The 54,474-nt window shown below is 65.7% G+C and carries 60 protein-coding genes and 4 pseudogenes (2 of these 64 running past the window's edge); 35 read left to right on the forward strand and 29 right to left on the reverse strand.

Features of this window, described 5'->3' with window-relative positions:
- On the forward strand, positions 1–599 hold the 3' portion of the coding sequence (locus tag SFA35_RS14155) for a LysR substrate-binding domain-containing protein (protein WP_320571168.1). The gene continues 316 nt to the left of window position 1, outside the view; only the last 599 of its 915 coding nucleotides appear in the window; its start codon lies off the left edge, out of view; the stop codon is at positions 597–599.
- 3 nt (positions 600–602) lie between these two features.
- Here SFA35_RS14155 and madM read toward each other — a convergent pair whose 3' ends face one another.
- From madM to SFA35_RS14215, 12 genes are all read right to left on the reverse strand, one after another.
- Positions 603–1,370, reverse strand: a complete 768-nt coding sequence (gene madM, locus SFA35_RS14160; RefSeq protein ID WP_320571169.1) for a malonate transporter subunit MadM — start codon at positions 1,368–1,370, stop codon at positions 603–605.
- 1 nt (position 1,371) lies between these two features.
- The gene (gene madL / locus SFA35_RS14165; protein ID WP_320571170.1) at positions 1,372–1,800 is read right to left on the reverse strand and encodes a malonate transporter subunit MadL; all 429 of its coding nucleotides are present in this window, start codon (positions 1,798–1,800) and stop codon (positions 1,372–1,374) included.
- Positions 1,801–1,864: 64 nt separating this feature from the next.
- Complete coding sequence (gene mdcH, locus SFA35_RS14170; protein WP_320571171.1) at positions 1,865–2,785, reverse strand: malonate decarboxylase subunit epsilon; 921 nt, start codon at positions 2,783–2,785, stop codon at positions 1,865–1,867.
- On the reverse strand, positions 2,782–3,375 hold the full coding sequence (locus SFA35_RS14175; protein WP_320571172.1) for a malonate decarboxylase holo-ACP synthase: 594 nt from the start codon (positions 3,373–3,375) through the stop codon (positions 2,782–2,784). The genes mdcH and SFA35_RS14175 overlap by 4 nt, the downstream gene beginning before the upstream one ends.
- Positions 3,369–4,172 carry a biotin-independent malonate decarboxylase subunit gamma gene (gene mdcE, locus SFA35_RS14180; RefSeq protein ID WP_320571173.1) on the reverse strand — a complete coding sequence of 268 codons (804 nt, stop codon included), beginning with the start codon at positions 4,170–4,172 and terminating at the stop codon, positions 3,369–3,371. The genes SFA35_RS14175 and mdcE overlap by 7 nt, the downstream gene beginning before the upstream one ends.
- Positions 4,169–5,014 (reverse strand): biotin-independent malonate decarboxylase subunit beta, encoded by an 846-nt coding sequence (locus SFA35_RS14185; RefSeq protein WP_320571174.1) that lies wholly within the window; start codon positions 5,012–5,014, stop codon positions 4,169–4,171. The genes mdcE and SFA35_RS14185 overlap by 4 nt, the downstream gene beginning before the upstream one ends.
- Positions 5,007–5,306 carry a malonate decarboxylase subunit delta gene (locus SFA35_RS14190; RefSeq protein WP_320571175.1) on the reverse strand — a complete coding sequence of 100 codons (300 nt, stop codon included), beginning with the start codon at positions 5,304–5,306 and terminating at the stop codon, positions 5,007–5,009. Before SFA35_RS14190 ends, SFA35_RS14185 begins: the two co-directional genes overlap by 8 nt.
- On the reverse strand, positions 5,306–6,181 hold the full coding sequence (locus SFA35_RS14195; protein WP_320579041.1) for a triphosphoribosyl-dephospho-CoA synthase: 876 nt from the start codon (positions 6,179–6,181) through the stop codon (positions 5,306–5,308). Before SFA35_RS14195 ends, SFA35_RS14190 begins: the two co-directional genes overlap by 1 nt.
- 5 nt (positions 6,182–6,186) lie before the next feature.
- Positions 6,187–7,890, reverse strand: a complete 1,704-nt coding sequence (gene mdcA, locus SFA35_RS14200) for a malonate decarboxylase subunit alpha (protein ID WP_320571176.1) — start codon at positions 7,888–7,890, stop codon at positions 6,187–6,189.
- Between the two features lie 161 nt (positions 7,891–8,051).
- A complete protein-coding gene (locus SFA35_RS14205) occupies positions 8,052–8,486 on the reverse strand; it encodes a GNAT family N-acetyltransferase (protein WP_320571177.1) in 435 nt (144 codons plus the stop codon).
- Positions 8,483–10,225, reverse strand: a complete 1,743-nt coding sequence (locus tag SFA35_RS14210; protein WP_320571178.1) for a diguanylate cyclase domain-containing protein — start codon at positions 10,223–10,225, stop codon at positions 8,483–8,485. Before SFA35_RS14210 ends, SFA35_RS14205 begins: the two co-directional genes overlap by 4 nt.
- Positions 10,222–11,265 (reverse strand): ABC transporter substrate-binding protein, encoded by a 1,044-nt coding sequence (locus tag SFA35_RS14215; protein ID WP_320571179.1) that lies wholly within the window; start codon positions 11,263–11,265, stop codon positions 10,222–10,224. Before SFA35_RS14215 ends, SFA35_RS14210 begins: the two co-directional genes overlap by 4 nt.
- A 160-nt stretch (positions 11,266–11,425) precedes the next feature.
- Here SFA35_RS14215 and SFA35_RS14220 point away from each other — a divergent pair, with 160 nt between their 5' ends.
- Entirely contained in the window at positions 11,426–11,809 is a 384-nt protein-coding gene (locus tag SFA35_RS14220; RefSeq protein ID WP_320571180.1) for an ester cyclase, read from the forward strand.
- Here the strand turns inward: SFA35_RS14220 and SFA35_RS14225 are convergent.
- The 8 genes from SFA35_RS14225 to SFA35_RS14260 all read right to left on the reverse strand — a co-directional run bounded on the left by SFA35_RS14225 (position 11,806) and on the right by SFA35_RS14260 (position 18,142).
- Positions 11,806–12,567 carry an SDR family oxidoreductase gene (locus SFA35_RS14225; RefSeq protein ID WP_320571181.1) on the reverse strand — a complete coding sequence of 254 codons (762 nt, stop codon included), beginning with the start codon at positions 12,565–12,567 and terminating at the stop codon, positions 11,806–11,808. The genes SFA35_RS14220 and SFA35_RS14225 overlap by 4 nt on opposite strands.
- Before the next feature lie 37 nt (positions 12,568–12,604).
- Complete coding sequence (locus SFA35_RS14230) at positions 12,605–13,435, reverse strand: transporter substrate-binding domain-containing protein (protein WP_320571182.1); 831 nt, start codon at positions 13,433–13,435, stop codon at positions 12,605–12,607.
- A gap of 19 nt (positions 13,436–13,454) precedes the next feature.
- Positions 13,455–14,279 carry a transporter substrate-binding domain-containing protein gene (locus tag SFA35_RS14235; protein WP_320571183.1) on the reverse strand — a complete coding sequence of 275 codons (825 nt, stop codon included), beginning with the start codon at positions 14,277–14,279 and terminating at the stop codon, positions 13,455–13,457.
- A gap of 26 nt (positions 14,280–14,305) precedes the next feature.
- Positions 14,306–15,031, reverse strand: coding sequence for an amino acid ABC transporter ATP-binding protein (locus SFA35_RS14240; protein WP_320571184.1), 726 nt, complete (start codon positions 15,029–15,031; stop codon positions 14,306–14,308).
- A complete protein-coding gene (locus SFA35_RS14245) occupies positions 15,028–15,684 on the reverse strand; it encodes an amino acid ABC transporter permease (RefSeq protein WP_320571185.1) in 657 nt (218 codons plus the stop codon). The genes SFA35_RS14240 and SFA35_RS14245 overlap by 4 nt, the downstream gene beginning before the upstream one ends.
- A 2-nt stretch (positions 15,685–15,686) precedes the next feature.
- On the reverse strand, positions 15,687–16,349 hold the full coding sequence (locus tag SFA35_RS14250; protein WP_320571186.1) for an amino acid ABC transporter permease: 663 nt from the start codon (positions 16,347–16,349) through the stop codon (positions 15,687–15,689).
- A gap of 154 nt (positions 16,350–16,503) precedes the next feature.
- Positions 16,504–17,568 (reverse strand): LLM class flavin-dependent oxidoreductase, encoded by a 1,065-nt coding sequence (locus SFA35_RS14255; RefSeq protein WP_320571187.1) that lies wholly within the window; start codon positions 17,566–17,568, stop codon positions 16,504–16,506.
- Between the two features lie 46 nt (positions 17,569–17,614).
- Positions 17,615–18,142: a flavin reductase family protein gene (locus SFA35_RS14260; protein ID WP_320571188.1), complete on the reverse strand. Its 528-nt coding sequence runs from the start codon at positions 18,140–18,142 to the stop codon at positions 17,615–17,617.
- Positions 18,143–18,308: 166 nt separating this feature from the next.
- Between SFA35_RS14260 and SFA35_RS14265 the strand changes: the two genes are divergently transcribed.
- The 8 genes from SFA35_RS14265 to SFA35_RS14300 all read left to right on the forward strand — a co-directional run bounded on the left by SFA35_RS14265 (position 18,309) and on the right by SFA35_RS14300 (position 25,289).
- On the forward strand, positions 18,309–19,040 hold the full coding sequence (locus tag SFA35_RS14265; protein ID WP_320571189.1) for a GntR family transcriptional regulator: 732 nt from the start codon (positions 18,309–18,311) through the stop codon (positions 19,038–19,040).
- Positions 19,041–19,446: 406 nt separating this feature from the next.
- A complete protein-coding gene (locus tag SFA35_RS14270) occupies positions 19,447–20,253 on the forward strand; it encodes a transporter substrate-binding domain-containing protein (RefSeq protein ID WP_320571190.1) in 807 nt (268 codons plus the stop codon).
- A 57-nt stretch (positions 20,254–20,310) separates the two neighbouring features.
- Entirely contained in the window at positions 20,311–20,985 is a 675-nt protein-coding gene (locus SFA35_RS14275) for an amino acid ABC transporter permease (RefSeq protein WP_320571191.1), read from the forward strand.
- Positions 20,985–21,722: an amino acid ABC transporter permease gene (locus tag SFA35_RS14280; RefSeq protein WP_320571192.1), complete on the forward strand. Its 738-nt coding sequence runs from the start codon at positions 20,985–20,987 to the stop codon at positions 21,720–21,722. Before SFA35_RS14275 ends, SFA35_RS14280 begins: the two co-directional genes overlap by 1 nt.
- Before the next feature lie 5 nt (positions 21,723–21,727).
- On the forward strand, positions 21,728–22,465 hold the full coding sequence (locus tag SFA35_RS14285; RefSeq protein WP_320571193.1) for an amino acid ABC transporter ATP-binding protein: 738 nt from the start codon (positions 21,728–21,730) through the stop codon (positions 22,463–22,465).
- Between the two features lie 43 nt (positions 22,466–22,508).
- On the forward strand, positions 22,509–22,931 hold the full coding sequence (locus SFA35_RS14290) for a RidA family protein (protein ID WP_320571194.1): 423 nt from the start codon (positions 22,509–22,511) through the stop codon (positions 22,929–22,931).
- 221 nt (positions 22,932–23,152) lie between these two features.
- Entirely contained in the window at positions 23,153–24,223 is a 1,071-nt protein-coding gene (locus SFA35_RS14295; RefSeq protein WP_320571195.1) for an LLM class flavin-dependent oxidoreductase, read from the forward strand.
- Between the two features lie 91 nt (positions 24,224–24,314).
- Positions 24,315–25,289, forward strand: coding sequence for an ABC transporter substrate-binding protein (locus tag SFA35_RS14300; RefSeq protein ID WP_320571196.1), 975 nt, complete (start codon positions 24,315–24,317; stop codon positions 25,287–25,289).
- Positions 25,290–25,352: 63 nt separating this feature from the next.
- Here the strand turns inward: SFA35_RS14300 and SFA35_RS14305 are convergent, their stop codons facing one another.
- Positions 25,353–26,147 (reverse strand): class II aldolase/adducin family protein, encoded by a 795-nt coding sequence (locus SFA35_RS14305; RefSeq protein WP_320571197.1) that lies wholly within the window; start codon positions 26,145–26,147, stop codon positions 25,353–25,355.
- A 396-nt stretch (positions 26,148–26,543) separates the two neighbouring features.
- Here SFA35_RS14305 and SFA35_RS14310 point away from each other — a divergent pair, with 396 nt between their 5' ends.
- The 5 genes and pseudogenes from SFA35_RS14310 to SFA35_RS26750 all read left to right on the forward strand — a co-directional run.
- Complete coding sequence (locus SFA35_RS14310; protein WP_320571198.1) at positions 26,544–27,071, forward strand: helix-turn-helix domain-containing protein; 528 nt, start codon at positions 26,544–26,546, stop codon at positions 27,069–27,071.
- A 28-nt stretch (positions 27,072–27,099) separates the two neighbouring features.
- A complete protein-coding gene (locus SFA35_RS14315; protein ID WP_320571199.1) occupies positions 27,100–28,221 on the forward strand; it encodes an HlyD family secretion protein in 1,122 nt (373 codons plus the stop codon).
- The gene (locus tag SFA35_RS14320; RefSeq protein ID WP_320571200.1) at positions 28,218–29,783 is read left to right on the forward strand and encodes a DHA2 family efflux MFS transporter permease subunit; all 1,566 of its coding nucleotides are present in this window, start codon (positions 28,218–28,220) and stop codon (positions 29,781–29,783) included. Before SFA35_RS14315 ends, SFA35_RS14320 begins: the two co-directional genes overlap by 4 nt.
- 318 nt (positions 29,784–30,101) lie before the next feature.
- Positions 30,102–30,590, forward strand: a pseudogene (locus SFA35_RS26745) (MCP four helix bundle domain-containing protein); the annotation flags it as partial.
- 192 nt (positions 30,591–30,782) lie between these two features.
- Positions 30,783–31,724, forward strand: a pseudogene (locus tag SFA35_RS26750) (methyl-accepting chemotaxis protein); the annotation flags it as partial.
- A gap of 24 nt (positions 31,725–31,748) precedes the next feature.
- Here the strand turns inward: SFA35_RS26750 and SFA35_RS14330 are convergent.
- The 5 genes from SFA35_RS14330 to cydP are packed head-to-tail and all read right to left on the reverse strand — an operon-like array spanning position 31,749 to position 35,100.
- Positions 31,749–32,033 carry a cyd operon YbgE family protein gene (locus SFA35_RS14330; RefSeq protein WP_320571202.1) on the reverse strand — a complete coding sequence of 95 codons (285 nt, stop codon included), beginning with the start codon at positions 32,031–32,033 and terminating at the stop codon, positions 31,749–31,751.
- Entirely contained in the window at positions 32,023–32,139 is a 117-nt protein-coding gene (gene cydX / locus SFA35_RS14335) for a cytochrome bd-I oxidase subunit CydX (protein WP_320571203.1), read from the reverse strand. The genes SFA35_RS14330 and cydX overlap by 11 nt, the downstream gene beginning before the upstream one ends.
- Before the next feature lie 23 nt (positions 32,140–32,162).
- Complete coding sequence (cydB, locus tag SFA35_RS14340; protein WP_320571204.1) at positions 32,163–33,305, reverse strand: cytochrome d ubiquinol oxidase subunit II; 1,143 nt, start codon at positions 33,303–33,305, stop codon at positions 32,163–32,165.
- Positions 33,305–34,903 carry a cytochrome ubiquinol oxidase subunit I gene (locus SFA35_RS14345; RefSeq protein ID WP_320571205.1) on the reverse strand — a complete coding sequence of 533 codons (1,599 nt, stop codon included), beginning with the start codon at positions 34,901–34,903 and terminating at the stop codon, positions 33,305–33,307. The genes cydB and SFA35_RS14345 overlap by 1 nt, the downstream gene beginning before the upstream one ends.
- Positions 34,900–35,100 (reverse strand): cytochrome oxidase putative small subunit CydP, encoded by a 201-nt coding sequence (gene cydP / locus SFA35_RS14350; RefSeq protein WP_320571206.1) that lies wholly within the window; start codon positions 35,098–35,100, stop codon positions 34,900–34,902. Before cydP ends, SFA35_RS14345 begins: the two co-directional genes overlap by 4 nt.
- Positions 35,101–35,294: 194 nt before the next feature.
- Here cydP and SFA35_RS14355 point away from each other — a divergent pair, with 194 nt between their 5' ends.
- On the forward strand, positions 35,295–36,482 hold the full coding sequence (locus SFA35_RS14355) for a hypothetical protein (protein ID WP_320571207.1): 1,188 nt from the start codon (positions 35,295–35,297) through the stop codon (positions 36,480–36,482).
- On the opposite strand, the gene SFA35_RS14360 is transcribed toward SFA35_RS14355, so the two are convergent.
- Positions 36,451–36,882, reverse strand: a complete 432-nt coding sequence (locus SFA35_RS14360) for a carboxymuconolactone decarboxylase family protein (RefSeq protein WP_320571208.1) — start codon at positions 36,880–36,882, stop codon at positions 36,451–36,453. The two genes, SFA35_RS14355 and SFA35_RS14360, sit on opposite strands and share 32 nt — an antisense overlap.
- Positions 36,883–36,971: 89 nt before the next feature.
- Here SFA35_RS14360 and SFA35_RS14365 point away from each other — a divergent pair, with 89 nt between their 5' ends.
- The 4 genes from SFA35_RS14365 to SFA35_RS14380 all read left to right on the forward strand — a co-directional run bounded on the left by SFA35_RS14365 (position 36,972) and on the right by SFA35_RS14380 (position 40,892).
- Entirely contained in the window at positions 36,972–38,423 is a 1,452-nt protein-coding gene (locus tag SFA35_RS14365; protein WP_320571209.1) for a PLP-dependent aminotransferase family protein, read from the forward strand.
- A 68-nt stretch (positions 38,424–38,491) separates the two neighbouring features.
- A complete protein-coding gene (locus SFA35_RS14370) occupies positions 38,492–38,782 on the forward strand; it encodes a hypothetical protein (protein WP_320571210.1) in 291 nt (96 codons plus the stop codon).
- A gap of 122 nt (positions 38,783–38,904) precedes the next feature.
- Positions 38,905–39,909 carry an MDR family oxidoreductase gene (locus SFA35_RS14375; protein ID WP_320571211.1) on the forward strand — a complete coding sequence of 335 codons (1,005 nt, stop codon included), beginning with the start codon at positions 38,905–38,907 and terminating at the stop codon, positions 39,907–39,909.
- 98 nt (positions 39,910–40,007) lie between these two features.
- A complete protein-coding gene (locus tag SFA35_RS14380) occupies positions 40,008–40,892 on the forward strand; it encodes an alpha/beta hydrolase (RefSeq protein WP_320571212.1) in 885 nt (294 codons plus the stop codon).
- Positions 40,893–40,905: 13 nt separating this feature from the next.
- Here the strand turns inward: SFA35_RS14380 and SFA35_RS14385 are convergent, their stop codons facing one another.
- Positions 40,906–41,346: a hypothetical protein gene (locus tag SFA35_RS14385; protein ID WP_320571213.1), complete on the reverse strand. Its 441-nt coding sequence runs from the start codon at positions 41,344–41,346 to the stop codon at positions 40,906–40,908.
- Positions 41,347–41,637: 291 nt separating this feature from the next.
- Here SFA35_RS14385 and SFA35_RS14390 point away from each other — a divergent pair, with 291 nt between their 5' ends.
- The 3 genes from SFA35_RS14390 (at position 41,638) to SFA35_RS14400 (ending at position 43,743) form a co-directional block, all read left to right on the forward strand.
- Positions 41,638–42,342 carry a 3-oxoacid CoA-transferase subunit A gene (locus tag SFA35_RS14390; RefSeq protein ID WP_320571214.1) on the forward strand — a complete coding sequence of 235 codons (705 nt, stop codon included), beginning with the start codon at positions 41,638–41,640 and terminating at the stop codon, positions 42,340–42,342.
- Between the two features lie 8 nt (positions 42,343–42,350).
- Entirely contained in the window at positions 42,351–42,995 is a 645-nt protein-coding gene (locus SFA35_RS14395) for a 3-oxoacid CoA-transferase subunit B (protein WP_320571215.1), read from the forward strand.
- 187 nt (positions 42,996–43,182) lie between these two features.
- Complete coding sequence (locus tag SFA35_RS14400; protein WP_414058546.1) at positions 43,183–43,743, forward strand: cupin; 561 nt, start codon at positions 43,183–43,185, stop codon at positions 43,741–43,743.
- Here the strand turns inward: SFA35_RS14400 and SFA35_RS14405 are convergent.
- A pseudogene (locus SFA35_RS14405) lies at positions 43,727–43,969 on the reverse strand (LysR substrate-binding domain-containing protein); the annotation flags it as partial. The gene SFA35_RS14400 and the pseudogene SFA35_RS14405 overlap by 17 nt on opposite strands.
- Between SFA35_RS14405 and SFA35_RS14410 the strand changes: the two are divergent.
- From SFA35_RS14410 to SFA35_RS14465, 12 genes and pseudogenes are all read left to right on the forward strand, one after another.
- Positions 43,924–44,661: pseudogene (locus SFA35_RS14410) on the forward strand (aldo/keto reductase); the annotation flags it as partial. The pseudogenes SFA35_RS14405 and SFA35_RS14410 sit on opposite strands and share 46 nt — an antisense overlap.
- 361 nt (positions 44,662–45,022) lie before the next feature.
- Positions 45,023–45,925: a LysR family transcriptional regulator gene (locus SFA35_RS14415; RefSeq protein ID WP_320571217.1), complete on the forward strand. Its 903-nt coding sequence runs from the start codon at positions 45,023–45,025 to the stop codon at positions 45,923–45,925.
- Between the two features lie 127 nt (positions 45,926–46,052).
- Positions 46,053–46,874, forward strand: a complete 822-nt coding sequence (gene rutD / locus SFA35_RS14420) for a pyrimidine utilization protein D (RefSeq protein WP_320571218.1) — start codon at positions 46,053–46,055, stop codon at positions 46,872–46,874.
- 14 nt (positions 46,875–46,888) lie between these two features.
- Positions 46,889–48,007: an LLM class flavin-dependent oxidoreductase gene (locus tag SFA35_RS14425; RefSeq protein ID WP_320571219.1), complete on the forward strand. Its 1,119-nt coding sequence runs from the start codon at positions 46,889–46,891 to the stop codon at positions 48,005–48,007.
- A complete protein-coding gene (locus SFA35_RS14430) occupies positions 48,007–48,402 on the forward strand; it encodes a RidA family protein (RefSeq protein WP_320571220.1) in 396 nt (131 codons plus the stop codon). The genes SFA35_RS14425 and SFA35_RS14430 overlap by 1 nt, the downstream gene beginning before the upstream one ends.
- A gap of 64 nt (positions 48,403–48,466) precedes the next feature.
- Positions 48,467–49,444 carry a BMP family protein gene (locus SFA35_RS14435; protein WP_320571221.1) on the forward strand — a complete coding sequence of 326 codons (978 nt, stop codon included), beginning with the start codon at positions 48,467–48,469 and terminating at the stop codon, positions 49,442–49,444.
- Positions 49,445–49,449: 5 nt separating this feature from the next.
- Complete coding sequence (locus SFA35_RS14440; RefSeq protein ID WP_320571222.1) at positions 49,450–50,964, forward strand: ABC transporter ATP-binding protein; 1,515 nt, start codon at positions 49,450–49,452, stop codon at positions 50,962–50,964.
- The gene (locus SFA35_RS14445) at positions 50,957–52,057 is read left to right on the forward strand and encodes an ABC transporter permease (RefSeq protein WP_320571223.1); all 1,101 of its coding nucleotides are present in this window, start codon (positions 50,957–50,959) and stop codon (positions 52,055–52,057) included. Before SFA35_RS14440 ends, SFA35_RS14445 begins: the two co-directional genes overlap by 8 nt.
- A complete protein-coding gene (locus tag SFA35_RS14450; protein ID WP_320571224.1) occupies positions 52,039–52,977 on the forward strand; it encodes an ABC transporter permease in 939 nt (312 codons plus the stop codon). The genes SFA35_RS14445 and SFA35_RS14450 overlap by 19 nt, the downstream gene beginning before the upstream one ends.
- Before the next feature lie 31 nt (positions 52,978–53,008).
- Positions 53,009–53,410 (forward strand): Rid family hydrolase, encoded by a 402-nt coding sequence (locus tag SFA35_RS14455; protein ID WP_320571225.1) that lies wholly within the window; start codon positions 53,009–53,011, stop codon positions 53,408–53,410.
- A gap of 13 nt (positions 53,411–53,423) precedes the next feature.
- On the forward strand, positions 53,424–54,431 hold the full coding sequence (locus tag SFA35_RS14460) for an aldo/keto reductase (protein WP_320571226.1): 1,008 nt from the start codon (positions 53,424–53,426) through the stop codon (positions 54,429–54,431).
- Positions 54,432–54,465: 34 nt separating this feature from the next.
- Positions 54,466–54,474, forward strand: the 5' end (the start) of a protein-coding gene (locus tag SFA35_RS14465) for a flavin reductase family protein (protein ID WP_320571227.1). The gene runs 528 nt beyond the window's last position; 9 of the gene's 537 nt are visible here — the first part of the coding sequence; its start codon is at positions 54,466–54,468; its stop codon lies beyond the right edge, outside the window.

Here is a 54,474-nt window from a genome sequence, read left to right on the forward strand (position 1 = left end):
CATTGACGGTGAAAACCGTGCCGCAACTGATCATGGGCCTCAAGCTGCGGCGCAGCGAACTCAACATCGACCTGATCATGGGCTCCAACCTGGACCTGATGTTCAAGCTCAAGAACATGGAAGTCGACGCAGCTCTGATCTCCATCGAGTCGCGGCAGAGCGACCCGGATTGCGAGCAGATCGCCCTGTTCACTGACGACATTTTCCTCGCAGCGCCCGTGGACTCGCCGTTCGCCGCGCAGCCCCAGGTCGACCTCGGCGACCTGCGCGATGCCACTTTCATTACCTTGACCCAGGGTTTCGCCACCCACCAGGACGGCATACGGGTGTTCGAGCAAGCCGGCTTCGAGCCCAAGGTCGCGATGCAGGTCAACGATATCTTCACCCTGCTCAGCATGGTCAGTTCGGGCGTTGGCTACGCGCTGCTGCCCGGCCGCATCGCCGCCGTCTACGAAAATCGCGTGCGCTTGATTGCACTGCAGGCGCGCTATCGCCTGCAACAGCAGATCGGCGTGGTGTTCCTCAAGGCCAAGGAACGCGACCCCAACCTGCTGGCGCTGTTGGCCGAGTGTCGGTTGTATGCCGGTCGGCAGGGCTGAAATCTAGCTTCCCACCAACGCCCGCACGATCAGATAAAGCACCGACGGCCCGAGCAGGCAACCGAGCCCGGTATGGAAGGTTGCCGTCAACGCCCCATAGGGCACCAGGCGCCGGTCGGTCGCCGCCAAGCCTGCGGTGACGCCGCTGACCGTTCCAGCCAGGCCGCCGAAGACCATCGCCGAGCGTGGGTTGTCGAGGCCCATCCAGCGCGCGGCGAACGGCGTGCCAACCATGACCATGATGGCTTTGATCAGGCCGATCGCGATCGACAGCGCCATCACGTCGGAGCTCGCGCCAATCGCCGCGCCGGTCACCGGGCCGACGATGTAGGTGACGGTGCCGGCGCCGATGGTGGTCATGCTCACGGCATCGCGATAGCCGAACAGCCAGGCGATACCCGCACCGAAACAGAACGGCATCAAGGTGCCCAGCAACAGCGCCACCGTGCCGATCAGGCCAGCCTTGCGCGCCTCGGTGGCCTGCACTTCGAAGGCCGTGGCGACGATGGCGAAATCGCGCAGCATGGCACCGCCGAGCAGGCCGATGCCGGAGAACAGCGAGAGATCGGCGAGGCCCTTCTGGCCGCCGGTGAGGGTGCCACCCACCCAGGCGAGAATCAGCCCGATGACGATCGCGATAGCCGAGCCGTGCACTCGGCCGAAGGTCAGGCGGCGCGAGAGCACCACTGAAAGCCACATCACCACACCGATGAAGGCGAAGGCTGTGATCAGGCCGTTGTGCTCCAGAGAGCTGGCGATGAGTGCGCCCATGTCAGCGTCCTCCCGCAGTGACGGGCACTGCAGCGAGCAGCGGATCGGCCAACGGCGGCTCGGCCGGCAGCGGCTCGCCGCGATGGGTACGGCTGATAAGAGCAATGGTGCAGCCGCAGATCACCACCGCCCCTGCGGCGGCCAGCAGCGCCATGGGCCCGCCGTGCAGGGCGCCGACCACGTTCTGCTGGGCGGCCATGGCCACCACCACCGGAATGTACAGGGCGCCCCAGAAGCCCACGCCCATCTCGCACTCCCTGCTCATGCCGCCACGCTTGTGCATCCACAGCCGCGCGCAGATCAGCAGGATCATGGCAATGCCGACGCCGCCGACATTGGATTTGACGCCCAGCAGCACACCCAGCAGGTCGCCGAGAATCGACCCGGCCAATGTGCAGATCGCCAGTAATGCCACACCGTAAATGATCATCGTGTTGCCCTCGATAGCTTGATCGAAATTGTTGTTGTTATGCTCGCAAGCGGGTGCCGCCAGGTCAGGGGGTGCGCTCGCCCTCCTCTTCGATGAGCGTCAGCAGGCTGTCGCGCCGGGCACTTTGAAAGGCCACCGCACCGCTGCCGAACAGCGGTCGCGCTAGGCCGCTGAGCACTGTGCCAGGCGGCAGCTCGAGGTGCAGGCGCACGCCACGCTCGTAGGCGTGCTGGATCACCCCGCGCCAGTCGACCACCCTGCACAGGTTCCACGCCAGGTCGTCGCGCAAGGCCTCGGCTTGAACGATGGGCCGGGCGCTGCTGGCGCTGAGATAGCGCAGGCGCGGACGTTGCAATTGCACCTGGGCGAACGCCGCCGCCAGTTGCGCGCCTGCCGGTTGCAGCAAGGCGCAGTGCGACGGCACGCTCACCGCCAGGCGTCGCGCCAGACCCGCGCCCTGCTGCCGGGCCAGGCGGGCCACTGCCTGCATGGCCGCATCGCTGCCAGCAATCACCAACTGCCGCTCGGCGTTGATGTTGGCCAGATACACCGGTGTGTCGCGGCCATGCACGCGGTCGATCAATGGCTGCAACTGGCCCAGCTCCAGGCCAAGGATCGCGGTCATGCCGAAGCCTTCGGGAAACGCCCGCTGCATCAATTCGCCGCGCAAGGCCACCAGGCGCACGGCATCGGGGAACGCCAGCGCGCCCGCTACCACCGCCGCCGGATAAGCGCCGATGGACAGCCCCGCAACGAATTGCGCCGGCGGCAACAGGCCGGCGGCCGCCACGCCCGCCACCAGCAGGCACAGCTGCACGGCGCGGGTCGAGGCCAACGCTGCGCGGCTGTCCAGGTCCAGTACCGACTCGCCCAGCACTTCGCTGGCGCTTTCCAGACAAGCGCGCACGCTGGGCTCGTCGGGCAGCTCATGGAGCATGCCCGGGCGCTGCGCCCCTTGGCCGGGAAACGCCAGGAGCACACTCATCGACCGCTCCAGGGGTCGATGACCAATTGCGGCCCTCGCTGCGTCTTGAGCAGGACCTGGCGCGGCCGGCGGGCCCATTCGGCCAGCGCCACGCCGCCGAACGGGGTCTGCAGTTGCAGGTCGACGCGACAGCCGGGTAGCTCGAGCAACGCCAGCAAGCGTTGCGCTGCCAGCGAGTCGATGGCGTGCGGAGCGCGCAGGATCAAATCCAGGTCGCTTTGCGCGTGCACCGCCGGCAAGCCGCTAGCCAGCTCGTAGGCGGCGCTACCCGCGACGCCCCAGGCCAGCCCAGCCAGCCGCTGGCGGACCTCGGCCAAGGCGCGCAGTGCCGGCCAGTGACCGCCCGCCGGCACCTGCGCGAGCTGTTCGGGCGTGACCCGTCGCTGCACTGCCTGCAGGGCCATCAGCGTGCCGAAACGCTGCTCGCGAGCACGGCCACGAATGCCGACTGCGACGTAGCCAGCGGGTGCTGGCGCACGCCGCACCACCACCGGGGCCTGCGGGTCCCGGAGGACTTCAAAGGCCCAGCGCGGAGCGTCGGCGGGCAGTGGCAGCGAGCCCCAGAGCAAGTCATGGGCGTCCACTACCATTGCTCGCGCAGCAACTGGCGCACCCGCTGCGAGGCCTCGCGGTTGGCCGCGCCACGCCGGCTCGACAGGTCGCGCGGGGTGCCGACGACGTCCGCCAGCGCTTCGCGCAGCGCCGTGCGCACGCGCTCGAGATCCTGCGCAGTGGGCTGTTCGATGCGTTCCACCGCCAGGGTTTGCCAGAGCAGCCCGAGCGAGGCGTAGCTGTCGATGTCATAGGCCATCGGCGGCACGCTGGCGGCCAGCGCTTCGAGCTCCTCGATGCTGCGCTGGGTGACCCGCGCTGCCGAGGCCTTGCCCATGGCATGCACCTGGACCGCCGGATCGCGCAGGGCGATCAACCGGTTGGCCTGGTAGCCGTGGGCCAGGAAGGCCCCGGACATGGCTTTGCCGACCAGCAAGGCCAGCACCGGGTGACCGGCCAGCCGCGCCCGCGCATAACTGTCCGCCGCGCCGGCCAGCGCCTGGTGAATACCCAGCACCTCGTCGCGACGGCCATAGGCCTGGCTCGGCACGTCGACGATGGCGATCAATGCGCGTTTGTGCGCGCGCTCGGCATCCTCCTGGATGGCAGTATCGACCGCCTTCGCCAAACCCCAGCCCTCCAGCAGGCCGACTTCGCCACTGCGCGCGCGGGGGAAGGGATTGTCCGGATCGGCGATCACTGCCAGCCAGCGCGCAGCGCGGCCCTCCAGCTCGCCATCGGCAACCCGCAGGGAAGCTGGCAAACCGGCAACGGGCTGGTCTGCGCTGGCGAGGGCGTCGAACCAGGTGCGGCCACGCAGGGAATAGCCGTTCATGCACGTACTCCTTCATACAATGCCCGCACTGCCAGCGGGTCGAGCTGTTCGGCGCTGTCCAGGCGAGCCAGTCGGTCGAGGTAGAAGCCGTGCTGGCGGCTGCGCTGGACCGGCGGCAGGCCGTGCTCGAGCCACTCGTTCAATTGCTCGCGGATCGCCGCCACGTCGTCGGCCACGTAGGCATCGGCCAGGCCCGAGGCGAAGCGTTGCTCGCCGCCGGTCTGGGCCCAGATGAACGGCCGGTCACGCGAGTCGTATTCGCCGAGGCCGGCCTCCTGCTCGATCACTTGCGGGCCATTGAGGCCCACGCGGGCTTCGCGGGTCACCAGCAGATGGCTGCACAACCCGGCAGCAATCGACATGCCGCCAAAGCAGCCAACACTGCCGGCGACCACGCCGATCACCGGCTGGTACTGGCGCAGGTCGACGATGGCGGCATGGATGTCGGCGATCGCCGCCAGCCCGAGATTGGCCTCCTGCAAGCGCACTCCGCCGGTTTCCAGCAAAAGGATGGCGGCGGTAGGAATGCCGTTGCGGTTGTCCTCGGCGGCCAGCTCCAACGCCCCGGCCATCTTCGCGCCGCCCACCTCACCGAGGCTGCCGCCCTGGAACGCGCCTTCGATGGCGGCCAACACCAGCGGCCTGCCCTGCAGCGCGCCCTTGGCGATGATCACACCGTCGTCAGCTTGCGGCACCACGCCCTGGCGCTGCAGCCACGGCGACATCAGGCGGGCGAAGGGGTCGAGCAATTCACGAAAATCGTCCAGCAAGGCCTTGGCCCGCTGCCGGGCGCCCAGTTCGACGAAGCTGTGACGGTGCAGCAAACGCTCGGTGTCAGTCATGGCCAATCTCCTCCAGCGCTTGCTCGAGCCGCAGGCGGACCACCCCGGGGGTGGCGCCGAAATCATGGATGTCGATGTGCACGGCCGGCGGCAGGCTGCCGCCGAACAGGCGCGTGAACAGATGCTCCCAGCGCGCGGCGCTGCCGTTCACCGAAGTCACTACGTTGATCGTCAAAACGCCCGCCGGGGCGGATTCCATCAGCACTTCCAGGTCACCGGAACCGACGCAGCCGACCAGGGTACGACCTCGCCCGGAAGCACCGGCGGCGAAGCTGAAATTCAGGGTTTCCATCAGGTGGCGCTCCGAGTGTGGATGCTCGATGAGAGCGAGGCGATGCTGTCGATCAGCAAACAGGCGGCGAGCAGGTCGGCCGCGCCGCCCGGCGAGGCATTCAGTTGCAGCAGCTGGCGGTCGAGCTGGGCCAGGCGCCGGCGCCCGGCCAGGGTTGCAGTGCCGCCAGCGGCGAGCACTGCGCGGGCACCGCTTTGCAGGGTATGCAGGCCCGGCGGGCCGGCGCGGTAGAGCACGCAGGTATCGTCGAGCACGCTCATGATCGCCAGCAACGCATCCAGGCGCGCCGGGGTTTCCCCGTGACCCTGCGCACGGCTGCGCCTGAGCTGCGGCAACCCATGCAGGGCCACCGCAGGAAAACCTGCCTGCGCCTGCTCGCGAGCACCGCCGCTGCCATAGCGGCGCTTGACCAGCGCGCCGTGGCTGGCAGCGCTGTCGCTCATGCGGTCCGGCAGACGCGCCAGTTGCGCGGCGCGGGCAATCAACTCGGGCCACTGCCAAGTGCCTTGGGCGGCGGCTGTAACCAGCAGGCCCAAGGCCCAGATGGCGCCGCGGTGAGTGTTGACACCGGCCGTGACGGCCAACATCGCGGCTTCGCCGTCGCGGCCCAGTTGGCCGATGGCTTCGCGCAATGCCAGCGGGTCGTCGAGACTGGCCCCGGCCTCGGCCATGGCGGCGAAGCACGGCCACAGCGAACGCGCCGAGGCGTGCATCAGAGCCAGGCTGAGGTCGTCATGGGCACCACTGCCGCGGAGGTCAACCAGCGCCGGCTTGGGCGACAGGTTGACTTCGTCGAGCAACGCCGCCACCGCCAGGTCCGCCAGTCGCGCGGCCTGGGCAGCGAACGGCGGTCGAGATTGCACAGACAGGATCATCGCCATCACCAGCTCCTGAACTTTGCCGGGGGGTTGTACAAGCCGCCCGACCACTCGACCAGGTCAGCCACGCTGCGCGCCGCCAACAGCTCGCGCCGCGCGTCGGTGCGGCGGATGCCGAGGTCTTCGGGCCAGGCGATCAAGCCTTCGCGGCGCATCCGCTCGGTCTCGGCCGGATCATGGCGCAGGCCGATGGCAGTCACCCCGGCGACCGCAGCGATCATCGCCTGGCGCTCTTCGAGAGAACGCGCCTTGTACAGGTAGGCGATGCCCTCCTCGGTCAGCAGATGGGTGACGTCGTCGCCGTAGATCATGATCGGCGCCAGCGGCATGCCGCTCTTGCGCGCCACTTCCACGGCGTCGAGGGTCGGCACGAAGGTCGGCTTGCCGCCTTCCTGGAAGGTCTCGACCATCTGCACCACCAGCTTCTGGCCGCGCTCGAGCAGCGTCGCATCGGCACTCTCGACACTCCCAACGCTCCCGGCACCTGCGGCGCCACTGCGCATGTCCAGCCAGGCAGGCGTGGCATGGCGGCGGCCGCGCGGGTCATGGCCCATGTTCGGCGCACCGCCGAAACCGGCGAGACGGCCGCGGGTGACGGTCGAGGAATGGCCGTCGCCGTCGACCTGCAAGGTGGCGCCGATGAACAGATCGACCGCGTATTGCCCGGCCAGCTGGCAGACCATGCGGTTGGAGCGCATCGAGCCATCGTGGCCGGTGAAGAACACATCCGGGCGGGCGGCGATGTAGTTCTCCATACCCAGCTCGGTGCCGAAGCAATGCACGCTCTGCACCCAGCCGCTTTCTATGGCAGGGATCAGCGTCGGGTGCGGGTTGAGCGTCCAGTGCCGGCAGATCTTGCCCTTCAGGCCCAGGGATTCACCATAGGTCGGCAGGATCAATTCGATGGCCGCGGTGTTGAAGCCGATGCCGTGGTTGAGCGACTGCACGTTGTGTTTCTGGTAGATCCCGCGGATCGCCATCATCGCCATCAGGACGTGCACCGGCTTGATGTGGCGCGGGTCGCGGGTGAACAGTGGCTCGATGTAGAACGGCCGGTCGGCGACGACCACGAAGTCGACCCAGGAGGCCGGGATGTCGACCCTTGGCAGTTCGCTGACGTCGTCGACCAACTGGTTGACCTGGACGATGACGATGCCGTCGCTGAACGCCGCCGGCTCGATCAATGCCGGGCTGTCTTCGGTACTGGCACCGGTGTAGATGTTGCCGGCGCGGTCAGCCATGAAGCCGGCGCTGAGCACTACGTTGGGGATCAGGTCGACCACCAGCCGGGCGTACAGCTCGATGTAGGTGTGGATCGCGCCGATCTCCAGCAGGCCGTCTTCCAGCAACTGGCTGATGCGCAGGCTCTGGGTGCCGGCAAAGGAAAAGTCGAGCCTGCGCGCGATACCCTGCTCGAACAGGTCGAGGTGCTCCGGCCGGCCGACGCTGGGCATGATCATGTGCAGGTCATGCACCTTGCCTGGGTCGACCTTGGCCAGGGTGCGCGAAAGAAAATCGGCCTGCTTCTGATTGTTGCCCTCGAGGACCACTCGGTCACCGGGCATCAACAGCGCTTCCAGCGCCTCGACCAGGCGCCCGCCGGGCAGCACTGCGCCGTCGGCCAGGTGTTCGACCAGCGCCAGACGCCGCTGCTTTTCGCTGCGCCGCCGCGACCAGCGCGGATCGGCCGTTAATGGAATGGTCATGCAAACTCCACAGGGTGGGATGGCTTGCAGGAACCTTAGGCCCAGCGCAGGGAGGCATCAATCAAGGTCGGCGCATGATTGTTACGCTAAGAGTAATGGTCAAAGAGGGTAACGCCGTTCCCGGGCAAGCCTGGTCCTGCGCAAGCGTGGACGCGACTGCTTCAGGCGTTGTCGTTGCCCGGTCGGGTAAAGGAATAGCGGTCGATGTCCTCGCGCAGGTACCAGCCTTGGGCACGCCAGAAGCTGGCAGCCAGCGCGTTGCCCTTGAGCACGTCGAGGTGGAACTTGGCGATGCCCTCGCCTTCCAGCGCCGCGATGCAGCGCTGCACCAATGCTTCGCCGATCCCGCGCCGGCGCCAGGCTGGCAGCACCAGCAGGTGCTGGAGGTAGCCGCGGCGGCCGTCGTGGCCGGACATGATGCAGGCGCAGATCTGCCCGTCCTGCTCGGCGACGAAACTCAGGCCCGGGTTGCGCGACAGGTAACGCGTGGTGGCCTCGCGCGAGTCGGCGTCGCGCAGGGAGATGCCGGGGGTCTGGCGCATCAACTCGACGAGGGTGTCGTAGTCGTCGAGGGTCATCACCCGGATGTTGCTCATACCTGCTCCTTGACGTCCTGGGCCACGAACGAATAGCGATTGCGCCCTGCACTCTTGGCTTGATACATCGCATGGTCGGCATGCTGGATCAGCGCGCCGATGTCATCGCCGTCGCGCGGGAACAGGCTGACGCCCATGCTGGCGTGAATATGCACGCGCTTGCCTTCGATCACCAGCGGCAGCTGGAAGCATTGGTGCAGTTTGTTCAACAGCGCGATGATCTTCTGCGTGTGCTGCACGTTCTCGAAGAAGATCACGAACTCGTCGCCGCCGAGCCGCGCGACGTTGCCGTGCGCCTCGCTGACCGAGCAGAGCAGCTTGGACACCGCGATCAATACCTGGTCGCCGAAGCGATGGCCATGTTGATCGTTCATCTCCTTGAAGTGGTCAAGGTCGACGAACAACAGTGCCATCTGCTCGTCATGGGTGCGCGCCCGCACCAGGGCCAGTTCCAGCTGTTCGAAGCAAGCCCGGCGGTTGGGCAGTTCGGTCAGCGCGTCGTGCCGCGCCAGGTGCTCGAAAGCCGCGCGGCTGCGGGTGAGGTCCTCCAACTGGCTGAGAATCTCCTGTTTCATGGCCAGAAAGCTGCGCGCCAGCACGCCCAGCTCGTCGTGCCGTGGCGCCAGCGGGCTGATCTTGCGCTCGCGGGAAAACAGCTCGACCGCTTCGGTCATCTTGCGCAGTGGCGCAATCAGCGCACCGGAGGCGACAAAGGCCACAAACAGCGCCAGCAGGCTGAAGAACAGGGCAATCTGGGCGATCGCCTTGCCGGCCTGGGATGCCTGGGCCAGCACATGACTCTGCGGCTGCCCCAGGCCCAGCACGATGAACGGCTCGGCGGCGCTGCGATCATTCGACAGCCGCACGAAGGCTGACACCAGACGATCATCGCGGGCCTGCTGGCTCTGCTCGACGCTGCGGCTGATCACGCTGGCCGGGCCGGAACTGCTGAGCAGCCGCAGGACCTCGGGAAACTCGTCCTGCAGGAACAGGCGCCGGCCCTTGTCGAAGCCGAAGGTGCGCCGGTGGTCCGGATGCACCAGCAGGTCGCCCCAGCGGTTGGCCAGGTAGACCTGGTACTCGCTGGGCAGGTCGGTCTGCAACTGGCCGAACAACTGATCGAGGTCGACGTTGATCACCATCAGGCCGAAGACCTTGCCTGCGGCATCGGCCACCGGCGTGGACACGTGCAGGGTCGGCTTGCCAAGCCCGGAGTGGGCACCCTGCTCGTGGTTGATCTCGATCGGCGAGATGCGTACTTCGCCAGGCTTGAGGCGCAAGGCGTCGAACACGTAGGCGTAATGCCCCTTCTCCTGCAGGTCGTGGCCGTCGACACGTACCACGCGCGAGCCGTCGCGATCCAGGCGGACCCACTCCAGGCCATGGTCGGCGGCGCTGATCAGGCGGATCTGCATGTAGTCGGGGTGCGCCAGCAGCATCGCGCGAAACGACTCGGCGAGGTTGTCCTGCACGGTCTTGCGCTGCGTCGGGTCGGCGATGCTGTCGAGCTCGTGCACCCGTGGGCCGTGGGTCAGCACCGTGGCGTCCAGCGAGATGTTGCGCAGGTTGGCGTTGAGGTTGCGGCCCAGGACCTGCGCCGAGGTCAGCAGGTCGCGTTCGGCCGCCTGCAGCATCAGCTCGCGGCTGCTGTTGTAGCTGTAATAGCCGGCCAACACCGTCGGCAGCACGCCGAACAGCGCCATCAGGCAGCCCAGCTTGAAGGCAATGCCGATCTTCATTGCCCAGCCTCCAGCAGGGGTGGCCGTTCGCCAGAGATGATTCGTTGCCAGAGCGCCGCCCGGCGCTGGTCATCTTCCACCGGCCGTATCCAGATCAGCGGCCGGGGCGACCCGGCTTCGGCCGGCTCCTCAAGCGTATTGGACAGCCCCTGACGCTCGGTCAGCGCGTGGCTGACCTGGGGCTCGAGCATGTAATCAATCCATTTGCCGGCCAGCACGGGGTCGCTGGCACCCCGGCTGATCGCCCAGCAGTCCAGCCAGGCCAGCGCGCCTTCGCGCGGGATCACATAGCCGACATCGGCGCCGGCGTCGCGCAGCTGCTTGAGCTGCTGGCGGCCATAGTTGGCGAACAGCAACGCCACCTGATGGCTGCGAAACAGCTCGGCGGCCTCTTCGGGCAGCGAATAGAAGGTCAGGACATTGCGCCGCAGGGCCACCAGGCGCGCGGTCACCCGGGCAAATTCGTCCGCTTTGATGCGAAACGGGTCGCCTCCCAGGGACAGGCTGGCCAGGGAAAAGTTGTGGTTGCTGGTATTGAATGCCAGCACCCGGCCCTGCCATTTCGCGTCCCACATGCTGTCGATCGACTCCGGCGGGCTCTGCCACTGGTGGCGATCGTAGATCAGGCCCATGTCCGACCAGACGTATGGAATGGCGTACAGCTGGCCGCCGACCACAATGTCCGGAATCCGTGCGTAATCGCGAAAATGCGCCAGTTGCCGCGAGGTGTTGGCAATGCGCTCGGGGTGCAGCGGCTGCAGCAGGCCCTGGTCGACATAGCGGTGCACCTCGGCGGTATTGGCCGCGATGACGTCGAAGTTGCCGCCCTGGTTCTCGCTCATCTTGTTGCGCAAGGCTTCATCGCTGCCGACCAGGGTCACCTCGACCTTGACCTCGTAGCGCTGCTCGAAACCGGCCACCAGGTCGCTGTCGGCATAACCGGGCCACGCGAGCACGCGCAGCACGGCCGGTGCCGCCTGGGCCGGCAGCACGACAAAGAGCAAGAGCAACAGGCGCCAAAGCGGGCCGCGGTAATTCATGGACGACGGCCAGGAGATGCAATGGCGCTACTATACATATGGCCATTTGCCTTTGCTTGACCATGTGAACGGGCCAATCCGACCTTTGGTCGGGTGCGCCAGTGGCTCGGCTGACCCGCAATGGGGCCAGCCGCCATCCAGCACACTTGAGGACAACCCCATGATTGATCTTGCTACCCTGTACCGCCACTACATCGACTGCCTCAACCGCCAGGCCTGGGACGTCCTCGGTCAATGGGTAGCCGAGGACGTGCACTACAACGGCAAGCACGTCGGCCTGGACGGCTATCGGGCCATGCTCGAACGCGACTTTCGCGACATCCCTGACCTGTCCTTCAATATTGCGCTGCTGGTCGCCGATGCCCAGACCGTGGCCGCCCGCCTGGCCTTCGATTGCTCGCCCAGCGGCGTGTTCCTTGGGGTGGCGGTGAACGGCCGGCGGGTGCAGTTCAGCGAAAACGTCTTCTACCAGTACCAGGACGAGAAGATCGCCCAGGTCTGGTCGGTGTTGGAGAAGACTGCGGTAGAAGCCCAGATCGGCTAGATCGATATGCCGCCGTCGGCGATCAGCGTTTGCCCGGTGGTCATGCGCGCGGCAAAGCCCAGGTAGAGGATCATCTCGGCGATGTCGGCGGTGGTTGCCCAGCGCTTGAGCGGCGTGGCGCTCTCCGAGCTCTTCTTGTGATCCTCGGTCCACTCGATGGCCCAGCTGCTTATCACTGCCCCTGGGGCCACCGCGTTGACCCGCACCTCCGGCGCCAGCGCCCGGGCGAGGTTCTTGGTCAGGTTGATCACCGCAGCCTTCGAGGCGCTGTAGCTGATGCTGCTGCTGACCGAGCCGAAGCCGGCGATCGACGCGGTGTTGACGATGGCGCCGCCACTGGCCTTCAAGGCGCTGGCGGCGGCTTTCGAGCAGCGGAATACGCTCATCAGGTTGGTGTTGAGAATCAACGCCCAGAGCTCCTCGCTGACGCCGTCGAGGTCGCCGATCGGGATCGGCTTGCTCACTCCCGGGGTGCCGGCGTTGTTGACCAGCAGGTCCAGGCCGCCGAGTTCGGCGATGGCCGTATCGACCATGGCGGCGGCAGCCTGCGGGTCGCCGAGGTCGCCGGGAGCGGCAATCGCCTGCCCACCGGCGGCGATGATCGCCGCCACCGCAGCGGGCCCACGGGGGTCATCCGGCAGATAGTTGATGGCCACCGTGGCGCCATAGCCGGCGAGCATCTTCGCGGTTTCCAGGCCAATGCCCGAAGCACCGCCGGTGATCAGGGCGCGACGGTTGTGCAGATCGAAACTGAGCATGAATACCTCCTTGAGTGATGGAATGCGCGACCCGGTGTCAGAAATCGACGCCCTTGACCGCCAGCGCAGGCGGCGCGGTGTCGCTGATGTATTGGTGATACACCTCGGCGAAACGCCCGGAAGCCACCTGGTTCCAGACGAACAACTTCACCCAGTCGAGCATCTCGTGGTCATCGCGGCGGACCGCGATGGACACCAGATCCGGAGGAAACGGCGCTTCGCCGGCCATGGTGAAGTCGGGGAATTGCCCGCTCTTGATCAACGTGCTGGCCACGGCGGTGGCCTGCAGCACGGCATCGACCTTGCCCTGCTGGAGCGCGAGGAAGGCCTCGGTGTCGCTGGCAAAGCCAATGTACGAGGTCTTGCCGTCGTTCCAGGCGGCCACATCCTTTTTCAGCATCTGCTCGGTCGAGGTACCGGTCACGCCGCCGAGGGTGTGGCCCTTGAGGTCGGCGTACTTGCTGATGCCGGTATTCTTGCGGGTGATCACCGCTGTGGTGTAGTTCATGTACGGTTGGCTGAAACCGACTGTCATACCGCGCGCCACCGTGCTGGTGGTCGAGGCGATCAGTACGTCGATGCGGTTGGAGACCAGCGCCGGAATGCGATCGGACGACGGCGTCTCGACGATTTCGGCGGTGGCACCCAAGGCCTTGGCCATGTCCAGGCAGTAGGCGACGTCGAAGCCGTCAGGCTTGTTGTCGGGGGTGCGGTAACCGGAAGGCGGCGAATCGAGCATGACCCCGCAGCGCATCTTCTTCGATTGCACGATCTGGTCCAGCGCCGAGGCGGCGTTGGCCTGGGGCATGGCGGCCAGGCTGGCCAGAGTGAGGAACATGGAGCACAACTGCAGTGACTGGCGTTTCATTTTGCTGCCCTCGGGTTGATCAATAGTTGACGCCGCTGACGCTCAGGGACGGTGCGTCGCCTGGCGCGAAGTACTGGTTGTAGATCTCTTTGTAGCGACCCGAAGCGACCTGGTTCCAGACGAACAATTTGGTCCAGTCGAGAAACTCCAGGTCACCACGCTTGACCGCAATCGACAGCAGGTCGGGTGGCATCGGTGCATTGCCGGCCATTTCCAGGTGCGGGAACTGGCCACTCTTGATCAGTAAGGTCGACACCGGCACCGACAGCAGGATGGCGTCGACCTTGCCCTGCTCCAGGGCCATGTACGAATCGTTGTCGTTGCCGTAGCCGGTGTACGCCGTGTTCGGCGCGTTCCACTTGTCAATGGCGGCTTTGAGGAACTGCTCGGTGGTGGTGCCGGTGACGCCGCCCAGCGGGTGGCCCCTGAGGTCATCCCAACCTTTGATGCCGCTGCCTTTGCGGGTCAACACGGCAATCGGCACGCTCAGGTACGGTTGGCTGAACGCCACGCTCAGGCCGCGCGCCGAAGAGTTGGTGGTCGAGGCGATCAGTACGTCGATACGGTTGGAAACCAGCGCCGGAATCCGGTCCGGCGACGGCGTCTCGACGATCACCGCCTTGGCCCCCAGCGCCTTGGCCATGTCGTTGCAGTACGCCACGTCATAGCCATCGGGGGTATTGTCGGCGGTACGGTAGCCCGATGGCGGCGAATCGAGCATCACGCCACAGCGCAGCGTCTTGCTTTGCACCACCGAGTCAAGGGTCGAAGCAGCGTATGCCTGCACGCCCGCCAAGGCGAGCAGCAGAGTGGCTGCGGGTTTCCAGAATGCCGGTGTACGCATGTCGTTTGCTCTCGCTGTGAGGGGATTCATTGATGTTCGCGGCGCAGGAACTTGCGCGTGTGCTCGCTGGTGGGCTGTCCGAGCACCTGGGCCACGGTGCCGATTTCGGCGACCGTGCCTGAATGCAGGAACGCCACGCGGTCGCTGGAATTGCGCGCGAAGGCGATGTCGTGGGTGACCACGACCATGGTCATGCCCTCCTTGCGCAGCATGCGCATGGTGTCCAGCACCTCGCCGACCAGCTCGGGGTCCAGTGCCGAGGTCACCTCGTCGAAGAGCATGTAGCTGGGCTGCATGGCCAACGCCCGGGCGATGGCCAGGCGCTGCTGCTGGCCGCCGGACAAGCGCGAGGGCAGCAGTTCTGCCTTGCCACCAAGGCCGACGTGTTCGAGGTGGCGCACGGCAATCTCCCGCGCCTCGCGCCGGCTCTTGCCCGCCACCAGACGCGGCGCCAGGGCGACGTTCTCCAGGGCAGTCAGGTGCGGAAAGGCGTTGAACTGCTGGAACACGATGCCGAGCTTCTGGCGCAACTTGTTGAGGTCGGTCTTGCGGTCATGCACATCGATGCCGTCGACCTTGATGTGGCCGCCCTGTATCGGCTCCAGCGCATTGATGCACTGCAGCAGGGTCGACTTGCCCGAGCCACTGGCGCCAAGCAGGCACAGCAGCTCGCCCTTGTGCACGTCGAGGTCGATGCCTTTGAGAATCTCGATGTTGCCGAACTGCTTGCGTACGCCACGTATCTCGATCACAGCGCCATCCTCCTTTCCAGCCGGGCGCTGAGGCGCGACACCGGGTAACAAATCACGAAGTAGAAGACCCCGACGCCGAACAGCAACAGCAGCGCCTCGTTGGTGCGGGTAATGAGGATCTGCGACGACTTCATGTACTCCACGTAACCCACCACGCTGACCAGCGCGCTGTCCTTGGCCAGGCCCAGCAGCAGGCCGACCCAGGCGCTGAAGCTGGTGCGCAGCGCCAACGGAGCGCTGATGTGGAGGAACTCCTGGTAGCCGGACATGCCCAGCGAGCGCGCCGACCGGCGAAAGGTCTGCGCCACCGAGGCGAGGCCGGCGCGCACCACTTCGGCGGTGACCACGGCCATCGACGAACTGAGCACCAGCACGCACAGCCAGAAGGTGTCGAAGCCGACGCCTGCCAACGACAGGAAACTGTTGGCCAGCACCAGCTGGATGATCAGCGGCACGCTGCGCACGACGTCGATATAGGGCGCCGTGACCACGCGCAGCACCGCGGAGCTGAAGCGCATCCAGCCCAAGGCGATGCCGCACAGCGTGCCGATCAGCCCGGAAACCGCCGTCACCCAGAGGGTGTGCCCTGCGCCTTGCAGCAGGAACAGCGCATCGCGCCAATGCAGGCCGGGATCGGCCAAAACAAATTGCATGGTCAAACCCTCAGCCAGCGCCGAAATGCCACCCGCGCGCCAAGCTCCATGAACTTGGCCAGCAGGTAGTAGATCAACGCGGTAATAAAGAAGAACTCGAAGCTGCGAAAGCTCACCGATTGCGCCGACTGGGCGGCACCTGACAGCTCATGCAGGCCTACCAGCATGCCCAGCGAGGTGTTGAGCATGGCCCACACTGCCTGCGTCACGTAGCCGTAGAAAACGATGCGCAACAGTTGCGGAAAGATCACGTGCAGGTAGCTTTGTAGTGCGCTCAGACCCAGCGACCGCGCGGCAGCCAGTTGCTGACGGTGCACAGCGGCGAGGCCGCCCCGGAAGATCTCCGCCAGGTAGCCGGCGTTGTTGAACGACAGCGCGATCAGCACGGCCGCATAGCTGCTGATCTGGATGTGCAGGGAGCCGAGGCCGAAGTACATCATGTAGATCTGGAACAGCACCGGCGTGTTTCGCGCCAGCTCAACCCAGGCGCTGGCCAGACGCAATGGCAGGCCCTTGCCATTCTGTCGCAGCAACGCCAGGCCAAGGCCGACAAGCGTGCCGGCCAACATCGACAACAGCGCGATCTGCAGCGTCAACCAGGCACCTGCGAGCAGTTGCGGCAGGGCATCCCAGACCAGTGACCAATAAAAGACGTAGCCGAACATGCATCGCCACCTTGTGTGAGGGAACTGGGCAGCGAACGACTGAAAAGGAGGGGTTGCCCGACCGGCGCTGTACCGCGCCTTGGCCGTCTAACACTCGATTGCATGGCCGCTGGCGGTTGTCGCAAACCAGCGGGCGGGAACCGGTCGGCCGGCGCTATCGCCGACCGATCAGTTCCAACGGCCCCAGCTCGCGCTCGATCAGCGGCACCACCTCGTTGGCGAACCGCTCCAGCGAGCGCCGTGCGCGGCCCAGCGGCATGCAGCCGAACTGGAAGTTGCAGGCGTAATGCACCGGGTCCAGGTGCTGGATGTTGTCGATCATTTTCGCCGCCACCTCTTCCACGCTGCCCACCACGGTGTTGGCGGTGTATTGCTCGATGCTCTGCTCACCGTCGACGGCCTGGTCGCGAATGAAATTACCGTCCATGGGCAACACGTTATGCCGCAGATGGTGGGCGATACGCCCGACGTAGCGCGCGCGCTCACCGGCTTCCAGCGCCTCGCTGCGGCTGTCGGTGACATGCACGTACTGCATGATCGACAGCGGCTTGCTCTTCGGCTCGCAGCCCACCGCCTGCCAATTGGCATTGAGCCCGTCGACCATCTTGTAGAGCACTGGCGAGCCCAGCGTACTGGCAGCCAGGAACGGAATAGCGGCGCTGTTCTTGAAGCGCTCGAGCAACGCCGGCTGCGTCGAGGTGTAGTACACCGGCGGCAGGGGCTTCTGCTGTGGGCCAATGGCGAACGTGGTGTGCGGCACCTGGATATGCTTGCCCTGAAACTCCACCTCACCCTTGGTCAGCGCCTGTTCAATGACGTCCCAGTACTCGAGGAAGATGTCCACCTTGTCTTCGATGGGCACGCCAAAACGCTCAAATTCGAACAACTGGTAGCCGGTCCCCAGGCCGATGATTGCGCGGCCTTGGGACTGTACGTCGAGCAGCGCAATTTCCTGTGCCAGGCGCAGCGGGTTGTACAGCGGCAACACCAGTACCCCGGCGCCCAGCTTGATTTTCGAGGTCCAGCCAGCGGCGTAGCTGGCCATCATCAGGGGCGAGCACGAGGAGGAGTAGTTGCAGAAGTGGTGCTCGGCGAACCAGGCGATGTCGAAACCCGCCTGTTCGGCGGCCTGGACCATCTGCCTGGTATCGGCCATGACCCCGGCGACGCCGTCCGGGTGGTCGCGCAAGGTCATCAAACTGAAAAGCCCGAATTTCATCGGCTGGTTCCTCTCAAGGGAATCGATAAAGGGTTTGAACTGCAAATCAAGGTGCGGCTGCCAGCGGCGCCGCGCCGACATAGAGGCCGTTCTGGTAGATCAACGGGGAGACCTGCTCGCTGAAGCGCACATCCCTGACCCGTCCGATCAGCACGATGTGGGTCCCGTAGGCGATGGCTTTTTCGACCTCGCAGAACAGGCTTGCCTGGGCGTCGGCCAGATACGGAACACCCTCCTCGCCTGACGCCCATTGGCCTTCGGTGAAACGCTCGGAACCTTTCAGGCGGCCACCAAAATTGCTCGAGATCGCCACGTGCTCGCAGCTCAAGAGGTTCACGTAGAAGCGCTGCGAGGCGGTCAACGCAGGGATCAGTGAGGCGTTGGCGTTGATGCAGGTAATGATCGACGCTGGCTCGGCGCACAGCGACGTCACCGCCGTGGCGGTCAGGCCGTGCCACTGGCCTTCGAAGGCACAGGTGATGACGCTGACGCTGGCCGCCAGGCGGCGCATGGACTGCTTGAAAGCATCCTGCAATGGCAGGTTGTGCGAAGGTGACGCTTGGCTGGAAATCATCGGACGTTCGACCTGTGGCTGCTCGAATACATTTCCAGAATTGCTGATTGTCAACAATCCGTCAAGCCTGTTCGAAGGTGTTTTTTCGCGGTGAACGGCCGCCGCACATCCGTCGAGGGCCGTGATAAGCTCCGCCGATACACGTAGAGGGTGGGTGGCAAGCACTATGGTTTCGAAGAAAAACGTCGCGGGCGCCGTGCTCGCGCCGATGTCCAACCTGGAGAGCGCCGAGCACGCGGCGGACCAGATTCGTGCCGCGATCATCCAGGGCCAGTTCCGCCCCGGCGAACGCCTGATCGAAAAACTGCTGACCGAGCAACTGGCCCTGTCGCGCCATCCGGTACGCGAGGCGCTCCGTCGCTTGAGCCGAGAGGGCCTGGTGGAGATGCGGGTGAACCGCGGCGCGATCGTCGCCGAGCTCGACCCCAGCGCCATCCTGGAGGTGTATTCGATCCGCGCAGCGCTCGGCAAACTGGCGCTGCAGGCGCTGATTGATCAGCCAGGGCAGTTGACTGCGGCAGTGCTCAAGCAACTCGAAAGCCTGGCCAGGAATGCCTTGAAGCTGGCTCGTCAGGACAGCCAGGCCAACTCCATCGCCAACGACATGCAGTTTCAGAGCAGCATCGTCCAGGCCAGTGGCCTGGCCCGTTGCTCGCGCTATTTCGACGAACTGACGGCCGAAGTTCACCGGTTCAACAACCTCTCGCGGATCGCCTACACCGACCGCGAGGGCGATGCCATCAACTATGTAATGGCCCTCTTCGAAGCCATCAAGGCCCGCGATTTGCAACGAGCCCAGGCCATCTGGCAACAGAAATTCAGTCGCGCGGTGGAGCGCTTCATCGCGCACACCCATGCGCAGGATGGCAACGAGCAAGCAGTGGCGCTCGCCGATTGAGAGGATGCGCTGGAAAAAAATAAACGATTTTATTTTCTGCACCCTTTCGGGTCGCCACCGCACTTGCTAGCTTGAGGCTGCCCCGTGGTCGAGCGCATTTGCCAGCGCAACCCGCTGCGGACAAGCGCTCAAGGCGCCGTCCGCGAGCGTGCGACCCACCCCGTATCGACATGAAAATCCGATTAAAAACAAACCGATAGGATTTTTCACAGAGCACTTGCCGAACAATTTCACGGCCCCTGGCCGGTTCTGCTGCTGATTTCCCTGCTCGCACAATGCGGCCCATGGTCACCCTCCGGTCCCGCAAGGGGTCGTATTGACACTCTGCGGATTGTTGATAATCATCAAAAAACGCCCGCTGTTCCGATTCCCGGAGCAGCCCGCCTGAACAGGTCTGGAGTGGAGCATGCTGAAGAAATTTGCACTCGCGATGTTGAGTTTGCTGCTGATTGCCGGGGCCGGACAAAGCGCCCAGGCACGCCCGCTGGAAGAGATTCTGAAAAGCGGCACATTGCGTGTCGGCGTGCTGCCCAACTCCCCGCCGCAATCGGCGCTGGGCACCAACAACGAGCTGGAAGGCTTCGACATCGACGTGGCGAAAAAACTTGCCGAGGCCCTCGGGGTCAAGCCGGAATTCGTCATGACCGAAATTGCCCAGCGCGTGCCCTTTCTGGTCACCGATCGCATCGACATCTGCCTCGGTGGCCTGACTCGCACCGTCGAGCGCGCCAAGCTGATCAGCTACACCGTCCCGCTGCACACCGAATCGATGGGTGTGTTGACCACCGACAAGGTCAAGATCGGCAACTGGAAAGAGCTCAACGACAGCAAGTACACCCTGGTGCTGATCCGCGGCGTGTGGACCGCCGACTTCCTCAAGCAGAACCTGCCCAACGCCAAGGTCCTGTTCGTCGACACCATGGCCGACACCATCCGCTCGATCGCCCAGGGCCGCGCCGACGCGCTGGTGGAAAACATCGAGTTCTACGTGCCGTTCACCAAGAACTACCCCGACGTGCACTGGCAGACCCTGCCCGAAGCGCTCAACACCGCCTACGACGGTATAGGCCTTGCACAGAACAACACAGGCTTGCGCGATGTACTCAACGTGGCGCTGTACAACCTGCACACCTCAGGCTTCGTCAACCAGACCTGGGAGACCTGGTTCAAGGCGCCGATGCTGGTCAAGGTGGTCCCTTCGCCCTATTTCTGATGCACCCGAGCCTGAGCTTTCCCGCCGATGGCGGCACGATCCTGCGGAGCAATCGTCATGCACTACAGCTTTCAGTTCGGCGACATTCTCAAGGCCTGGCCTGACCTGCTGGCGGGCGCCGGAGTCACCCTGCTGGTCGCCTTCAGCGCTTTCTGGGCGGGCATGGCGATCGGCCTGGCGGGCGCCCTGGCGCAGCAGCATGCACGCCCGTGGGTGCGCAAGCTGGTGCGCAGCTACGTGGTGTTCTTTACCAACACGCCCTCGTTGATCCAGATCTTCATCCTGTTCTACGGGCTGCCGGATCTGGGCATAGTCCTCTCGCCCATGGCCGCAGTGCTGATCGGCCTGGCGCTGAATGCCGGTGCCTACCTCACGGACATTCTGCGCGGTGGCCTGGTCTCGGTGAAACAGGCCGAACTGGAAGCCGCAGCCACCTTGAACATGAGCGCCTGGCAGAGCTTTCGCTACGTGACCCTGCCGCACTTGGCCGCCACCCTGTACCCGATGCTCTCCAACTTCTTCATTTGGATTCTGCTCGGCAGCTCGATCGGCGGCCTGTTCGGCGTCAACGAACTGGCCGGCAAGGCCATCGACATCAGTTCCACCACCATGCGCAGCATCGAGGCGTTCAGCGTCACGGCGGGCATCTACGTGGTGCTGACTTTCGTTGCCAGCCTGTTCCTGTATGCACTGGGCTACTTCTGTTTCCGTGTACGTGCGAGGTTCATCTGATGCTGACCTGGTCGCAGCAACTGCATCAACTGTTCAGCGGTTTCACCTTGACGTTTCTGCTCCAGGCGGCCTGGAACACCCTGGCCCTGGCGGCAGTGGGCTGCAGCATGGGCCTGTTGCTTGGCTTCGTGATCGCCTGCCTGCGGCGCACCCGCAGCCTTTATCTGTTGCCGGTACGCGTGCTGTCGATCATCTTCGTCGAGTTGATGCGGCGCATCCCGTTTCTGGTGACCTTGTTCCTGACCCTGTTCGTGTTGCAGGCCATGGGCACCAACCTGTCGTTCTTCGTCATCGGCCTGATCGCCGTCTGCCTGATCGCGACGGCCTATCTCGCGGAAATCTTCCGCGCCGGTTTCGACTCGGTGCCCCAGGCGCAGATCGAAGCGGCGCAGACCCTCAACTTCAGCGCCGTGCAGGTGATCTTCCTGGTGATGCTGCCGCAGGCATGGAAGGTGGTGCTGCCGCCGGCGTTCAGCTTCATGGTGTCGTTCATCAAGGACACCGCACTGGCCTCGCAACTGGGCGTCGTGGAACTGACGTTTGCCGGAAAGATCCTCATCACCCGCGGCTACTCCTCTTTACTCATCTACGGCCTGGTGCTGCTGATCTATTTCGCACTTTCCTACCCGCTCAGCCGCCTCGGCGCCCGCCTCGAACAGCGCGTCGGCCGAGCACTCAGCCTTCCCGCAGCCAGCGAGCCCGTGCTGTTGGCCCAACCTGTTCTGGAACGGAGATGACCCGCATGGCGCATCTGCAAGTCAACAATCTTTCCTGCTCGTACGGCCAGTTGAAGGTGCTCGACGGGATCAACCTGAGTTTGGAAAAGGGCCAGGTGGTCAGCCTGATCGGCGGCTCCGGCTCGGGCAAGAGCACCCTGCTGCGGGTGATCATGGGCCTGACCCGGCCTGATCAGGGCAGCATCGATCTGGACGCGCAGGCCATCGATTACCAGTCGCCAGGGAGTCTGCGCAGCGCCCGCGAGAAGATGGCCATCGTCTTTCAGCAATACAACCTGTTCCACAACATGAGCGTGCTGCAGAACGTAATGGTGACGCCGCTCAAGGTACAGAAGCGCAACCCCATCAAGGTGCGCGAGGAGGCCCTAGCGCTGCTGGCCAAGGTCGGCCTTGCGAGCAAGGCCGAGGTCTACCCGGCACAGCTTTCCGGCGGCCAGCAGCAGCGTGTGGCGATCAGCCGCGCACTGGCCCTGCACCCGCACATCCTGTTGCTCGACGAAGTAACCTCGGCGCTCGACCCCGAGCTGGTCGGCGAGGTACTCGACACCATCCGCACCTTGGCCAATGAGGGCATGACCATGCTCATCGTCTCCCACGAAATGCGCTTCGTGCGCGAAGTCTCCGACCAGGTGGCGATGATGGACCAGGGTCGCATCGTCGAGATCGGGCCACCCGAGCAGATTTTCGATGCACCGCAGCATTCTCGCACCCAGGCCTTCATGAAGAAGATCGCCTGGCACTGATCAACCTTCCCTGACCCACTAAACCGAAAGGACCCCGCCACCCATGGCCCAGATCAGCAAATTGAAATCCGGCAGCATCCTCGAAGAGAAGGAAAGCTTCTCCCGCGCGGTGGTCGTCGACAACTGGATCTTCATGTCCTTGACCTCCGGGCGCGACTACAAAAGCCGGGTCATGCCGGACACCGCAGTCGGCCAGGCGGAAAACGCCTTGCGCAATGTCGAAGGCGCTCTCAAGGCGGTCGGTTCGCAGCTGAGCGACGTGGTTCGCTCACGCATCTTCATTCCAGACCAGGCCGACGTGCCAGCCGTCATGGCCTTCATCGGTGAGCGCTTTCGCGGCATCGACCACGCCCATTGCGTGACCTGCTCACCACTGGGTGGCCCCGAGTACCTGTTCGAGATCGAAGTCACCGCCTACAAGGGCGCGGGCAGCGGCCCGCAGGAGCGGATGGTGATCAGCCTGTAGGACCGAGCTCGCTCGGGAACACGATCACCACCGTTCCCGACGGCCTTACTATGACTTTAATTAATTTATTACCGTGCTTATATGCATGACTTTCAAGTCTTACCATAGACAAAAATCGAATTTCACAGCACCGGCCGCGACCTTTATGGTCAACGTCACAGACCGACCCCCTGCCCGGCGGAGGCCTCCCGATTCGCCAATCCATGACAGGGAACCTCACCATGAGCGTCGAATTCATCGGCTTCATCGCCGGCCACCACAGCTCCGAAATTCATCCGCGCTCAGGCCCCGTGCTGCAACCCGACTATGTCGAACGCAGCGCTCGCGCCCATGAAGAAGCCGGGTTCGACCGTGCCCTGGTGGCGTTCCACAGCAACAGCCCGGACAGCACCTTGATTGCCAGCCACGCCGCCAGCGTCACCCGCACGCTGCAGTTCCTGATCGCCCACCGGCCCGGCTTCGTTGCGCCGACCGTGGCTGCCCGGCAATTCGCCACGCTCGACACCTTCAACGGCGGGCGCACTGCAGTACACATCATCACCGGGGGCGACGACCGCGAACTGCGCGGCGACGGCAGCTACCTGGACAAGGACCAGCGCTACGCGCGCACCGACGAGTACCTGACGGTGCTGCGCCAGGAATGGACCAGCGAACAGCCCTTCGACTATCAAGGCCAGTACTACCAGGTCGAGGGCGCGCATTCGCTGGTAAAAAGCGCCAGGCCGATCCCGCTGTATTTCGGCGGAGCCTCCCAGGCAGCGCTCGCAGTGGCCGGCAAGCATGCCGATGTCTATGCCCTGTGGGGCGAAACCTATGATCAGGTCCGCGATCTGGTCCAGCGGGTACGCGCCGAGGCCGCTCGGCATGGTCGGCAAGTGCGCTTCAGTCTGTCGCTGCGGCCGATCCTGGCCGCCACCGAAGAGCAAGCCTGGGCCCGCGCCGAGAGCATCCTGGCAAAGGCGACCGAGCTGGCCGAGGCGCGCGGCTTCGTCCGTCGCGAACCGCCCAACGAAGGATCGCGGCGCTTGCTCGCCGCCGCAGCGCAAGGCTCCCGCCTGGACAAGCGGCTGTGGACCGGTATCGCCGGCCTGCTGGGCGCCCAGGGTAACTCGACGGCCTTGGTCGGTACGCCCGAGCAGGTCGCCGAGGCCTTGCTCGACTACTACGACCTGGGCATCACCACCTTCCTGATTCGCGGCTTCGACCCGCTGCAGGACGCCATCGATTACGGCCGCGAGCTGATCCCGCGCACCCGTGAACTGGTCGCCCAGCGCCAGGCGCGCGTGGCCTGATCGAAAGCGCCGTGGGTGGCTCTCGCACCGGGCCAACTGCGGCCCGCCGCACCTCTCTTGTGAAAACTCACCATTGCTGTGGAAACTCACCATGTTCAAACTCCGCTCGCTGCACGCCGCAGCCCTGCTCGCCCTGCTGCAGGGCGCCAGCCTGTTCAGCCTCGCTGCCCAGGCCCAGGCATTGGCGCCGCTGAAGGTCGCCAACCAGAAGTCGACCATCAAAGTCCTGCTGCAAGTCTCCGGCGAATTGAAGGACGTGCCCTATGCCATCGATTTCTCCGAGTTCCCCGCCGCCGCACCGCTGGGTGAGGCGCTGAATGCCGGTGCGGTGGACGTCGGCGCGCTGGGGGATGCGCCTTACGTGTTTGCCCTGGGCGCGGGCGCGCCGCTGAAAGTCGTCAGCATCACCCACATGGAGGGGCGCTACACCACTGCATTGCTGGTGCCCAAGGACTCGCCCATCGAGCAGGTCAGCGACCTCAAGGGCAAGCGCATCGTCACCACCAAGGGCTCGATCGGCCACCTGCTGGTGATCAAGGCGTTGCAGGAGGCAGGCCTGACCAGCCACGACGTCAACTTCGTCTACCTGATGCCCAGCGAGTCGCGCGCGGTGCTGGAAAACGGCAGCGTCGATGCCTGGTCGACCTGGGACCCCTACACGACCGTGGCCACCGCCCAGGGCCAGGAGCGGGTGCTGGTCAGCGGTGCCAAGCTGCTGAGCAACCACCTGTACCTGGCGGCCACCAGCCAGGCGATTGCCGGCAAGCGTGCGCAACTGGACGATTTCGTCGCGCGGGTCGACCGGGCCTTTCAGTGGGTCAATGGTCATCCTGAGGAATACGCCACGGCCATGGCCAAGGTCACCGGCCTGCCCGTGGCGATCCAGGTGGCGGCAGCGAAGAACACCCACATGCAACGGGTGGCCATCGACGCCAGCGTGGTCAAGGGCTTGCAGCAGACCGCCGACCTGTATCGTGCCGAAGGGATACTGGCCAAGCCGGTGGACGTGTCGCAGGGTTTCGATGCCAGTTTCAACGAGACGGCCAAGGTCGCCGAAGTGCACTGACGGCCGCCGGGCGCTGCTCCCTCTGCCACAGTCAGCGTGGCAGGGGCGCGCAGCATCCGACCTTTACACCTTGTACTCGACGTCCACTCGCTCAAGCTGACGGATCAAGGCGTCCCAGTGCCGCGCCACCCCTGGCCCGGTGCCCTCGGCATGACGCCGGGCCTGTTGCTCGACCTTGGCCACCACCTCGGCTGGCGGGAACAGCAGTTGCTCGTTGCCTGCTGCCTGCGCCGCAATCTGGATATTGCAGGCGCGCTCCAGGCTCTGCAGCTGCTGAAAGGCATGTTCGATGCTGACCCCGCCGGTGAGCAGGCCATGGTTGCGCAGGATCATCACACTCTTGTCGCCCAGGTCCTCGACCAGCCGCTCGCGCTCGTCCAGGTCCAGGGCGATGCCTTCGTAGCCGTGGTAGGCGACCCGACCGGAAAAGGCGATCGCGTGCTGGGAGATCGGCAGCAGCCCGCGCAGTTGCGCCGACACGGCGATGCCGTCGCGGGTATGGGTGTGCAACACCGCGTGCAGGTCTGGGCGGGCTGCGTGGATGGCGCTGTGGATGGTGTAGCCAGCCGGGTTGATACCCATCCCCGACGGGTCATCGAGGATGCTGCCGTCGAGCGCGACCTTGACCAGGTTCGACGCCTGGATCTCGTCGAACAGCAGGCCGAACGGGTTGATCAGAAAATGCTCCTCAGGCCCCGGCACCCGCGCGGAAAAATGCGTGTAGATATGGTCGGTCCAGCGAAACAGAGCCGCCAGCCGGTAGGCCGCGGCGAGCTTGACCCGCACCTGCCATTCTGCGGGGCTGACGCGCTCACGCACGTTCGTGGACTGGACATTGATAGCGGCGACGCTGCTCATCGGACATTGCTCCTGGTGCTGGATGGCATTCAGCAGGCAGCCTAAGCGCCTCATTGTATATTTAGAAAGCACATTTAAATATAAGCTAATTATCAGATTCACTCATAACGCCAGCCACCAATCCCCCCATCTCCCCTCCTGCCCCCAGGTCGCGTAGGAGCCGGCGAAGCTGGCGAGCGAAGCAACACCGAACGCCAGGCTTGGTTGGCCATGGCCTGCGATACCGTCAGATGATCCACCCGGCCACCGAGATGATGCCCTCGCCAGCTGCGCCGGCTCCTACGCCAACCTGGAACGCCCTACGCCGGTCGGGCCCCTGCATAAGTCGCTTCCATGATGAAATTAACCATGTAATATTATGACCATCATCCCTAGCGATCACTGCGGAGACTCGCCATGAAACGCGCCAGCTTCCAAGCCATGCCCTGCCCCGTGGCACGGGCCCTGGAACACATCGGCGACGGCTGGAGCCTGTTGATCCTGCGCGATGCGTTCTACGGCCTGCGCCGCTTCGACGACTTCAGACATAGCCTGGGCATTGCCTCGAACACCCTTACCCGGCGGCTTAACGATTTGGTCGCCAATGGCCTGCTGGAGCGCCAGCCCTATCAGGACAACCCACCGCGCCACGAATACCAGCTCACCGAAGCAGGCCGCGATCTGCGCCAGGTGATCCTGACCCTGATGGCCTGGGGTGCACGCCATTCGAAGGGTTCGCAGAAGGTCTTTCTCGCCGACCAACACACCGGCCGCCCAGTCGACCTGGCGCTGATGGACGCCAACACCGGCAAGCGCATCACCGCGCAGAACCACCGCGTGCATGCCCGCAGCGACGCCGACCCGATGACCTTGTGGCGCATCGAGGCCGGCCAGGCCCACCGCCGGCACGACGATCTGGTCAGCCCCTTCCCCAATCAACCCTGATAACCCGTCAGCCCCGAGGCCACCTTCCATGGACGCTCAAGCCAGTCCTGCTGCGCCGACCACCGCCGCCGCCACGCCATCTGCCAGGCGCAAGAAGCTCCTGCGGCTCAGCCTGCTGGCGGTCGCCGTGATCGGCGCCGCCCTCTATGCCAGCCACTGGTGGAGCGCCGGGCGATTCATCGAGGACACCGACGACGCCTACGTTGGCGCCGATGTCACGGTCATCAGCGCCAAGGTGCCCGGCTACATTAGCGAGGTGGCGGTACAGGACAACCAGTTCGTCAAGGCCGGCGACCTGCTGGCGCGTATCGACGTGCGCGACTACCGCGCCGCGCTGGCCAAGGCCGACGGTGCGGTGGCCGCGCAGCAGGCGACACTGGTCAACCTCGACGCCACCGAGCAGCTGCAACGGGCGATGATCAACCAGGCGCGCGCACAGATCGACGCCAGCGACGCCGAGAGCCAGCGTGCAAGCGACGACCACACGCGCTACCAGAACCTGGTGCGCAGCCAGGCGGTGTCGGTGGAAAGCGCGCAACGGGTCGAGGCCACCTGGAAGACCGCGCGCGCCGACCATGCCCGTGCCGAGGCCGGCCTGCTGGCCGCGCGGCGCCAACTGGACGTCATCGACAGCCAGCGCGGCCAGGCCCGGGCGGCCCTGCAACAGGCCCAGGCCGACCGCGACCAGGCCCAGCTGAATCTCGGCTACACCGAGCTGCGCGCCCCCGTCGATGGTTACGTCGGCAACCGCCGCGTGCGAGTCGGCATCTACGCCGCCGCCGGCAGCCAGTTGATCTCGGTGGTGCCCGCCAGAGGCCTGTGGGTGGACGCCAACTTCAAGGAGGATCAACTGGCGCGCATGCACGTGGGCCAGCGGGTGCAGGTGAGCGCGGACATCCTGCCCGGGCGCGAATTTCACGGCACCGTCGAGAGCCTGGCCCCGGCCACCGGCGCCCAGTTCAGCGTGCTGCCGCCGGAGAACGCCACCGGCAACTTCACCAAGATCGTCCAGCGGGTGCCGGTGCGGGTGCGCCTGGACAGCGGCGACGCCGATTTCGGCGCGCTGCGCCCGGGCCTTTCGGTGGTCACCGAAATCGACACGCGCCAAGCCCCCGAGCCGCCGGCCCCGGCGTTGGCGGCGCGGCCATGAGCGGCTCGCTGGCCAGCCTCAGCACTCGGCAGAAAGTCAGCGCCTTTGCCTGCATGTGCGTGGGCATGTTCATCGCCCTGATCGATATCCAGATCGTCTCGGCTTCGCTCAAAGACATCGGCGGCGGCCTATCGGCCGGAGCCGACGACACCGCCTGGGTGCAGACCGCCTACCTGATCGCCGAGATCATCGTCATTCCCATGTCCGGCTGGCTGTCGCGAGTGATGAGCACGCGCTGGCTGTTCGCCCTGTCGGCCGCCGGCTTTACCCTGACCAGCCTGCTCTGCGCGCTGGCCTGGAACATCCAGAGCATGATTGCCTTCCGCGCCCTGCAGGGCTTTCTCGGCGGCTCGATGATTCCCCTGGTGTTTACTACGGCCTTCATGTATTTCAACGGCAAGCAGCGGGTCATCGCCGCCTCCACCATCGGCGCCATCGCCTCGCTGGCGCCGACCCTGGGCCCGGCCGTGGGCGGCTGGATCACCGACATCTCCTCGTGGCACTGGCTGTTCTACATCAACCTGCTGCCGGGGCTGTTCGTCACCGTCGCGGTGCCGCTGATGGTCAAGATCGACCGCCCCAACCCGGCCCTGCTCAAGGGCGCCGATTACCTCGGCATGCTGCTGATGGCGGTGTTCCTCGGCTGCCTGGAATACACCCTGGAGGAAGGCCCGCGCTGGAACTGGTTCAGCGACCGCACCATCGCCAGCACGGCGTGGATCGCCGGAGTCAGCGGCGTACTGTTCATCTGGCGCTGCCTGGAAATCAAGGAACCGATCGTTGACCTGCGCGCATTGCGCGAACGCAACTTCGCCCTCGGCTGCCTGTTTTCGTTCATCACCGGCATCGGCATCTTCGCCACCATCTACCTGACGCCGCTGTTTCTTGGGCGGGTACGCGGCTACGGCTCGTTGGACATCGGCTTGGCGGTGTTCTCTACCGGGGTGTTCCAGCTGCTGGCGATTCCGGTCTATGCGCTGCTGGCCAACCGTTTCGATCTGCGCTGGATTCTGATGTTCGGCCTGTCGTTGTTTGCCTTGTCGATGTGGGACTTCTCGCCGATCACTCACGACTGGGGCGCCAGGGAATTGCTGCTGCCCCAGGCCATCCGCGGTTTCGCCCAGCAGATGGCGGTGCCGCCGGTGGTCACCCTGACCCTGGGTTCACTGGCCCCGCAGCGGCTCAAATTGGCCTCGGGGCTGTTCAACCTCATGCGCAACCTTGGCGGCGCGATTGGCATCGCCGCCTGCGCCACGGTGCTCAATGACCGCAGCAACCTGCATTTTCTGCGCCTGGCCGAGCACCTGAACATTCGCAACGAAGCCATGAACAGCTGGCTCGAGCAGCTGACCGACAGGGCCCAGGCGCTCGGCCAGAACAGCCTGGACGCCAGCCAGGTCGCCGTGCAACAACTGTGGGCGCTGACCTGGCGCGAGGCGCAGACGCTGACCTATGCCGACGCCTTCCTGTCGATCATGGTCTGCTTCGTCATCGCCACTTGCCTGGTGCCGCTGATGCGCAAGGCGCAGGCGCCGCAGCAGCCGTCGCCCGACGCGCACTGATAGCGGGCCTGGCAAGGAAACCACTGGCGCCGCCCAAGGTCTAGAGCTTTACCAACCCTAGGATGTGAGCGTATCTATGTTGAAGTTCCTCGGTAGCACAGTCGGCATCATCTTCCTGATCGGCCTGGTGGTGGTGATCGCACTGCTGAAGTTCATTTTCTGAAGGACAGCCAGACCGGCCGCAAGGCCGGTTTGCCCCCTGACGCTGGACACACCATTCAAGATTTGCTCGCCTTGGCCGATTGAAAAGCAGGCCTGCACACGCTCATTGCCTTGACCGGGTGCAGTTGCACTTCATCCTGTCGAGAGCCGCCCACCATGTTCCTGAGAAATATCCGGATCGCCTCGCGAGCCTTCATCGGCTTCGCCGCCATCGCCCTGCTGAGCGTGTTTCTCGGGCTGTTCGCCCTCAAGCAGATCCACGACGTGCAGACCCAGGCCGCCGATATCCAGGACAACTGGCTGCAGCGCATCCGCCTGCTGGCCAGCGCCAATGCCTCGCTCGACCGCTTCCGACTCGGCGAAATGCAGCACATCCTGTCGCCTTCGGACGCCGAGATGCAGGTGTACGAGGACAAGTCCGCCGGGCGCCTGAAGGCGGTCAAGGAACAACTCGCGCAGTACGGCGCCCTGTTGCACGGCGCCGAGGAGCAGGCGCGGCTGGCCGCGTTCAACCAGAGCCTGGACGTCTACGCCAACAATCACCTGGAGATCCTGCGGCTGTCGCGGGCCGGCGACAAGGTCGGCGCACGCGCCTTCCTGATGACCATCCACGAAACCTATGACCAGATGACGAAGAACTTCGATCAGCTGATCGACCTGGCCAACAAGGGCGCCGCCCAGGCCGGCGAGCAGTCGGTGAGCGCCTATGACCAGGCGATCAAGGGCATCGCCCTGGTGATCGCCCTGGTTGCCATCGGCACGGTGCTGGTGGCCTGGCTGCTGACCCGCAGTATCACGGTGCCGCTCAATGAAGCGCTGCACGCCGCCGAAACCATCGCCAAGGGCGACCTCACCCACCCGATCAATCCCACCGGCAACGACGAGGCCACGCGCTTGCTCAAGGCCCAGGAAATCATGCGCGACAGCCTGGTGCAGACCCTCAAGCAGATCACCGGCTCCTCGAACCAGCTGGCGTCCGCCGCCGAGCAGCTCAATGCCGTGACCGCCGAAGGCAGCCGCGACCTCCAGGCCCAGCACAGCGAGATCGAACAGGCGGCCACCGCCGTTACCGAGATGACCTCGGCCATCGAGGAAGTCGCGCGCAATGCGGCGTCGACCTCCGACTTGTCGCAGCAGTCGCGCAGCGTCGCCCTCAACGGCCAACAGCGCATGAGCGAGGCGCTCGACGCCATTGAGGCCCTGACCCGCGGCGTACAGGTCAGCTCCGAGCAGGTGGGCGGCCTGGCCGACCAGGCGCAGGGGATCGGCAAGGTGCTTGACGTCATACGCACCATCGCCGAACAGACCAACCTGCTGGCGCTCAATGCCGCCATCGAGGCCGCGCGGGCCGGGGAAGCCGGCCGCGGTTTCGCCGTGGTCGCCGATGAGGTACGCGCCCTCGCCCACCGCACCGCCGAGTCGACCCGCGAGATCGAGCAGATGATCGGTGCCATCCAGAGCGGCACCAGCAGCGTGGTCGGCACCATGGCCAACAGCAGCAACATGACCCGCGAGACCCTGGCCCTGGCCGAATTGGCCAAGGCGGCACTGACCGAGATCGTCGCGGCCAACGACGAGATCAACGACCGCAACCTGGTCATCACCTGCGCCGCCGAGGAACAGGCCCACGTGGCCCGGGCGGTGGACCAGAACCTGCTGAACATCCGCGAGCTGTCGATCCAGTCGGCCGAAGGCTCGAACCAGACCACCGCCGCCTCGCAGTCGCTGGCCGGGCTGGCGTATGAGTTGAACACGATGGTCAAGCATTTCCGGGTCTAGGCCCGCAACCGGGCTTGCGGTCAGTCATCCAAACAGCACCCCATAACCCAGCCCCATCAACCCCCAGGCCAACAGCGGGTGCAACAGCACCCGCCAGCCCAACGCCTGCGGGTCGAAGCCCAGCCCGTGTACATAACCTGCCGCCACGCCCCACAGGATCAGCATCAGCGTGGCGTGGCTGTAGCCCCCAGCGGCGTCGAGCAACAACAGCGGTTGCAACAACAGGATCAGGCTCAGCGGCACCACCAAAGCCAGCGACAGCCAGCGGCTCGGCGGCCGGCGCAGGCTGCCCAGGCGCTCAACGTGCATCGCTGCGACCCTCCTCAAGAGCGCCCGAGGCTTCCAGCCACAGCGCGTTGATGATGCCCAAGCTGCAAGCGAGCAGCACGCCAAGAATCCAGGCGAAATACCACATGCGGTCATTCCTCTGTGAAGGGGTCAGTAAAGGCCGTGGGGGTTGCTGGCGATCTGGGCCGTGGTCACCCTGCCCCACATCTTCGCGTAGCACCACAACGTGTAGCCGAGGATCAACGGCACAAAGATCGCCGCTGCCACCAGCATGATGCCCAGGGTCATGCGGCTCGACACCGCGTCATACAGGGTCAGGCTCGAAGCGGGGTCCAGGCTCGACGGCATGACGAACGGAAACAGCGCGAAGCCTGCCGTGCACAGGGTGCCGATGATGGCCAGGCCACTGCCCAGAAAGCCCGTGCGCGGCTGTCGCAGCAGCGCACCGGACAACGCCAGCAGCCCGCCGAGCACGCCGATGACCGGCGCAGTGGCCATCAACGGGTAGCGTACGTAGTTGCCCATCCAGCCCGGGTTGCCCGCCTGCACGGTCTTGGCCAGCGGGTTGAGCGCCAGGTTGGCGTCGAAGCTGGAACTGATCACAAGGCCGCTGATGTGGCCCAGGTCCAGCCACACGCCGGCACCGATGAACGCCAGCAGGTACAGCAACGCCAGTACCCCAGCCGCGCGCCGCGAGCGCTCGGCGATCACGCCGTCGGTGCGCATCATCAGCCAGGTCGCGCCGTGCAGGCCGAGCATGCCCAGGCTGACCAGGCCGGCGAGCAGGCCGAACGGGCTGAGCAACTGCCAGAACGAGCCGTGGTAGGTGCTGCGCAGGCTGTCGTCGAACGAGAACGGCAGCCCCAGCAACAGGTTGCCGAAGGCCACGCCGAACACCAGTGCCGGCACCAGCGCGCCGATGCACAAGGCCCAGTCCCAGCCCTGGCGCCAGCGCGGGTCGATCAGCTTGCTGCGATAGTCGAACCCCACCGGGCGCACGAACAGGGCGAACAGCACCACCAGCAGCGCCCAGTACAGCCCCGAGAATGCCGCAGAATAGACCAGCGGCCAGGCCGCGAACAACGCACCACCAGCGGTGATCAACCACACCTGATTGCCGTCCCAGTGCGGCGCGATGGTGTTGATCACCACCCGCCGTTCGAGGTCGTTGCGGCCCACCAGCGGCAGCAACGCGGCGGCGCCCAGGTCGAAGCCGTCGGTCAAGGCAAAGCCGATCAACAGTACGCCAACCAGCACCCACCAGATCAACTTGAGACTCTCGTAATCGAACATCAACGGACTCCTTGCAGTGCCATGACAGGGGCGACGGGACTGGCCGGACGGTCCTGCTCGAAATGATAACGGCCGGTGTGCAGGCTGCTCGGGCCGAGCCGGGCGAACTTGATCATCAGGTACATCTCGATCACCAGAAGAACGCTGTAGAACGCCACCAGTGCCAGCAGCGAGGACCAGACATCGGCCGAGCTGAGGCTGGAAGCCGACAGGTGCACTGGCAGTACTTCGCCGATCGACCAGGGCTGGCGACCGTGTTCGGCAACGAACCAGCCTGTCTGGGTGCCGACCCAGGGCAACGGCAGGCTCAGCAGGGCCCAGCGCAGCAGCCAGCGCTTGTGGATTTCGTTCCTGCGCGTCGACGCCCAGAAGGCGCAGACGAACAGCAGCAGCATGAGCACGCCGCTGAGCACCATCAGGCGGAAGGTCCAGAAGATCGAGGCCACGCCGGGGATCGAATCGAGGGCTGCCTGGCGGATCTGCGTCGGGCTGGCATCGACCACCTGGTCGGTGTATTTCTTGAGCAACAGGCCATAGCCCAGGTCTTTCTTGCGCGCATTGAAGTCGGCCAGGGTCTGCTCGCTGCGGTCGCCAGCGCGCAGCTGCCCGAGCAAGCCGTAGGCAAGCATGCCGTTGCGGATGCGCCCTTCGTGCTCGCGCACCAGGTCCTTGATGCCGATCACCGGGGTGTCCAGCGATCGGGTGGCGATCAGGCCCATCACGTAAGGGATCTTCACGGCGTAATCGGTACGCTGCTCGGCCTGGTTCGGTAGCCCGAACAAGGTGAAGGCCGCCGGCGCCGGCTCGGTGTCCCACTCGGCCTCGATGGCCGCCAGCTTGGTCTTCTGCACGTCGCCGATCTCATAACCGGACTCGTCGCCGAGCACGATCACCGAGAGCACCGAGGCCATGCCAAAGGCGGCGGCGATGGCGAACGAGCGCCGGGCAAACCCGGTGTCGCGGCCCTTGAGCAAATACCAGCTGGAGATCGCCAGCACGAACACCGCACCCGTCACATAGCCGGAAGCGACCGTGTGCACGAACTTGACCTGCGCCACCGGATTGAGCAGCAGCTGGCTGAAACTGGCCAACTCCATGCGCATGGTCACGAAGTTGAATTCGGCGCCCACCGGGTTCTGCATCCAGCCATTGGCGATCAGAATCCACAGCGCCGAAAGATTCGAACCCAGCGCCACCAGCCAAGTGACGGCCAAGTGCTGGACCCGGCTCAGGCGCTCCCAGCCAAAGAAGAACAGGCCGATGAAGGTCGATTCGAGGAAGAACGCCATCATGCCCTCGATGGCCAGCGGTGCACCGAAGATGTCGCCCACATAGTGGCTGTAGTAGGACCAGTTGGTGCCGAACTGGAATTCCATGGTCAGTCCGGTGGTGACTCCCAGTGCGAAGTTGATGCCGAACAGCTTGCCCCAGAAGCGGGTCATGTCTTGGTAGACCTGCTTGCCGGTCATGACATACACCGACTCCATGATGGCCAGCAGAAAGGTCAGGCCGATGGTCAGCGGCACGAACAGAAAGTGGTACAGCGCGGTCATCGCGAACTGCAGCCGGGAGAGATCGACGACTGATTCGGAAATCATTTCGATGGGTTCTCGAGAGAGACGGAGGGCACGCCGAACAGGTGTCGGCCGACGGTATCGGTGTCGTGCGCCGCGCCCGCCGCCTGGCCGAACCAGAGCAGGTGAATACCCCACAGCAGCAGTACCTTGACTACCAGGATCAGGCTGATTTCCCGGGCCAGCGATGTGTTAAGGAAGGCGAAGTGGGCAGGCATCATGGCGACTCGACACAGATGCGCCATTGTTCGCCTGCAGCGGCGGCGGGCCTTTGATTCAAGTCAACGAATGGGCATACGGAGGCTGCGGCAAAGCGTCTCGATTGACAGCCGCGAGCCTGACGGGCATCGCTTTATAGCAATTCTATCCGTTCTGGTATAATTTATACCTCTGAAGATAATCAAGGATAGTCATCATGAGCATAGTCCGGCGGATATTCAGGCGTGCAGCCTTGGCGGACGCTTTGGCGCGTGATCTGGGCGGCGACTCCTTTATCGACTACAGCTCGGGCATGTTCCTGGCAGCCCCGCGGCGTACCGGCAAGAGCACCTTCCTCAACAATGACCTCATCCCCGCCTGCCAGGTGCAGGGCTGGCTGCCGGTGTACGTCGACCTGTGGGCCGACCGCGAAGTCGACCCGGCACTATTGATCTGCAACGCAGTCGCCAGTGCGCTGAACGCCTTCGACAGCAGCGCGCGCAAGACCCTGAAAAAGGCGGGTATCGACAAGATCAACCTGCTGCGCACCCTGAGCTGGGATTTCAGCAAGCCGCAGCTGCCTGCCGGCACCACCCTGGCCCAGGCGCTGGAGGTGCTGCATGAAGTGTCGGGGCAGATGGTGGTGCTGATCATTGACGAAGCCCAGCATGCCCTCAATGGCGAGAGCGGCGTCAGCGCCATGTTCGCCCTCAAGGCGGCGCGCGATCAGCTCAACCGCGGCAACCGCCCGGACGGCTTGCGTCTGGTGTTCACCGGGTCGAGTCGCGACAAGCTCGCCAGCCTGGTGCTCAAGAGCAACCAGCCATTCTTCGGCGCCACCATCACGCCGTTCCCGCTGCTGGGTGCCGACTTCGTCGCGTTCGTTACCCAACTGTGGAACGGCCGCCTGGCCGCTGACAATCAGTTCGCGCTCGAAGACGTGGAGTATGCCTTCGAGCTGGTCGGGCGCAGGCCGGAAATGCTTGGCAAGCTGGTTGCGGACGTCAGCGTCGGCCAGGGCGAGGCGCGTAACCTCGGCGAGCTGCTGCGCAGCGGCGCCTTGAACCATCAGGCAGGCGTCTGGAGTGACTACGAGAGTGCCTGCAACGAGCTGTCGCCGCTGCAGCGTGCGGTGCTGCAAGTCATGGCCGAGCGGGTCGTGGCCCGGCAGCCCTTCTCGCCTTTCACCGAACAGACCCTGGACGATGTGCGCCGGCATCTGCAGCTGGCCGGCAGTGACACCGAGGCCAGCACGCCCAACGTGCAGAAAGCCTTGCAGGTACTGCGCGCCAAGGACCTGGTGTGGAAGGCCAGCCGGGGCGAGTACGCCCTGGAAGACTCGGCCATGGCGCAATGGCTGACTCGGCCTGCGGTTACAGCTTCATCCCCACCGCCAGGCGGTTGAAGGCGTTGATCAACGACACTGCCAGGGTCAGGTCGGATATCTCCACATCGGAAAAAAGCGCCTGCAGCGGCTGATAAAGCGCGTCGGGCGCGCCTTGTTCGCTGACATGGGTCAGGCATTCGGCCCACGCCAAAGCGGCTCGCTCGCGGGCGTCGAACAGCTCGCTCACGCGCCAGCCCGCCAGGCAGTCGAGCTTGGCCTGAGGCACCTCGCAGTCGCGCAGGGCTTGCGCATGCTTGCCCAGGCAGAAGGCGCAGCCGTTGATCTGCGACACCCGCAGGAACACCAACTCCACCAGATCCAGGCCCAGGGGGCTCTCGAGCAACGCTGTATTGGTAGCGATCAGGCCTTGGTAGGCCGCAGGGGACAACGTGGCGAACGGCAGTCTGAGTTGGCTCATGGTAAAACTCCGATAGAAAGTGAATGCCACCACTCTAGCCACGTCTTGGCCTAAGCTGTAGAGCCAAAAAACGACAAAATGACCAGGCCATGCCTCTTTCCTTCTCGCACCTGAGACCCATCGCCCCGGCCCAGGGACTGCCGCTGTACCGCCAGCTGTATCAGCGCTTTCGTGAAAGCATCGCCGACGGTCGCCTGCAACCGGGTGACCGCGTCCCGGCGGCGCGGGCCCTGGCGGCCGAGCTCAATCTGTCCCGTGGCACGGTCGATGCGGCCTATCAGCTGCTGCTGGGCGAAGGTTATCTGGTCAGTCACGGCGCAGCCGGTACCCGAGTCTCGCCGCAGCTGGCAGCTGCCCTGCCGATACGCGCCGCCGTCCCGCCTGCCGCGCCTGAACGCCCGCCGGTGCATGGCGGCGCTGGCCCCTTGGACCTGCAACTGGGCCTGCCGGCCCTCGACGCCTTCCCGCGCAAGCTGTGGACCCGGGTGATGGGCCGCGAGCTCCGCCAGGGCGGTACGGCCAGCCTGGTCTACCCCGAAGCGCGCGGCCATGCCGGCTTGCGCCAGGCCATCGCCGGCTACCTGGGCATATCGCGCGGGATTGCCTGCCACCCCGACCAGGTGTTCATCTGCGCAGGCTATCGCGCTTGCCTTGACCTGATCGGCCACACCCTGGTGCAGCCCGGTGATCAATGCTGGTTGGAGGAACCGGGCTACTTCATGGCCCGTGAGGTCCTGAGCCAAGCTGGCCTCGAGCTGGTGCCGGTGGCCGTCGACGCGCACGGGCTGGACGTCGCCCAAGGCATCGCCCGTGCCCGGCACGCCCGCTTCGCAGTCGTCACCCCGACCCACCAGAGCCCGCTGGGCATGTCACTGTCGCTGCCGCGGCGCCAAGCGCTGCTGGAATGGGCCAACCGGCAAGCCAGCTGGATCATCGAAGACGACTACGACAGCGAATACCGCTATCTGGGCAGGCCCCTGCCTGCGCTCAAGAGCCTCGATGACCAGGGTCGCGTGCTCTATACCGGCACGTTCAGCAAGGTGCTGTTCCCTGGCCTGCGCCTGGCCTATCTGGTGGTGCCCCCGGCCCAGGTCCAGGCGTTCGCCCACCAGGCCGATCGCTTGCACAACCATAGCCCGCACCTGCAGCAGGCCAGCGTCGCCGGTTTTCTCAATGAAGGTCACTTCGCCCGTCATCTGAATAAAATGCGCCAGCTGTACAAACAAAGGCGCCAATGGCTGGTCCAAGCGCTGCAGCGCCAGTTCGGCGAGCGGCTGGCCCTCAACCCCGGCGCCGGCGGCATGCACCTGGTGGCCGGGTTGCGCAGTGCCGCAGGCGATTGCGATCTGGCGCAGCGTGCCCAGGCGGCAGGCCTGGCGGTCGAACCGCTGTCGCGCTGGTACCTGGGCCCGGGTGCCGCGCAGGGCCTGCTGATGGGCTTCACCAACATCGCCGACGCCGCGCAGGCCGCACAGGTCGCCAGGCGCCTTTATGAGGCGATCCAGGGCGATGGATTACAGCCTGTAGGAGATTGGCCATAGTATTCGCCGGCGCCGGCAGGCATGCTGCGCCCAGGCTTGAGTGGCACCCGTAGCCAAGGAAAACGCTGATGTCGCACTACCGCGAGGACCACCTGAGAATCCTGACGCTGATCGCCGAGCAACGCTGGCTGGCGTTTGGCAGTGACGACGAGGGCTTGCTGCGCGCCTGCGTGTACAGCGGCCTGGTTGCCGCACGCCCGGTGCGCCAGCACCCGGGCAAGACCCGCCTGAGCCTGACGTTGCGGGGGCTGCACTACCTCGACGAACTGCAGCGCATGGACAGCCCGCCGCTGCCGGATGTGGACACCGTGGTGCACCGCCGCCGCGCGGTGGACCGGGTGTGTCAGGCCGCCTCATGAGTCCCCGACCAGCCCGCCAATGAACGCCGCGCCGCCGCTGTCGGCGAGGCCGCCCACAGGTGCGCCAGCCACGACAAAGCCTTATGCTCCAGCCCAGGTCGATCGGTCTGAAAGGAGCCCACATGTTCAATGCCATCGTCATCGACAAAGCTGACCCCGCCAACCCCGGCGACAAATCCACGCGCAGCACCCTCACCCGGCTGGACGACGCCCAGCTGCCGCAAGGCGAAGTCACCGTACGCGTCGACTACAGCACCCTGAACTACAAGGACGCCCTGGCCATCACCGGCCGCAGCCCGATTGCCAGGATCCTGCCATTGGTCCCCGGCATCGACCTGGCCGGCATCGTCGAGCACAGCAGCGACCCGCGCTACGCGCCTGGCGACGCGGTACTGCTCAACGGCTGGGGCGTCGGCGAGAGCCACTGGGGCGGCCTGGCCGGCAAGGCCCGGGTCAAGGCCGACTGGCTGATCCCCCTGCCCGCGGGCATCAGCGCCCGCCAAGCCATGGCCATCGGCACGGCGGGCTACACCTCGATGCTCTGCATCATCGCCCTGGAACGTGCCGGTTTGCGGCCCCAGGCCGGGCCGGTGCTGGTCACCGGAGCCAATGGCGGCGTGGGCAGCATCGCCATTGCCCTGCTGGCGGCCGCTGGCTACCAGGTGATCGCCGCCACCGGCCGACCGCAGGAAAGCGAGCACCTGCAGCGCCTGGGCGCCAGTGAAGTGATCGACCGTGCCAGCCTGTCCGAGCCCGGACGGGCGCTGGGCAAGGAGCGCTGGGCGGCGGCGGTGGACTCGGTGGGCAGCCATACCCTGGCCAACGTCTGCGCCCAGACCCACAGCGACGGCTGGGTCGCCGCCTGCGGCCTGGCCCAGGGCATGGATTTCCCGGGTTCGGTGGCGCCTTTCATCCTGCGTGGCGTCAGCCTGCTGGGCATCAACAGCGTGACCCGCCCCTACGCCGAGCGGGTCAGTGCCTGGGCGCGCCTGGCCGAACAACTGGACTTCAGCCTGCTCGACAGCCTGACCCGGGAGATCGGCCTGGACCAGGCGATCGGCGCAGCGGATGACTTGCTGGCGGGAAGAGTGCGCGGGCGGTTGGTGGTGGCGACCCAGGAGAGCTGAGGGGTCGGCCGAGCCAAGGTGGCAAGCGAACTGCAAAAATGCATTTTCATCCCCGTCCACGGTCAGATTCAGGACCACTGGCCACCCGGATACCCGCCATGCAGCAGATCACCGCCGGCGTCTTGCAGATCGCCTACCTGGACACTGGGCCCGTCGACGGCGAACCGGTGGTGTTGTTGCACGGTTTCCCCTACGACGTGCATGCCTTCAGCGCCGTGGCGCCGCGCCTGACCGCAGCCGGGCGGCGCTGCCTGATCCCCTGCCTGCGCGGCTACGGCGACACCCGCTTCCTCGACCCCGGCACACCGCGCTCCGGCGAACAAGCAGCGTTGGGTGCCGACCTGCTGGCCTTTCTCGACGCCCTGAACATCCCTCGCGCGACCCTCGCCGGCTATGACTGGGGCGGCCGCGCTGCCTGCGTGGTGGCGGCGTTGTGGCCCGAGCGGGTCAGCGGGCTGGTCAGTTGCGGGGCGGGCTACAACATCCAGGACATCGCCAGCGCCGGCCAGCCGCAAGCGCCAGAGGCCGAGCATCGGCTCTGGTACCAGTACTACCTGCATGGCCAGCGCGGCTACGACGGCCTGGCACAGAACCGCGAAGCGTTCTGCCGACTGCTGTGGCAATTGTGGTCGCCGAGCTGGAATTTCAGCGACGAGCAATATCAGGCCAGCGCAGCCGCCTTCGCCAATCCGGATTTCGTCGACGTGGTCACCCACTCCTACCGCCATCGCTTCGGCCTGGTGCCCGGGGACCCGGCCTATGCGCAGATTCAGGCGCAACTGGCGACTCAACCGATGATAGGCGTACCCAGCGTAGTGCTCGAGGGCGCCGATGACGGCGTGGGCCCGCCTTCTCAGGAAGATCGCTCGGCGCGGCACTTCAACGGGCCCTATCGACGCCAGGTGGTGGCCGGGGTCGGCCACAATTTCCCTCAGGAAGCGCCGCAGGCGTTCGCCGAGGCGATTCTCGGGTTGCCAGGCTGAAGCGTCGCGCGGGTTATTTGCCCTGCAGGGCTTCGCTGTGCATCTTCTGAGCCATCGGCGTGTAGTCGTAGGTGGGGTAGAACTCGGTCTTGTAGCCGCCCCAGGCAGTCTCCTCGATGGCCCGGTTGACCTCGCGCAGGCGCGCCGCCGGGACCTTGAGCGTGACCACCTGGCCGATGCCCATCATCACGTACCAGGACACCACCTCGATGCCCTTGGGCGGGAATTGCTTGAAGAAGCCCTGCGCGGCGAGCTCGCGGTTGATTTCCGGCAACGGTTTGGACTGGTCGTGGCGCAGGAAGATGGTCAGCAGAAAGCTGCCATCTTCCAATACCACCGGCGCCGGCGCGTGCGCCTCACCAGTGGCGGGTGGCGATGTGTCGGCAGCTGCGCTGTCGGCCCACGCGGCGGTCAGCAAGGCGGCGCAGACAAGGGTGCGAATCAGCAAGGTCATGGGCATTCCTCAAGGCGGTGACGAGCAGGACTGCCAGCAACCATAGGCCATGGTCAGGCAAGCGCAAATGGCTCGGCCCTGTGCGGTTATCAGATCACGGTTCGATAATCGCACCGATTCCGCTGCACCCCCCTCTCCCTCTCGACCCGACTTGCGGCACCCTATAGGTCAAGCCGCCGATGCAGGGGCGGCTAATCTGATAGTCAACCAATAACAATGTGTCAGGCGCGTCCGTTATCGACTGGCTGTCGTGCCTCGATTCTTCACTCCAGGAAGCACCAGGAGCTCGCTTTGATCAACAAAATCTTTGAGTCCGTTGCCGCCGCCGTGGACGGCATCGCCGACGGTTCGGTCATCATGGTCGGTGGCTTCGGCACGGCCGGCATGCCGTCCGAACTGGTCGACGGGGTGATCGCCACCGGCGTGCGCGACCTGACCATCATCAGCAACAACGCCGGCAACGGCGACCTCGGCCTGGCCGCTTTACTCAAGGCCGGCAGCGTGCGCAAGGTCATCTGCTCGTTTCCGCGGCAGTCCGATTCCTACGTGTTCGACGAGCTCTATCGCGCCGGCAAGGTGGAACTGGAGGTCGTGCCCCAAGGCAACCTGGCCGAGCGCATCCGCGCGGCCGGCTCGGGCATCGGCGCGTTCTACTCGCCCACCGGTTTCGGCACGCTGCTGGCCGAAGGCAAGGAAACCCGGGTGATCGACGGGCGCAACTACGTACTGGAAATGCCGCTGCACGCCGACGTCGCGCTGATCAAGGCCTACAAAGGCGACCGCTGGGGCAACCTGGTGTACCGCAAGGCGGCGCGCAACTTCGGCCCGATCATGGCCATGGCGGCCAAGACCGCCATCGCGCAAGTCAACGAGGTGGTCGAACTGGGTGAACTGGACCCCGAGCACATCATCACCCCGGGCATCTTCGTCCAGCGCGTGGTGGCCGTACAGAGCTACCCGGTCGCTGCTTCAACCTCTTCGTCCGCCGCTGTCTGAGGCCTGCCATGACCACCGTCACCAAGAAACTCTCGCGCAATGAAATGGCCCAGCGCGTGGCCGAAGACATCCTCGAAGGCGCTTACGTCAACCTCGGTATCGGCGTGCCGACCCTGGTCGCCAACTACCTGGGCGACAAGGAAGTGTTCCTGCACAGCGAGAACGGTGTGCTCGGCATGGGCCCAAGCCCGGCGGCCGGCGAAGAGGACGACGACCTGATCAACGCTGGCAAGCAGCACGTGACCCTGCTCACCGGCGGCGCGTTCTTCCACCATGCCGACTCGTTCTCGATGATGCGCGGCGGCCATATCGACATCGCCGTGCTGGGCGCCTTCCAGGTCTCGGTGAAAGGCGACCTGGCCAACTGGCACACCGGTGCCGAGGGCTCGATCCCCGCGGTGGGCGGCGCCATGGACCTGGCCACCGGCGCGCGCCAGGTGTTCGTGATGATGGACCACCTGACCAAGACCGGCGAAAGCAAGCTGGTGCCCGAGTGCACCTACCCGCTGACCGGCATCGCCTGCGTCAGCCGCATCTACACCGACCTGGCGATACTCGACGTGACCCCGGACGGGCTGAAAGTCCGCGAGATCGTCGCCGACATCAGCTTCGAGGCGCTGCAGGAGTTGAGTGGCGTGCCATTGTTGAAATAAGCCGGCCTCGCCGTCTCGGCGCTTTCGCCCCTCCCACGCCAGGCGCCTGCAGGTGGGAGCGGGCGAACGCAGGTCGTGCTGCTTCCTGGCAGCCACCCTCTGCTAGACTGAAACCGGTTGCAATCCTGCCCAACCGGAGCCGTTCACCATGTCCCTCGTGCGCCGCGACTTCACCCGCCTGCTGATGATGGCCTTGATCACCCCCGCCAGCGCCTCCTTCGCTGCCCAGACTTCGCCCGCTGACGTGCAGACCTTGATGTTTCAGCGCAATGACTGGGTGCCCAACAACCCAACCTTGCCGGTACTCGTCTACAAGCAGGCCATCGCCGTGCAGGGCGGCGACCCGGCGGCCCTGTTCGAACAGACTTTCGACCATAACGGCTGGCCGCCGCAATGGCGTTATGGCGTGTTCGACTACGACCACTACCACCTCAAGGGCCATGAAGTGCTCGGGGTCTACAGCGGTCAAGCGCGCCTGATGCTTGGCGGGCCGGGCGGCCAGGAGGTGCAAGTGCGCGCTGGCGATGTCCTCTTGCTGCCGGCGGGCACGGGCCATTGCAACCTCGGCAGCAGCGCCGACTTCTCGGTGGTCGGCGCCTATCCACCGGGACAGCAAGGTGACATCAACCGCCAGGCCGCGAGTGCCGAGCAACTGGCGGCCATCGCCGGCCTGCCCTTCCCGCACAGCGACCCGGTGCTTGGAACAGCCGGCGGCGTGATGCGTTACTGGCTCAAGGCGCCGGCTTGAGCATCAGTTGCGGATGCTCGAACGCGACCGCGTGCAGCACCTCGATGACCCAATCGATGAATACCCGGACTCGCGCAGACAACTGCCGGTGCGGTGGGTACACCGCCGACACCGGCCAGGTCGGCACAGCGAATTCGCTCAGCACTGGCAGCAGGCTGCCCTCGGCGAGTTGACGGCGCACGTGGTAACGCGGCACCTGGATCAAGCCCAACCCGGCTTCGCACGCAGGTCAAGCGCGCCATCGAGGGCAGCCTCAGCCGCCTGAACACCGACTACCTGGACCTGTACTACCAGCACCGCATCGATCCCAAGGTGCCGATCGAGGACACCATCGGCGCCATGGCCGAGCTGGTCAGGGCCGGCAAGGTGCGCCACATCGGCATTTCCGAAGCCAGCGCGGCGACCATCGAGCGGGCGCACAAGGTCCATCCTCTGGCGGCGGTACAGAGCGAGTATTCGCTGTGGTCGCGTGACCCCGAGCACAACGAGGTGCTCGCTACCTGCCGGCGGCTGGGCATCGCCTTTGTCGCCTACAGCCCGCTGGGGCGAGGCTTTCTCACTGGCCAGTTGCGCAGCCCGGAGGACTTCGCCGCCGACGATTTCCGCCGCTTCAACCCGCGCTTCCAGGGGGAAAACTTCAGCCGTAACCTGGCGCTGGTGGCCAAGGTAGAGGCGTTGGCCGCAAGCAAGGGCGTCAGCGCTTCGCAACTGGCGCTGGCCTGGGCGCTGGCGCAGGGGCCGGACATCATTCCCATTCCGGGGACGCGTCAGGTCAAATACCTGGAGAGCAACGTGGCGGCGGTGGATGTGCAGTTGAGTGCCGATGACCTGGCGCAGTTGCAGGCGATATTCCCGGCGACCGGCGCGGTGGCCGGCGAACGCTATGCCGCTGACGGGATGAAGGCATTGAATGGCTGAGGTCAAACCATCCCCCGGGTCGGCGTTGAAGCCTTCGCCAGCTGCGCCGGCTCCTACGCCACCGGTGGCGCAACCGGGGTCGGCGTAGCCGGCGAAGCTGGCGAGGGGCACGACGCATTTTCCCCGCCAAGCCACAAATCAAACCGGCCTGCGGCCTCTCGGGGGCTTCCGGAGCGCCGGACCGGCCCCCTCCCACGTCTGTGGTCGCTCACACGGTCGGCGTAGGAGCCGGCGCAGCTGGCGAGGGCATCACCGCGGTAAGCGTGTGGAATCAGGGCACACCTTGTGCATAGCCAGCTGACGTGTTGCGCAAATCGCAACGGCAGTACGCTGGCAGCCCAGGGCTGTTCTGGAGACCTATGTGAGTTTTACAGCCTTCCGCTACTTCAATGAAGTGGCGCGTTCCAAGGCGATTCGGCGGGCTGCGGACCGCCTGCACGTCACCCCCTCGGCGGTCAGTCGGCAGATCGCCCTGCTCGAGCATCAGTTCGGTGCACCCCTGCTGGAACGCACCAAGAATGGCGTCGAGCTGACCGCCGCCGGGGTCATGCTGGAGCGCTACACCCGCACCCTGTTTCGCGACCTGGAACGGGTTCAGGAAGGCATCGCGGCCTTTCGCTCGCTGGACCAGGGTGAGGTCAAGGTGCACGCCATGGAAGGCGTGCTGGCCAACTTCCTGCCGGAAACCATCGCCGCCTTCCTCGCCCTGCATCCGCACATCGACTTCCAGGTCACCACCTGTTCCAGCGACCTGATCGTCGAAGCGCTGATCCGCGACGAGACCGACATTGGCATCATCTACAACCCCGAACTGCGCTTTGAAATCCAGGTGGTGGCCGAGCGCAAGGAGCCGGTGGTGTGCCTGGTCGCCCCCCATGACGAACTGGCCGGCGAGGCCAGGGTGACCATGCAGCAGCTGTGCAAGCGCCCGCTGGCCCTGCCGCGGCAGAGCTTCGGCCTGCGCCAGCTGTTCGACCGCACCGCCGAATCACGCCTGCTCAAGCCGCGCATCGTCATCGAGGCGAACAACCTGGAAATCCTCCGAGCCACTGCGGTGCTCGGCACCTGCGTGACCATCGGCCCGCAGATCAGCGCCCAGCGCGAGATCGCTGCGGGTCTGCTCAAGGCCATTCCCATCGACCTGGAGGCCTTCAGCAGCGTGCGCTCGGCGGTGTGCGTGCACCAGGAGCGGGTGCCCAGCTACGCCAGCAACGCCTTTCTCAAGTTTCTCAAAGAGCGCTTTCCCATGGCAGCCAGCGCATGAGGGTGTGCAGTTTTGCGCAACACGGCATGCAGCAATCGCGGTTACGCCCCCCGGCAAGGCTTGTGGACTAATGGGCTATCCGCAACGGGCCGCCACGGCCACGGCGCACACAAACAGGGGAAGCGCGATGCCGAGCATCATCACCAATGGAATCCGCACGCAGTACCAGCTGACCGGCAACGGCCCGGCGCTGGTGCTGGTGTCGGGGCTGGGCGGCACCGGCGCCTACTGGCAGCCGCAGGTCGCGGCCCTGGCCCAGGATTTCACGGTGCTGACCTATGACCAGCGCGGCGCCGGCCGCTCCGAGCACCCCGCCCACCCTTACAGCATCGAACAGCTGGCCGACGATCTGCTCGCGCTGATCACCGCCCTGGGCCTGCAGAGGCCGGTGCTGATCGGCCATTCCACCGGCGGTGCCATCGGCCAGGTGCTGGCGGCGCGCGAACCGCAGCTGCTGGCCGGCATGGTGCAGTACGCCAGTTGGGCCAAATCCGATGCCCATTTCAACTGGTGCTTTCGCATGCGCCGGGCCCTGCTCGAAGGCGCCTCGCTGGAGGAGTACGTGCACGGCAGCGCATTGTTCCTGTACCCGCCAGAGCATGTGCGGGCCAACGCCGAACAACTGTCGCCGGCGCTGCTGGCTTCGGTGGCGAACTTCCCGGCCCGCGAGACCGTGCTGCGGCGCATCGACGCGATCATGGCCCACGACGCCAGTGCGGTGCTGGCCAGCATCCGCATTCCGGTGCTGGTGACCTGTGCCGAGGACGACATCCTCACCCCGCCCTACCAGTCGCGACTGCTCGCCGAAGGCATCGCCGGCAGTGAGCTGCGCATCGTCGCCAAGGGCGGCCATAGCTTCTCGGAAACCGAGACCGCGACCTTCAACGGCCTGGTCGTCGATTTTCTCGCGCGCCTCGACCTGGCCGTCCCTTCTACGCCCGTTATCTGAATCAGGAGCCCCTCATGAGTGCCCATGACAACACCCAGGTGGAATTCGGCGTCTTCCTGCCGGTTGGCAACGGCGGCTGGATCACCTCCACCACCAGCCCGCAACTGCCGGCCACTTACGACTACAACAAGCAGGTGACGATCCTGGCTGAAGACCTGGGCTTCGACTTCGCCCTGTCGATGGCCAAGTGGCGTGGCTACGGCGGCCCCTCGCAGCATTGGGACGTGACCCTGGAAAGCCTCACCACCATGGCCGGCCTGGCCGAAGCCACCTCGCGCATCGGCGTGTGGGGCACGGTGCACACCATGGTCTTCCACCCGGCCGTGGTGGCGAAGATGTCGGCGGTGCTCGACCAGATCTCCAAAGGCCGCTTCGGGCTCAATATCGTCTCCGGCTCCAACCCCACCGATCAGGGCCAGATGGGCCTGTGGCAGGACCTCGACCACGCCGAACGCTACGAAATGGCCGAGGAATGGCTGACTGTGCTCAAGCGCCTGTGGGTCGAGGACCGCGTCGACCACAAGGGCAAGCACTACGAGTTGACCGACTGCATGTCCAACCCCAAGCCGCTGAGCCCGCCGCCGATCATCTGCGCCGGCGCCTCGGACCGTGGCTTCCTGTTCACCATCGACAACTGCACCGGCAGCTTCATGCTCGGCTCCGACCACGACGACTTCATCAAGACCGGCCTGCGCGCCAAGGAGCTGGCCGCTCAGCAAGGCAAGCCCGAGTTCAAGACCTACGGCCTGTTCACCATTGTCCCCGGCGCCACCGATGCCGAGGCCCGTGAACGGGTGGCGCTGTATGACGCAGGCGTCGACACCATCGCCCTGGACAACCAGACCCGCGAATACTCCGGCGACAAGAGTTTCAAGCAGAACACCATGGCCCAGCGCTTCGTCTCCCAGGGCGAGCAGCGCAACTCGATGACCCGCGCCGCGCTGGTCGGCTCGCCCGAGACCATCGGCAACAAGCTCGCCGAGATCGTCAAGGGCGCACGCCTGGACGGCGTCACGGTGATCGTCCCGGACTTCATCGACGACCTGCGCACGGTGGGCACCGAGGTGCTCGAGGTGCTCGAACTCAATGGCGTGCAGACCCACGCACGCGCTCACCAGAAGGCCAGCCGCTGATGCCTACCGGACCGTTCAACGCCACTGGCCTCAAGCGCCAGAGCTACTACAACCACGCCGTGGTGCGGGTCGGCCAGCCGGTGTTCCTGACCGGCCAGGTGGCCTGGGACGCCGAAGGCGAAGTGCTCGGCAAGGGTGACATCGAAGCCCAGGCGCAGCAGATCTGGGCCAACATCGGCCTGGCCCTGGCCGACCTCGGCGTCGGCCCCGAAGCGGTGGTCAAGCTGACCACCTATGCGTTGTCCCGCGAGAGCATCCCTGCATTGCACAGGGCCCGCGCGGCGTTCTTTGCCGGGTGCGATCTGCCGGCCAGCACCTTCGTGGTGGTGGCCGGCCTGGCCGACCCGCTGCTGCTCGCCGAAATCGATGTGACCTTGATCCTGCCGCTGGACTGACGCCCCTTTTGCCGCGCGCCGGCTGCAGCCCAGCCGCCGCCCCCCATGCCCCAGGAGTCTCGCTATGACGGTTCAAACGATGTTCGCCCTCGCTGTCACCGCCACCCTCGCCAGCGCCAGCCTGCTGGCCACGGCGCCTGCCGAAGCCGCCGAAGCGCCGCGCGTGGCCGCCCTGTTCACCCAGACCGTCACCCAGGGCGGCTGGGACGGCGCCGGTTACACCGGCTTCAAGGCCATGGCCGAGCAGCAGGGTTTCAAGCCCAGCTATCTGGAACACACCTCCTATGAAGCCGCGCCGGCGGCCCTGCGTCAGCTGGCCGCCGACGGCGTCAAGCTGATCATCGCGCATTCCTCCGGCTACTCGGCGGCGATCAAGGAAGTGGCCCCGGCCTACCCCAAGACCCAGTTCGTGCTGTATTCGTATGAAGGCTCCACCGCCAACCTGGCCAACTATTCGGCCTGGTCGGTGGACTGGGATGAATACGGCTTCGTGCTCGGTGCCCTGGCAGCCGCTTCGAGCAAGACCGGGCACATCGCGGTGATCGGCGGCGAACCGATTCCCTCGGCCGAACGCGCCATCCAGTTCATCAAGAAAGGCGCGCTGTACGTCAACCCCAAGGTGCAGGTCGACACCGCCTACGTCGGCTCCTTCGTCGACGTGGCGCGGGCCAAGGAGATCACCACCGGGGTCATCGCCCGCGGCGTGGACTTCGTGATTCCGTCGGCCGACACCGCCGACGCCGGCACCCAGCAGGCCGCCGACGAAGAAGGCGCGATGACCATCGGTTCCTACACCGACCAGGCCAAGGCCTACCCGCAGTCGGTGGTGACCTCCACGGTGATGAACTTCGACAAGTCCTACGCCGACATTGGCAAGGCCTACGCCGCCGGCCAGCTGGGCAACCACATCGTCACCGAGAACCTGGCCTCCAACGGCTGGTCGCTGACCCTGCCCTTCGCCCACGTCGGCAGCGAGGTGCAGGCCAAGGTGGTGGCCGTCATGACCGACCTCAAGGCCGGCAAGATCAAGATCGAAGAGTGATCGCCATGCCCGCCCCGGTGATCGCCCTGGACCACGTGTCCAAACGCTACCCCAACGGCTTTCTCGCCCTGGAGCGGGTTTCGCTGGCTTTTCACGCCGGCGAAATCCACGCCTTGCTCGGCGAGAACGGCGCGGGTAAGTCGACCTTGATGAACATCCTTTATGGCGTCCACGAGCCCAGCGAAGGCGGCGTGCTGATGGACGCCCGCCAGGTGCTGCATCGGCGGCCCGCCGACGCCATTGCCAATGGCATCGGCATGGTCCACCAGCATTTCAAGCTGGTGCTGCCGTTCACCGTCGCCGAAAACCTCGCGCTGGTGGCCAAGGGCGCCCGCCGCCAGGCGCTGCGCCGCAAGGCCGATGTGCGCGCCTTCATGCAGGGCTTGGGCGTCGACCTGGACCCCGACGCGGTGGTCGGTCGCCTGCCACTGGCCCTGCAACAACGGGTGGAAATCCTCAAGGCGCTGGTCAACGACAGCCGCGTGCTGCTGCTCGACGAGCCCTCGACCATTCTCACCCCCAGCGAGATCGTCAACCTCTACGCCACGCTGCGCTTGATCGCCCGGCGCGGCACGGCGGTAGCGGTGGTCACCCACAACGTCGACGAAGTACTGGCCCACGTCGACCGCTACACCGTGTTGCGTCGTGGCCGCAACAACGGCACCGGCCTGATCGCCGACACCAGCGCCGCGCAGTTGGTGGAGCGCATCGTCGGCCATGCCGTGAGCAACGACCCACGCATCGGTGCCCAGCGCCAGCCTGGGCGCGAGCGGCTGCGCCTGGCACAGGTGTCGTTGCAACCGAGCAGCGGTTCGCCAGGCCTGCACAGCCTCGACCTGAGCCTGCACGCCGGCGAAGTGGTCGGCGTGGCCGGGGTCGAGGGCAACGGCCAGACCGAGCTGTTCGAGCTGCTGGCCGGCCAGCGCCTGTCCGAGACCGGGCAGTTGCAGCGCAGCGACGACCAGGTGACGGTCGCGTTGGTGCCCCAGGACCGCCATCAGCAAGGGCTGTCGCTGGACCTGTCGGTGGCGCAGAACCTGCTCTACCCGCGGATCATGGCCGGCCAGTACCGTCGCGCCGGGCTGCTCGACCACAGCGCCATCGGTGCCCAGGCCAGCGGCATGATCGACGCCTCGGACATTCGTACCCATTCACCCGCCAGCCCGGCGCGGTCATTGTCCGGCGGCAATCAGCAAAAGATCGTGGTAGCCCGCGCCCTCGACCAGGCCGCTGCCGTGGTGGTGGTCTACCAGCCCACCCGCGGGCTGGACGTCGCCGCCGCCGAGGCGGTGCTGACGCGCCTGGCCGCCGCGGCCGACGCCGGCACCTGCGTGGTGGTCATCTCCTCGAACATCGAGGAACTGATTCGCGTCTCGGACCGCATCCTGGTCATGAACGCCGGGCGCATCACCGGCAGCGTTCAGGGCGCCGAAATGACGGTACAGGCCATCGGCCCGTTGATGACCCAGGGCCGCAGCTGCCCTGCCCCTTCCCCCGAACTGGAGCCTGTCGATGTCTGAACCCGTTCAATCGCTGCCGGGCTCGCCGCTGCTCGAACTGCGCCGGCTGCTGGCCCGCTTCAGCCTGCCCCTGTCACTCAAGGTCACCCTGGCCGCCTTCATCGGCTCGCTGGTGCTGGGCCTGGGCCTGATCGCCTGCCTGGGGTTTCCCCTGCTGGCGGCAATCCGCGTGGCGCTCGACGGCTCCTTCGGCGACGCCCGGGCCATCGCCGACACCCTGGTGTTCATGACCCCGCGGCTGCTGGTGGCGCTCGGCGCGCTGGTGGCGATTCGCGGCGGCCTGTTCAACCTCGGCGGCGAAGGCCAACTGCAGATGGGCGCCATGGGCGCCATGCTGCCGTACCTGGCCTTCGGCGACATCGGCGTGGCCTTGCTGCCGCTGGCAATCATCAGTGGCGCGCTGTGCGGGGCGCTGTGGGGGGTGATCCCGGCCGTGCTCAAGCTGTGGCGCGGCGCCGACGAAATCATCGTCACGCTGCTGATGAACTTCATCGCCATCTACTGGGTGAAGTACCTGGTGCAAGGACCGATGCGCCCGTCGGGCTCGACCTTCAACATGTCGGCGCAACTGCCCAAGGCCGGCGTCTTCCTGCCGCTGCTCGACGGCACTCGCCTGCACCTGGGCGTGCTGCTGGCGGTGCTGATCGCGCTGGCGGTGTGGGTGATGCTGCAGCACACCGCCTTCGGCCTCAGGCTGCGGGCCAGCGGCCAGAGCCCCGGGTTCGTCCGCCTGCAAGGGCAATCGGCGGGCCAGATGATCGTGTCCAGCATGGCCATTTCCGGGGCCATCGGCGGCCTCGCCGGCGCCTTCGAGGTGCTCGGCGTGCAGTACCGCCTGATTGACGGCTTCTCCTCCGGCCTGGGCTTCGAAGGGTTGGCCGTGGCCTTTCTGGCCGGGCTGGAGCCCTTCGGCGCGCTGCTGGTGTCGCTGTATTTCGGCGCCATCAACAACGCCGCGCTGGCCTTGCAGACCTCGCTGTCGATCCCCTCGGCGCTGGCCGACGTGCTCAGCGGCCTGCCCATTGTGCTGCTGGCGGTGATCAGCGGCGTCCTGCTCAGCAAAGGGAGGTCCGTATGGACATCAACTCGGTAACCCTCGCCCTGTTTCTCGCCGGTGGTGTGCGCCTGTGCGTGCCGGTGCTGCTGGCCGCCCTCGGCGAGCTGGTGTCGGAGCGCGCCGGTGTGTTCACCATCGGCCTGGAAGGGCTGATGCTGTTCGGCGCGGTGTCTTCGGCGGTGGGCCTGGCGGCCACCGGCTCGCCGGTCGCCGCCCTGCTGCTGGGCATGCTCGGTGGCCTGCTGGCTGCCGCCCTGCTGGCGCTCGGCACGGTGCTGGGGCGGGCCAACCAGATCGTCATGGGCATCGGCTTCAACCTGGTCGCCATCGGCGTCACCTCGCTGGTGCGCCAGGTGGTGCTGGTGCATGCGCCGGCGGCCGGTTCCATGCGCTCGGTGACGATGCTGAAAATTCCTGGCCTGGCCGACATCCCGGTCCTGGGCCGCGCACTGTTCTCTCAGAGCCCGGTGTTCTATGCCGCCGTGCTGCTGGCCGTGGTGCTGTGGCTGGTGTTGCGCTACAGCCGCCTCGGCCTGCTGCTGCGCGGCGCGGGCGAAAACGCCGCAGCCCTGGACGCCGCCGGCCAGCCAGTACTGGGCCTGCGCTTTGGCGCCGCGCTGTTCACCGGCCTGCTGGCGGGCCTGGGCGGCAGCTACCTGTGCATCGTCGCCTCGGGCGGCACCTTCATCGACAACATGACCTCGGGGCGCGGCTACCTGGCCATCGCCATCGCCATCTTCGCCCGCTGGATGCCCCTGCGCACCTTGCTGGTGGCCCTGGCCCTGGGCCTGCTCGAAGCCCTGCAGTTTCAAGGGCAGTACCTGGGCATCGACATTCCCGCCCCGCTGTTGATGGCCACGCCCTTCGTGGTCGCGCTGCTGGCCTGGATCGTCATGGGCCGCGCCGGCGCAGCGCCGGCCGACCTGGGCAAACCCTTCCTGCGCGGCCAGCACTGAGCAACCTCTCATCATCCTCAAGGAATACCTCATGAATCAGGCAATCAACCCCACCGGCTGGATCATCGGCAAGACTGCCACCGGCCTCAACCACCTCAACTGGGGCATCAAGGCCGGCAACCACGTGTACGTGGCCGGCATGCTCAGCACCGACCCCGTCGATGGCAGCATCGTCGGTGTCGGCGACATCGAAGTGCAGACCCGGCGCGTGCTCGACAGCATCAAGGTGGTGCTCGAAGCCGCCGGCAGCCGCATGGACGACGTCACCATGAACCAGATCTTCCTGCGCAACCTGGACGACTACCACGCCTTCAACGAGATCTACGTCAGCTACTTTCCCAACCTGTTGCCGGCACGTTTTTGCGTGAAGCTGGAGATGGTTCGCCCGGAGTTTCTGGTCGAAATCGCCACCACCGCCGTCATATCCGCCTGAGCCGGGAGCGTTCATGGACTACCGATACCTGGGCCGCAGTGGCCTGAAAGTCTCCGAGTTGTGCCTGGGCAGCATGATGTTCGGTGGCGCCACCGACGAGCCGACCTCGGCGCGCATCATCGCCAGCGCCGCCGACAACGGGGTCAATTTCATCGACAGTGCCGACCTGTACAACAAGGGTGAGTCCGAGCGTGTGGTCGGTCGGGCCATCGCCGCGCAGCGCGACCGCTGGGTGCTGGCCAGCAAGGTCGGCAACCCCATGAGCAGCCTGCCGAACCAGAGCGGCATGTCGCGCAAGTGGATCAGGGAGGCTGCCCACGGCTGCCTGCAACGCCTGGGCACCGACTACATCGACATCCTCTACATGCACAAGGCCGATTTCGACGCGCCGCTGGAAGAAATGGTGCTGGCCTTCGCCGACCTGATTCGCGAGGGCAAGATCGGCTACTTCGCGGTGTCCAACTTCAAGGCCTGGCGCCTCGCCGAAACCGTGCGCCTGGCCCGCGAGGCCGGCATCGGCGGCCCGGTCGCGACCCAGCCGCTGTACAACCTGGTCAACCGCGAGGCCGAGGTGGAGATCCTGCCTTCAGCCAGCCACCTGGGGGTCGGCACGGTGTGCTACAGCCCCCTGGCTCGGGGCATCCTGACCGGCAAGTACCGCGAAGGGGTCGCCCCGCAGGCGGACAGCCGCGCCGGGCGCGCCGACCCGCGCATGCTCGAGGCCGAGTGGCGCCCGGAGTCGCTGGAGGTCGCCGCGCAACTGGCTGCCTACGCCGAGCGCAGCGGCCGCCAGCCGGCCCACCTGGCGCAGACCTGGGTGATGCGCAACCGCCAGGTCAGCAGCACCCTGGTCGGCCCGCGTACCGTAGCTCAATGGGACGACGCCATCGCCGCCCTGGCCTGCCCCTGGACTGCCGAGGACGAAGCCTTCTGCGACGCCCTGGTGTCCCCCGGCAAGAGCTCGAGCCTGGGCCCGGTCGACCCCCATCACCCCATCGAAGGCCGCACGCCGCGCCTCTGATGGCCGTTCATCGCTCAATTGGATCGACACGCTCATGACTTGC

Source organism: Pseudomonas sp. HR96 (assembly GCF_034059295.1).
Lineage (GTDB): Bacteria > Pseudomonadota > Gammaproteobacteria > Pseudomonadales > Pseudomonadaceae > Aquipseudomonas.

Coding starts and splice junctions, on each gene's coding strand:
- SFA35_RS14190 (WP_320571175.1), bottom strand. CDS start 5,306: ATGGAAACCCTGAATTTCAGCTTCGCCGCCGGTGCTTCCGGGCGAGGT.
- SFA35_RS14255 (WP_320571187.1), bottom strand. CDS start 17,568: ATGAAATTCGGGCTTTTCAGTTTGATGACCTTGCGCGACCACCCGGAC.
- SFA35_RS14215 (WP_320571179.1), bottom strand. CDS start 11,265: ATGAATTACCGCGGCCCGCTTTGGCGCCTGTTGCTCTTGCTCTTTGTC.
- SFA35_RS14435 (WP_320571221.1), top strand. CDS start 48,467: ATGACGGTTCAAACGATGTTCGCCCTCGCTGTCACCGCCACCCTCGCC.
- mdcA (WP_320571176.1), bottom strand. CDS start 7,890: ATGACCATTCCATTAACGGCCGATCCGCGCTGGTCGCGGCGGCGCAGC.
- SFA35_RS14380 (WP_320571212.1), top strand. CDS start 40,008: ATGCAGCAGATCACCGCCGGCGTCTTGCAGATCGCCTACCTGGACACT.
- SFA35_RS14235 (WP_320571183.1), bottom strand. CDS start 14,279: ATGCGTACACCGGCATTCTGGAAACCCGCAGCCACTCTGCTGCTCGCC.
- SFA35_RS14305 (WP_320571197.1), bottom strand. CDS start 26,147: ATGAGCAGCGTCGCCGCTATCAATGTCCAGTCCACGAACGTGCGTGAG.
- madM (WP_320571169.1), bottom strand. CDS start 1,370: ATGGGCGCACTCATCGCCAGCTCTCTGGAGCACAACGGCCTGATCACA.
- SFA35_RS14330 (WP_320571202.1), bottom strand. CDS start 32,033: ATGCACGTTGAGCGCCTGGGCAGCCTGCGCCGGCCGCCGAGCCGCTGG.
- SFA35_RS14245 (WP_320571185.1), bottom strand. CDS start 15,684: ATGCAATTTGTTTTGGCCGATCCCGGCCTGCATTGGCGCGATGCGCTG.
- SFA35_RS14400 (WP_414058546.1), top strand. CDS start 43,183: ATGGCCTTGATCACCCCCGCCAGCGCCTCCTTCGCTGCCCAGACTTCG.
- SFA35_RS14195 (WP_320579041.1), bottom strand. CDS start 6,181: ATGATCCTGTCTGTGCAATCTCGACCGCCGTTCGCTGCCCAGGCCGCG.
- SFA35_RS14385 (WP_320571213.1), bottom strand. CDS start 41,346: ATGACCTTGCTGATTCGCACCCTTGTCTGCGCCGCCTTGCTGACCGCC.
- SFA35_RS14260 (WP_320571188.1), bottom strand. CDS start 18,142: ATGATTTCCAGCCAAGCGTCACCTTCGCACAACCTGCCATTGCAGGAT.
- SFA35_RS14450 (WP_320571224.1), top strand. CDS start 52,039: ATGGACATCAACTCGGTAACCCTCGCCCTGTTTCTCGCCGGTGGTGTG.
- cydP (WP_320571206.1), bottom strand. CDS start 35,100: ATGATGCCTGCCCACTTCGCCTTCCTTAACACATCGCTGGCCCGGGAA.
- SFA35_RS14310 (WP_320571198.1), top strand. CDS start 26,544: ATGAAACGCGCCAGCTTCCAAGCCATGCCCTGCCCCGTGGCACGGGCC.
- SFA35_RS14300 (WP_320571196.1), top strand. CDS start 24,315: ATGTTCAAACTCCGCTCGCTGCACGCCGCAGCCCTGCTCGCCCTGCTG.
- SFA35_RS14355 (WP_320571207.1), top strand. CDS start 35,295: ATGAGCATAGTCCGGCGGATATTCAGGCGTGCAGCCTTGGCGGACGCT.
- SFA35_RS14445 (WP_320571223.1), top strand. CDS start 50,957: ATGTCTGAACCCGTTCAATCGCTGCCGGGCTCGCCGCTGCTCGAACTG.
- SFA35_RS14395 (WP_320571215.1), top strand. CDS start 42,351: ATGACCACCGTCACCAAGAAACTCTCGCGCAATGAAATGGCCCAGCGC.
- SFA35_RS14270 (WP_320571190.1), top strand. CDS start 19,447: ATGCTGAAGAAATTTGCACTCGCGATGTTGAGTTTGCTGCTGATTGCC.
- mdcH (WP_320571171.1), bottom strand. CDS start 2,785: ATGAGTGTGCTCCTGGCGTTTCCCGGCCAAGGGGCGCAGCGCCCGGGC.
- SFA35_RS14220 (WP_320571180.1), top strand. CDS start 11,426: ATGATTGATCTTGCTACCCTGTACCGCCACTACATCGACTGCCTCAAC.
- SFA35_RS14185 (WP_320571174.1), bottom strand. CDS start 5,014: ATGACTGACACCGAGCGTTTGCTGCACCGTCACAGCTTCGTCGAACTG.
- SFA35_RS14290 (WP_320571194.1), top strand. CDS start 22,509: ATGGCCCAGATCAGCAAATTGAAATCCGGCAGCATCCTCGAAGAGAAG.
- SFA35_RS14295 (WP_320571195.1), top strand. CDS start 23,153: ATGAGCGTCGAATTCATCGGCTTCATCGCCGGCCACCACAGCTCCGAA.
- SFA35_RS14210 (WP_320571178.1), bottom strand. CDS start 10,225: ATGAAGATCGGCATTGCCTTCAAGCTGGGCTGCCTGATGGCGCTGTTC.
- SFA35_RS14250 (WP_320571186.1), bottom strand. CDS start 16,349: ATGTTCGGCTACGTCTTTTATTGGTCACTGGTCTGGGATGCCCTGCCG.
- cydX (WP_320571203.1), bottom strand. CDS start 32,139: ATGTGGTATTTCGCCTGGATTCTTGGCGTGCTGCTCGCTTGCAGCTTG.
- SFA35_RS14460 (WP_320571226.1), top strand. CDS start 53,424: ATGGACTACCGATACCTGGGCCGCAGTGGCCTGAAAGTCTCCGAGTTG.
- SFA35_RS14225 (WP_320571181.1), bottom strand. CDS start 12,567: ATGCTCAGTTTCGATCTGCACAACCGTCGCGCCCTGATCACCGGCGGT.
- rutD (WP_320571218.1), top strand. CDS start 46,053: ATGCCGAGCATCATCACCAATGGAATCCGCACGCAGTACCAGCTGACC.
- SFA35_RS14345 (WP_320571205.1), bottom strand. CDS start 34,903: ATGATTTCCGAATCAGTCGTCGATCTCTCCCGGCTGCAGTTCGCGATG.
- SFA35_RS14375 (WP_320571211.1), top strand. CDS start 38,905: ATGTTCAATGCCATCGTCATCGACAAAGCTGACCCCGCCAACCCCGGC.
- SFA35_RS14315 (WP_320571199.1), top strand. CDS start 27,100: ATGGACGCTCAAGCCAGTCCTGCTGCGCCGACCACCGCCGCCGCCACG.
- SFA35_RS14430 (WP_320571220.1), top strand. CDS start 48,007: ATGCCTACCGGACCGTTCAACGCCACTGGCCTCAAGCGCCAGAGCTAC.
- SFA35_RS14205 (WP_320571177.1), bottom strand. CDS start 8,486: ATGAGCAACATCCGGGTGATGACCCTCGACGACTACGACACCCTCGTC.
- mdcE (WP_320571173.1), bottom strand. CDS start 4,172: ATGAACGGCTATTCCCTGCGTGGCCGCACCTGGTTCGACGCCCTCGCC.
- SFA35_RS14425 (WP_320571219.1), top strand. CDS start 46,889: ATGAGTGCCCATGACAACACCCAGGTGGAATTCGGCGTCTTCCTGCCG.
- cydB (WP_320571204.1), bottom strand. CDS start 33,305: ATGTTCGATTACGAGAGTCTCAAGTTGATCTGGTGGGTGCTGGTTGGC.
- SFA35_RS14265 (WP_320571189.1), top strand. CDS start 18,309: ATGGTTTCGAAGAAAAACGTCGCGGGCGCCGTGCTCGCGCCGATGTCC.
- SFA35_RS14175 (WP_320571172.1), bottom strand. CDS start 3,375: ATGGTAGTGGACGCCCATGACTTGCTCTGGGGCTCGCTGCCACTGCCC.
- SFA35_RS14285 (WP_320571193.1), top strand. CDS start 21,728: ATGGCGCATCTGCAAGTCAACAATCTTTCCTGCTCGTACGGCCAGTTG.
- SFA35_RS14230 (WP_320571182.1), bottom strand. CDS start 13,435: ATGAAACGCCAGTCACTGCAGTTGTGCTCCATGTTCCTCACTCTGGCC.
- SFA35_RS14320 (WP_320571200.1), top strand. CDS start 28,218: ATGAGCGGCTCGCTGGCCAGCCTCAGCACTCGGCAGAAAGTCAGCGCC.
- SFA35_RS14455 (WP_320571225.1), top strand. CDS start 53,009: ATGAATCAGGCAATCAACCCCACCGGCTGGATCATCGGCAAGACTGCC.
- SFA35_RS14440 (WP_320571222.1), top strand. CDS start 49,450: ATGCCCGCCCCGGTGATCGCCCTGGACCACGTGTCCAAACGCTACCCC.
- SFA35_RS14360 (WP_320571208.1), bottom strand. CDS start 36,882: ATGAGCCAACTCAGACTGCCGTTCGCCACGTTGTCCCCTGCGGCCTAC.
- SFA35_RS14280 (WP_320571192.1), top strand. CDS start 20,985: ATGCTGACCTGGTCGCAGCAACTGCATCAACTGTTCAGCGGTTTCACC.
- SFA35_RS14275 (WP_320571191.1), top strand. CDS start 20,311: ATGCACTACAGCTTTCAGTTCGGCGACATTCTCAAGGCCTGGCCTGAC.
- madL (WP_320571170.1), bottom strand. CDS start 1,800: ATGATCATTTACGGTGTGGCATTACTGGCGATCTGCACATTGGCCGGG.
- SFA35_RS14365 (WP_320571209.1), top strand. CDS start 36,972: ATGCCTCTTTCCTTCTCGCACCTGAGACCCATCGCCCCGGCCCAGGGA.
- SFA35_RS14370 (WP_320571210.1), top strand. CDS start 38,492: ATGTCGCACTACCGCGAGGACCACCTGAGAATCCTGACGCTGATCGCC.